The organism is Roseovarius sp. A-2, from assembly GCF_002072155.1.
Classification (GTDB): Bacteria; Pseudomonadota; Alphaproteobacteria; order Rhodobacterales; family Rhodobacteraceae; genus Roseovarius.
On sequence record NZ_BDIY01000013.1, the window covers coordinates 1 to 57,671 of the forward strand.

The 57,671-nt window shown below is 58.4% G+C and carries 46 protein-coding genes and 8 pseudogenes (1 of these 54 running past the window's edge); 35 read left to right on the plus strand and 19 right to left on the minus strand.

What is annotated here, in order from left to right:
* Positions 1 to 326: 326 nt before the first annotated feature.
* The 3 genes from BHD06_RS14275 to BHD06_RS14285 all read left to right on the plus strand — a co-directional run bounded on the left by BHD06_RS14275 (position 327) and on the right by BHD06_RS14285 (position 3,057).
* Positions 327 to 989, plus strand: a complete 663-nt coding sequence (locus BHD06_RS14275) for a GntR family transcriptional regulator (protein WP_080457654.1) — start codon at positions 327 to 329, stop codon at positions 987 to 989.
* 197 nt (positions 990 to 1,186) lie between these two features.
* The gene (locus BHD06_RS14280; RefSeq protein WP_080457655.1) at positions 1,187 to 1,573 is read left to right on the plus strand and encodes an ankyrin repeat domain-containing protein; all 387 of its coding nucleotides are present in this window, start codon (positions 1,187 to 1,189) and stop codon (positions 1,571 to 1,573) included.
* A gap of 326 nt (positions 1,574 to 1,899) precedes the next feature.
* Positions 1,900 to 3,057, plus strand: coding sequence for an aromatic ring-hydroxylating dioxygenase subunit alpha (locus tag BHD06_RS14285; RefSeq protein ID WP_080457656.1), 1,158 nt, complete (start codon positions 1,900 to 1,902; stop codon positions 3,055 to 3,057).
* A 40-nt stretch (positions 3,058 to 3,097) separates the two neighbouring features.
* Here the strand turns inward: BHD06_RS14285 and BHD06_RS14290 are convergent, their stop codons facing one another.
* Together BHD06_RS14290 and BHD06_RS14295 are read right to left on the minus strand one after the other, a co-directional pair.
* Entirely contained in the window at positions 3,098 to 4,303 is a 1,206-nt protein-coding gene (locus tag BHD06_RS14290; RefSeq protein ID WP_080457657.1) for an NAD(P)/FAD-dependent oxidoreductase, read from the minus strand.
* A 37-nt stretch (positions 4,304 to 4,340) separates the two neighbouring features.
* The gene (locus BHD06_RS14295; protein WP_080457725.1) at positions 4,341 to 5,453 is read right to left on the minus strand and encodes an S-(hydroxymethyl)glutathione dehydrogenase/class III alcohol dehydrogenase; all 1,113 of its coding nucleotides are present in this window, start codon (positions 5,451 to 5,453) and stop codon (positions 4,341 to 4,343) included.
* A gap of 116 nt (positions 5,454 to 5,569) precedes the next feature.
* On the opposite strand from BHD06_RS14295, the gene BHD06_RS14300 reads away from it, so the two are divergent.
* Positions 5,570 to 6,157, plus strand: a complete 588-nt coding sequence (locus BHD06_RS14300) for a HutD family protein (protein ID WP_080457658.1) — start codon at positions 5,570 to 5,572, stop codon at positions 6,155 to 6,157.
* Here BHD06_RS14300 and BHD06_RS14305 read toward each other — a convergent pair.
* Complete coding sequence (locus tag BHD06_RS14305; protein ID WP_176214362.1) at positions 6,118 to 7,476, minus strand: formimidoylglutamate deiminase; 1,359 nt, start codon at positions 7,474 to 7,476, stop codon at positions 6,118 to 6,120. The genes BHD06_RS14300 and BHD06_RS14305 overlap by 40 nt on opposite strands.
* 85 nt (positions 7,477 to 7,561) lie before the next feature.
* Between BHD06_RS14305 and hutI the strand changes: the two genes are divergently transcribed.
* From hutI to hutU, 4 genes are read left to right on the plus strand one after another with little or no spacing between them, the layout of a single operon-like run.
* A complete protein-coding gene (gene hutI, locus BHD06_RS14310) occupies positions 7,562 to 8,773 on the plus strand; it encodes an imidazolonepropionase (protein WP_080457726.1) in 1,212 nt (403 codons plus the stop codon).
* Positions 8,770 to 10,308, plus strand: coding sequence for a histidine ammonia-lyase (gene hutH, locus BHD06_RS14315; RefSeq protein WP_080457660.1), 1,539 nt, complete (start codon positions 8,770 to 8,772; stop codon positions 10,306 to 10,308). The genes hutI and hutH overlap by 4 nt, the downstream gene beginning before the upstream one ends.
* On the plus strand, positions 10,305 to 11,105 hold the full coding sequence (gene hutG / locus BHD06_RS14320; RefSeq protein WP_080457661.1) for an N-formylglutamate deformylase: 801 nt from the start codon (positions 10,305 to 10,307) through the stop codon (positions 11,103 to 11,105). The genes hutH and hutG overlap by 4 nt, the downstream gene beginning before the upstream one ends.
* Complete coding sequence (gene hutU / locus BHD06_RS14325) at positions 11,102 to 12,769, plus strand: urocanate hydratase (RefSeq protein ID WP_080457662.1); 1,668 nt, start codon at positions 11,102 to 11,104, stop codon at positions 12,767 to 12,769. The genes hutG and hutU overlap by 4 nt, the downstream gene beginning before the upstream one ends.
* A gap of 44 nt (positions 12,770 to 12,813) precedes the next feature.
* On the opposite strand, the gene BHD06_RS14330 is transcribed toward hutU, so the two are convergent.
* The gene (locus tag BHD06_RS14330) at positions 12,814 to 13,503 is read right to left on the minus strand and encodes a UTRA domain-containing protein (protein ID WP_080457663.1); all 690 of its coding nucleotides are present in this window, start codon (positions 13,501 to 13,503) and stop codon (positions 12,814 to 12,816) included.
* Between the two features lie 208 nt (positions 13,504 to 13,711).
* Here BHD06_RS14330 and BHD06_RS14335 point away from each other — a divergent pair, with 208 nt between their 5' ends.
* The 4 genes from BHD06_RS14335 to BHD06_RS14350 are packed head-to-tail and all read left to right on the plus strand — an operon-like array spanning position 13,712 to position 18,216.
* A complete protein-coding gene (locus BHD06_RS14335) occupies positions 13,712 to 14,668 on the plus strand; it encodes an ABC transporter permease (protein WP_080457664.1) in 957 nt (318 codons plus the stop codon).
* Between the two features lie 57 nt (positions 14,669 to 14,725).
* Positions 14,726 to 15,529 carry an ABC transporter permease gene (locus BHD06_RS14340; RefSeq protein ID WP_080457727.1) on the plus strand — a complete coding sequence of 268 codons (804 nt, stop codon included), beginning with the start codon at positions 14,726 to 14,728 and terminating at the stop codon, positions 15,527 to 15,529.
* Positions 15,530 to 15,532: 3 nt separating this feature from the next.
* Complete coding sequence (locus BHD06_RS14345; protein ID WP_080457665.1) at positions 15,533 to 17,161, plus strand: ABC transporter ATP-binding protein; 1,629 nt, start codon at positions 15,533 to 15,535, stop codon at positions 17,159 to 17,161.
* On the plus strand, positions 17,158 to 18,216 hold the full coding sequence (locus BHD06_RS14350; RefSeq protein WP_080457666.1) for a succinylglutamate desuccinylase/aspartoacylase family protein: 1,059 nt from the start codon (positions 17,158 to 17,160) through the stop codon (positions 18,214 to 18,216). The genes BHD06_RS14345 and BHD06_RS14350 overlap by 4 nt, the downstream gene beginning before the upstream one ends.
* Positions 18,217 to 18,220: 4 nt before the next feature.
* On the opposite strand, the gene BHD06_RS14355 is transcribed toward BHD06_RS14350, so the two are convergent.
* The 3 genes from BHD06_RS14355 to BHD06_RS14365 form a co-directional block, all read right to left on the minus strand.
* Positions 18,221 to 19,363, minus strand: coding sequence for a 2Fe-2S iron-sulfur cluster-binding protein (locus tag BHD06_RS14355; protein ID WP_080457667.1), 1,143 nt, complete (start codon positions 19,361 to 19,363; stop codon positions 18,221 to 18,223).
* Position 19,364: 1 nt separating this feature from the next.
* Positions 19,365 to 20,405 (minus strand): aromatic ring-hydroxylating dioxygenase subunit alpha, encoded by a 1,041-nt coding sequence (locus BHD06_RS14360; RefSeq protein ID WP_080457668.1) that lies wholly within the window; start codon positions 20,403 to 20,405, stop codon positions 19,365 to 19,367.
* Positions 20,406 to 20,503: 98 nt separating this feature from the next.
* Positions 20,504 to 21,415: a LysR substrate-binding domain-containing protein gene (locus BHD06_RS14365; protein ID WP_080457669.1), complete on the minus strand. Its 912-nt coding sequence runs from the start codon at positions 21,413 to 21,415 to the stop codon at positions 20,504 to 20,506.
* Between the two features lie 174 nt (positions 21,416 to 21,589).
* Here BHD06_RS14365 and BHD06_RS14370 point away from each other — a divergent pair, with 174 nt between their 5' ends.
* From BHD06_RS14370 to BHD06_RS14415, 10 genes and pseudogenes are all read left to right on the plus strand, one after another.
* A complete protein-coding gene (locus BHD06_RS14370; RefSeq protein WP_080457670.1) occupies positions 21,590 to 23,146 on the plus strand; it encodes an ABC transporter substrate-binding protein in 1,557 nt (518 codons plus the stop codon).
* A gap of 77 nt (positions 23,147 to 23,223) precedes the next feature.
* Complete coding sequence (locus BHD06_RS14375; RefSeq protein ID WP_139784751.1) at positions 23,224 to 24,594, plus strand: FAD-binding oxidoreductase; 1,371 nt, start codon at positions 23,224 to 23,226, stop codon at positions 24,592 to 24,594.
* A gap of 15 nt (positions 24,595 to 24,609) precedes the next feature.
* Positions 24,610 to 25,707, plus strand: a complete 1,098-nt coding sequence (locus BHD06_RS14380) for an aminotransferase class I/II-fold pyridoxal phosphate-dependent enzyme (protein WP_080457672.1) — start codon at positions 24,610 to 24,612, stop codon at positions 25,705 to 25,707.
* Between the two features lie 112 nt (positions 25,708 to 25,819).
* Positions 25,820 to 26,155, plus strand: a complete 336-nt coding sequence (locus BHD06_RS14385; RefSeq protein WP_080457673.1) for a transposase — start codon at positions 25,820 to 25,822, stop codon at positions 26,153 to 26,155.
* 242 nt (positions 26,156 to 26,397) lie between these two features.
* Positions 26,398 to 26,817, plus strand: coding sequence for a hypothetical protein (locus BHD06_RS14390; RefSeq protein WP_217805674.1), 420 nt, complete (start codon positions 26,398 to 26,400; stop codon positions 26,815 to 26,817).
* A complete protein-coding gene (locus BHD06_RS14395; protein ID WP_080457674.1) occupies positions 26,814 to 27,344 on the plus strand; it encodes a plastocyanin/azurin family copper-binding protein in 531 nt (176 codons plus the stop codon). The genes BHD06_RS14390 and BHD06_RS14395 overlap by 4 nt, the downstream gene beginning before the upstream one ends.
* Complete coding sequence (locus BHD06_RS14400; protein ID WP_080457675.1) at positions 27,341 to 28,042, plus strand: RNA polymerase sigma factor; 702 nt, start codon at positions 27,341 to 27,343, stop codon at positions 28,040 to 28,042. The genes BHD06_RS14395 and BHD06_RS14400 overlap by 4 nt, the downstream gene beginning before the upstream one ends.
* Positions 28,043 to 28,100: 58 nt before the next feature.
* Positions 28,101 to 29,051, plus strand: a pseudogene (gene folE2 / locus BHD06_RS14405) (GTP cyclohydrolase FolE2); the annotation flags it as partial.
* 589 nt (positions 29,052 to 29,640) lie between these two features.
* Positions 29,641 to 29,901, plus strand: a complete 261-nt coding sequence (locus BHD06_RS14410; RefSeq protein ID WP_080457677.1) for a helix-turn-helix domain-containing protein — start codon at positions 29,641 to 29,643, stop codon at positions 29,899 to 29,901.
* Between the two features lie 74 nt (positions 29,902 to 29,975).
* Positions 29,976 to 31,697 carry a SulP family inorganic anion transporter gene (locus BHD06_RS14415; protein WP_080457678.1) on the plus strand — a complete coding sequence of 574 codons (1,722 nt, stop codon included), beginning with the start codon at positions 29,976 to 29,978 and terminating at the stop codon, positions 31,695 to 31,697.
* A gap of 271 nt (positions 31,698 to 31,968) precedes the next feature.
* Here BHD06_RS14415 and BHD06_RS14420 read toward each other — a convergent pair whose 3' ends face one another.
* Positions 31,969 to 34,251 carry a heavy metal translocating P-type ATPase gene (locus BHD06_RS14420; protein WP_080457679.1) on the minus strand — a complete coding sequence of 761 codons (2,283 nt, stop codon included), beginning with the start codon at positions 34,249 to 34,251 and terminating at the stop codon, positions 31,969 to 31,971.
* A 123-nt stretch (positions 34,252 to 34,374) separates the two neighbouring features.
* Between BHD06_RS14420 and BHD06_RS14425 the strand changes: the two genes are divergently transcribed.
* On the plus strand, positions 34,375 to 34,803 hold the full coding sequence (locus BHD06_RS14425; protein WP_080457680.1) for a helix-turn-helix domain-containing protein: 429 nt from the start codon (positions 34,375 to 34,377) through the stop codon (positions 34,801 to 34,803).
* A gap of 4 nt (positions 34,804 to 34,807) precedes the next feature.
* On the opposite strand, the pseudogene BHD06_RS24355 reads toward BHD06_RS14425, so the two are convergent.
* The 3 genes and pseudogenes from BHD06_RS24355 to BHD06_RS24040 form a co-directional block, all read right to left on the minus strand.
* Positions 34,808 to 35,147: pseudogene (locus BHD06_RS24355) on the minus strand (IS21 family transposase); the annotation flags it as partial.
* Positions 35,148 to 35,217: 70 nt separating this feature from the next.
* Positions 35,218 to 35,709, minus strand: a complete 492-nt coding sequence (locus BHD06_RS24360) for a DDE-type integrase/transposase/recombinase (RefSeq protein WP_080457681.1) — start codon at positions 35,707 to 35,709, stop codon at positions 35,218 to 35,220.
* Positions 35,710 to 35,917: 208 nt separating this feature from the next.
* Positions 35,918 to 36,064: pseudogene (locus BHD06_RS24040) on the minus strand (transposase); the annotation flags it as partial.
* A 368-nt stretch (positions 36,065 to 36,432) separates the two neighbouring features.
* Here BHD06_RS24040 and BHD06_RS14440 point away from each other — a divergent pair.
* Positions 36,433 to 37,647, plus strand: coding sequence for a Hint domain-containing protein (locus BHD06_RS14440; protein ID WP_080457682.1), 1,215 nt, complete (start codon positions 36,433 to 36,435; stop codon positions 37,645 to 37,647).
* Between the two features lie 81 nt (positions 37,648 to 37,728).
* Here the strand turns inward: BHD06_RS14440 and BHD06_RS14445 are convergent, their stop codons facing one another.
* Both BHD06_RS14445 and BHD06_RS14450 read right to left on the minus strand, forming a co-directional pair.
* The gene (locus tag BHD06_RS14445; RefSeq protein ID WP_080457683.1) at positions 37,729 to 37,920 is read right to left on the minus strand and encodes a transposase; all 192 of its coding nucleotides are present in this window, start codon (positions 37,918 to 37,920) and stop codon (positions 37,729 to 37,731) included.
* A 278-nt stretch (positions 37,921 to 38,198) separates the two neighbouring features.
* A complete protein-coding gene (locus tag BHD06_RS14450; protein WP_080457684.1) occupies positions 38,199 to 39,104 on the minus strand; it encodes a LysR family transcriptional regulator in 906 nt (301 codons plus the stop codon).
* A gap of 190 nt (positions 39,105 to 39,294) precedes the next feature.
* Here BHD06_RS14450 and BHD06_RS14455 point away from each other — a divergent pair, with 190 nt between their 5' ends.
* The 5 genes and pseudogenes from BHD06_RS14455 (at position 39,295) to BHD06_RS14475 (ending at position 47,842) form a co-directional block, all read left to right on the plus strand.
* Positions 39,295 to 40,959, plus strand: a complete 1,665-nt coding sequence (locus tag BHD06_RS14455; RefSeq protein WP_080457685.1) for a GMC family oxidoreductase — start codon at positions 39,295 to 39,297, stop codon at positions 40,957 to 40,959.
* 28 nt (positions 40,960 to 40,987) lie between these two features.
* Positions 40,988 to 43,498, plus strand: coding sequence for a CoA transferase (locus BHD06_RS14460; RefSeq protein ID WP_080457686.1), 2,511 nt, complete (start codon positions 40,988 to 40,990; stop codon positions 43,496 to 43,498).
* Positions 43,499 to 43,658: 160 nt separating this feature from the next.
* Positions 43,659 to 45,317, plus strand: a complete 1,659-nt coding sequence (locus BHD06_RS14465) for a BCCT family transporter (protein ID WP_080457687.1) — start codon at positions 43,659 to 43,661, stop codon at positions 45,315 to 45,317.
* Between the two features lie 111 nt (positions 45,318 to 45,428).
* Positions 45,429 to 46,247, plus strand: a pseudogene (locus BHD06_RS14470) (IS3 family transposase); the annotation flags it as partial.
* 545 nt (positions 46,248 to 46,792) lie between these two features.
* Entirely contained in the window at positions 46,793 to 47,842 is a 1,050-nt protein-coding gene (locus BHD06_RS14475) for a glycoside hydrolase family 75 protein (RefSeq protein WP_139784747.1), read from the plus strand.
* Between the two features lie 1,079 nt (positions 47,843 to 48,921).
* Here the strand turns inward: BHD06_RS14475 and BHD06_RS14480 are convergent.
* Together BHD06_RS14480 and soxC are read right to left on the minus strand one after the other, a co-directional pair.
* Positions 48,922 to 49,614 (minus strand): c-type cytochrome, encoded by a 693-nt coding sequence (locus tag BHD06_RS14480; RefSeq protein ID WP_217805675.1) that lies wholly within the window; start codon positions 49,612 to 49,614, stop codon positions 48,922 to 48,924.
* Positions 49,601 to 50,932, minus strand: coding sequence for a sulfite dehydrogenase (gene soxC, locus BHD06_RS14485; RefSeq protein ID WP_254892429.1), 1,332 nt, complete (start codon positions 50,930 to 50,932; stop codon positions 49,601 to 49,603). The genes BHD06_RS14480 and soxC overlap by 14 nt, the downstream gene beginning before the upstream one ends.
* Positions 50,933 to 51,090: 158 nt before the next feature.
* Between soxC and BHD06_RS14490 the strand changes: the two genes are divergently transcribed.
* Positions 51,091 to 51,816 (plus strand): IclR family transcriptional regulator, encoded by a 726-nt coding sequence (locus BHD06_RS14490; RefSeq protein ID WP_080457690.1) that lies wholly within the window; start codon positions 51,091 to 51,093, stop codon positions 51,814 to 51,816.
* A gap of 328 nt (positions 51,817 to 52,144) precedes the next feature.
* On the opposite strand, the gene BHD06_RS24770 is transcribed toward BHD06_RS14490, so the two are convergent.
* Positions 52,145 to 52,519 (minus strand): tyrosine-type recombinase/integrase, encoded by a 375-nt coding sequence (locus BHD06_RS24770; protein WP_376764854.1) that lies wholly within the window; start codon positions 52,517 to 52,519, stop codon positions 52,145 to 52,147.
* On the opposite strand from BHD06_RS24770, the gene BHD06_RS24365 reads away from it, so the two are divergent.
* Positions 52,472 to 52,651, plus strand: coding sequence for a hypothetical protein (locus tag BHD06_RS24365; protein WP_254892430.1), 180 nt, complete (start codon positions 52,472 to 52,474; stop codon positions 52,649 to 52,651). The genes BHD06_RS24770 and BHD06_RS24365 overlap by 48 nt on opposite strands.
* Positions 52,652 to 52,671: 20 nt before the next feature.
* The gene (locus BHD06_RS23075) at positions 52,672 to 52,962 is read left to right on the plus strand and encodes a hypothetical protein (RefSeq protein ID WP_139784749.1); all 291 of its coding nucleotides are present in this window, start codon (positions 52,672 to 52,674) and stop codon (positions 52,960 to 52,962) included.
* Here the strand turns inward: BHD06_RS23075 and BHD06_RS23080 are convergent.
* Positions 52,897 to 53,049: pseudogene (locus BHD06_RS23080) on the minus strand (IS3 family transposase); the annotation flags it as partial. The gene BHD06_RS23075 and the pseudogene BHD06_RS23080 overlap by 66 nt on opposite strands.
* On the opposite strand from BHD06_RS23080, the pseudogene BHD06_RS14500 reads away from it, so the two are divergent.
* Positions 53,037 to 53,312 (plus strand): annotated as a pseudogene (locus tag BHD06_RS14500) (3-oxoacyl-ACP reductase); the annotation flags it as partial. The pseudogenes BHD06_RS23080 and BHD06_RS14500 sit on opposite strands and share 13 nt — an antisense overlap.
* Positions 53,313 to 53,620: 308 nt before the next feature.
* A pseudogene (locus BHD06_RS24375) lies at positions 53,621 to 53,752 on the plus strand (IS110 family transposase); the annotation flags it as partial.
* 125 nt (positions 53,753 to 53,877) lie between these two features.
* On the opposite strand, the gene BHD06_RS14510 reads toward BHD06_RS24375, so the two are convergent.
* Positions 53,878 to 54,804: a LysR family transcriptional regulator gene (locus BHD06_RS14510; RefSeq protein WP_080457693.1), complete on the minus strand. Its 927-nt coding sequence runs from the start codon at positions 54,802 to 54,804 to the stop codon at positions 53,878 to 53,880.
* Positions 54,805 to 54,906: 102 nt separating this feature from the next.
* Here BHD06_RS14510 and BHD06_RS14515 point away from each other — a divergent pair, with 102 nt between their 5' ends.
* Complete coding sequence (locus tag BHD06_RS14515; protein ID WP_080457694.1) at positions 54,907 to 57,342, plus strand: FAD-dependent oxidoreductase; 2,436 nt, start codon at positions 54,907 to 54,909, stop codon at positions 57,340 to 57,342.
* A 303-nt stretch (positions 57,343 to 57,645) separates the two neighbouring features.
* On the opposite strand, the pseudogene BHD06_RS14520 reads toward BHD06_RS14515, so the two are convergent.
* A pseudogene (locus tag BHD06_RS14520) lies at positions 57,646 to 57,671 on the minus strand (transposase); its annotated part runs 270 nt beyond the window's last position; the annotation flags it as partial.

A 57,671-nucleotide genomic window follows, 5' to 3' on the forward strand; every position in this document is an offset into this window, starting at 1 on the left:
ACTGGCCACATGAGGCGACAACGGGCATCAGGCATGCATTCCATTCGATCCGAAGGGGTGGGCGCTCAAGGGTCTCAGTCCCATAGACGGGAAACCATTCCCCATCGGTGACTTCTTCAGCGGCCTGTTAGGGGTCCACCGGCCAGAATGGCGACATGAAATTCACCCAGAGCCCCTATTGAGATACAGACCAAGTAACTTGGCACTGCCGCTTCGGATTTGATTTGGTCTGCGACGTTTCATTATCGATAATGCTGTTTTAGCCGCCGCATCTGGCGGAACCGGATTGCGCCCTCTATTGTCCGTTAGGATTGCGAGGACAAATAATGAATGCCAACGCGGAAACATCGCTATCGGGCGCCGAAAGCCTGAACGCGACAGTTTATGCTGACCTTTGCGTCAAGCTGATCACGGGCGTGTTAAAGCCCGCCGAAGCGGTTTCTGTCCGCAAGCTTGCGGAAAGCTACGGTGTTTCAACGATGCCGGTACGCGAAGCACTCAGGCAACTGGCATCAGAAGGGGCGTTGAACTCTGCCGCACGCAAGGCTTACCGCGTCCCTGACCTGACCACAAAAGAGGCCTCAGACCTTTTCTTTGTCAGGGGCGTTTTAGAGGGGGCCGCTGCGGAAATAGCCGCGCAACGCATCACGGCCAAAACCCTGTCAAGATTGCAGAAATCCGTGGAAAAGACCCATCGTCACCTGGAAGCCCGCGACGCATCCGGGTTTTTACTGGCCAACTACGAGTTTCACAGCACGATCTATCACTGCAGCGACAATAGCGTGCTCGTGCTAAGCATTGACCGCTTATATGTGCAAACAGGTCCGTGGCTTGCGCATGGAATTGAAAATCTGGTGAATGCGGACAACTGGCTTGGGGAACATGAGCTGATCATCGACGCCCTGCGCGATGGAGACGCCAAAACCGCACGCCGGTTGATAGAAGAAGACGCGTTTTGGGGCTGCGAACTTTACCGCCACAACGACTGAGCCCGGCGCTAATGCGCCTGTAAAAAGCCAACCAGCCCCGAGACCCATCCCTTTGCGGGTCGTGGTGCAGACGAGTGATCCTGAGGTTCGTGGTGTAATGACCGCTCCGAGCCCACTTTGATTTGATGTTTCTCGTTAGCAATGCGGAATTCTAATGTATTATTGGAGCACTGAAGACGATTTTCGCGGGAAGAAAAATGTCTAAAAAGTTCAAATCCAGAGAGACGTTGGATCAACTCCTTTCTTCATGTTCCGACACCATGTTTCCTGCCGAAATGGGTGAAGCTCCCGTTAGCATCGATAGCAGAGACAGTGTTGGTGATACCCCATTGCATGTAATGCTTTGGCGAAAAAATACGTATGGAGCACTGTTACTTATCGAGGCAGGTGCCGACTTAAACGCCGTTGGAGACATGTCTGAAACGCCGCTTCATGTCGCCGTAAGCCAAGGAAACATTAAAGTTGTGGAAGCGCTCTTGAAATCTGGTGCGAATCCGGCAGCTAAATCTGAGTTTGGGAAGTCACCCAAAGAAATTGCCGTCGAATTGGGTGGCGAGATGCAACGGTGTTTTGGCAGTCAGTGACTTTATCGTCGTAGTATTGCGAATGGCAACTAAGTCCGCTGAGCTGACAACCGGCGCGAGCGACTCCCGAGATTTCTTCGGGAGCCGCTGATCGATATGGCTTCGCAGTCACAATGGCTTTGGCCCAAGCTTGCAACACGAAATGCAAAGGGCTGGCCCTGAAACTGGTCGCCCACATGGGGCAAACGACTCACTTTTCGCGCACTGCAAACGGCACCGCCCGTCTTTCATTCGATTCATGACTTTCCGACCTACTTTTCCTTTGCTGGTAGTTCCGGGTTGTGCTACCAATCTGTGATCACAGATTGTCAAATACGGAGCAAACAATGCAAGCGACAAAGCCACGTGACGCCCAAGATCTGCGCCAGCACCTGACCGACCTCACCTCAAAATCAAAGGATGACGCCTATAGCATGCCGTCGGATTTCTATACGTCCGAAGCATTCTTGGAACTTGAGAAGGAACAGATTTTCCGCCGCGAATGGGTCTGCATCGGTCATGTCGGAGAGGTCGCCAATCCGGGCGATTTTTACACGACTGAACTGTTGGGAGAGCAGCTTCTGGTCGCGCGCGACGATGAAGGTACGATCAACGTTCTGTCCAATGTTTGCCGTCACCGCGGAAACCTTGTCGTAAACGAAGACAGCGGCAATCGCCGTAGTTTTGTATGCCCCTATCACGCATGGACATACGCGCGCGATGGTGCTCTGAAAACGGCACCTTTGATGAAAAAGGCAAAGGCATTTGATGCGGCCAAATGCAGCCTGCCAAAACTCGCGACAGAGATCTGGAACAACTTCATCTTTGTAAATCTGGACGGCACGGCAAAGCCACTGGCCCCACAATTGGCGTCACTGGACGGTATTTTGCACAATTACCACCACGAACTGCGCAACCTGCTTTTCAAGGAAGACGCTGTTTGGGGTACGAACTGGAAAAACCTGACCGAGAATTTCATGGAAGGGTATCACCTGTTTGCAACCCACCCGAAAACACTCCAGCCGATGACCCCAACGCAGCTGTGCCGCAAAGTCCCCGGCGAAGATCGTTGGACGGCCTATCGATCCTATTACGACCCCGAATTTCCGCCGCGCGGCCCGTTTCATGACGACATGACCGAGGACGAGCAACGCAACAGCGTGTTGTTCAACATCTTCCCCAGCTTTGTGGTGGCTGTGGCCGCGAACTATACGCTCTTCCTTTGTTTGCGTCCCAACGGCGTGGATAAGGTTTCGATCCGCTGGGGTGTATGTGGCCTGAAAACAGACCCGCTCGATCCCGAGGTCGTGGCCTATGTCGATCTGTGCAAAGCTTTCAACGCAGAAGACAAGGAAAAGCTGGAAACTCTGCAGGCGGCCCAAAATACACGTTATTTCGGGGGTGGCCCATTGGCGCCCGACGATCTGGAAGGCACGATCTGGGACTTTCTGAAATATATGGAAGGGATGCTTGGCGCGAAAGACACGCCCATTGCAGCCGAATAAAAAGACATCGCGCGCCCGACCAACGGGCGCGCGATTTTCTTTACAAGAGTGATTTCAGCGCGGTATCCGGCGAGGCAATCATATCAGGAGCAGGGGATTTCCCCGCCTCGATCAGGCGTTTGCCAACCATAAACTCACGCGGCGCATTCATCGCATCCACCGCCAGCAGGTTTACACCCCGATAATACCAATGCGACACAGCGCCGGGTTTGTCGCCTGAACGGGTGACAACGGCATCATAGCCCGTGTTCAACCCGGCAATCTGCAACTTCACATCATACTGGTCAGACCAAAACCACGGTTTGGCGACATAGGGCGCATTGGCCCCCATGATATTCGCGGCAACCGCTTCTGCCTGATCAATAGCGTTTGGCACGCTTTCAAGACGAATGCGCGCCTCACCTAGCGGGAAAGACGCACAATCGCCCGCGGCCCAGATATCCGCCACGGAGGTTTTGCCAAACGCGTCGGTGCTGATTCCGTTGTCGATGGTTAGCCCAGCAGATTGGGCCAGTGCGGTGTTGGGGCGAATGCCGATGCCTGCAATGACAAAATCAACATCCAGCGTTTGCCCGTCACTCAAGACAGCTTGCGTTACCTCGGTGTCGCCCATCAGTTTCGCAAGCCCCACCCCCTCGAGGATATTCACACCGTGGCTTTGATGAAGCGCACGAAAGTAATCCGCGGTTTGTGGCGATGCGACACGTTGCAAGATACGCTCGGCCATTTCGACAACGGTGACATTCAATCCAAGCTTTGCAGCAACGGCGGCCGCTTCCAACCCGATATACCCGCCGCCCACAATCAAGGCACGTTTTCCTGTGGCGAAATGCGGTGCCATCGCATCAATATCGCCAAGTGTTCTGACACAATAAACACCCTTTAGATCGCCGCCAATCTGCGCAGGCAATCGGATCGGGCTTGAGCCTGTTGTAAGGACCAGTGTGTCATAATCCACCTGCTCATCCCCGACCGTCAGACGGCGCGCACCGGGGTCAATGGCCGTTACTGCCCCCCCCATACGCACGGCGATATCCGCTTCATCATAGGCCGATTGCGGACGCAAAAACAGGCGCTCCCGCGTCATATCCCCCAACAGATAGGCCTTGGACAAGGGCGGGCGCTGATACGGCAGGTCAGGCTCGTCGCCGATCAGGGTAATCGCCCCGGTATGCTTGAGGGCGCGCAATTTGAACGCCAAAGCGCTTGCCGCCTGCCCCGCTCCGACAACGACGATATGTTTCATGAAATCTTCCTTCGGCAAGAAGCAGGCGGTTTGATGATCAGAATTCCACCACGGCGCGGATGGATTTGCCCTGATGCATCAGCTCGAACCCCTCGTTGATCTGATCAAGCGTCAACTTGTGCGTGATCATCGGGTCAATCTCGATCTTACCGTTCATGTACCAATCCACGATCTTGGGCACGTCTGTACGGCCCTTGGCCCCACCAAACGCCGTGCCGCGCCAGACACGCCCCGTGACCAATTGGAATGGACGGGTGGAAATCTCGGCCCCCGCTGCGGCCACGCCGATGATGATGCTTTCGCCCCAGCCCTTATGGGCGGCCTCAAGCGCGTCGCGCATGACCTTGGTGTTGCCCGTGGCGTCAAAGGTATAATCAGCCCCACCGCCGGTCAACTCAACCAGATGCGCCACCAGATCACCGTCGATCTTGGAGGGATTCACGAAATCGGTCATCCCGAAATACTTGCCCGTTTCTTCTTTGTCGTCGTTCAGATCAACGCCCACGATCTGATCCGCACCCGCAAGGCGCAGCCCCTGGATCACGTTAAGGCCAATCCCCCCCAGACCAAACACCACGCAACGCGCGCCGATCTCGACCTTGGCCGTGTTGATCACCGCACCAATGCCGGTGGTCACGCCGCAGCCGATGTAACAAATCTTGTCAAACGGCGCGTCCTTGCGCACTTTGGCCAGCGCAATTTCCGGCACAACCGTATGGTTGGCAAAGGTCGAACAGCCCATGTAATGGTGGATCGGCGTGCCATCCAGCATGGAAAACCGCGTCGTGCCATCGGGCAATTGTCCACGCCCTTGGGTGATCCGGATCGCTTGGCACAGGTTGGTTTTCCCGCTCAGGCAATAGTCGCATTCACGGCATTCAGGCGTATAGAGCGGGATCACATGATCGCCCGGCTCCAGCGTCGTGACGCCCTCGCCCACCTCCAACACAATGCCCGCGCCTTCATGGCCGAGGATCGCGGGGAATATCCCTTCGGGGTCGTCGCCAGAGCGGGTGAATTCATCTGTATGGCACAGCCCGGTGGCCTTGATCTCAACCAGGACCTCGCCACGCTTTGGGCCTTCAAGATTGACCTCCATGATTTCAAGCGGTTTACCTGCTTCTACGGCAACGGCGGCGCGGGTTCTCATCATGGGGGATCTCCTCGAATTTTATGTATAGACTTATTTTGATTTAGCATATTAATTAAAGTGCAGGCAGGGTTGGGTCAAGCAGTCTGTTTCAAAAAAGAAGAGGAGGTCATCCGATGCGGATTCTGCACTTGAGCGCCCTGATCGACGTTCCCTGGAAAAACGGTGGCGGCGTCACGCGCAATATCGCCAAGGGGATGCGCCGCGATCACGTGGTCTGGACAATCAGCCGCGCGGATGTGGCGCAGGACGGTGCGTTTTCGGATTTCTCCGGCATGATGCGGGTGCTGACCGTGGTGTCGGGCGGCGCGATGGTGCTCGACACCCCGAGCACCTCGCTGGAGGCAAACCTCTGGGAGCCGGTGCGCTTTGAGGGCGCCCTCAAGGTTCATTCGCGCCTGCAAGACGGCCCGTTGACCGACCTGAACCTGATGTTTGATCCGGCCCTGTGCGAGGGGGATGTGATCACGCACCGAGGGCCGCTTGACCAAATCGCCCGGCGGCCCATGCAGGGTATCCTCGCGTTTCATGTGCTTTCAGGTAATCCGATGATCAACGCGGCGCGACTGAGCACAGGCGACACCGCGTTGATTACAGAAACAGATGCGACACTGACCCTTGCCGACGGCGACGCCCTGCTTGAGATCCGTCTGACCTATCTGGATCAGAGCGATGCCATCAGGCTCTGCATGGCTGAACGATAGGCTGCGGTAATTTCATCGCGCCGGATGTGGCGGCCCGATTGCACAGCATGTCGCCCGGCGGACCAGACATCGGTGACAACCCCATCCTTGGCCGCGAACACCAAACCATCAAGAAGCTGGTCACGGCGCAGGGCACAAAGCGCTGCGGCCTTGCTGTCAATCGCGGCCAGATCGGCCAGCTCACCGACGGCAATCTCACCTGCGCCACGGCCAAGCGCCTGCGCGCCGCCTTTGGCCGCGCCGGTATATAATGTGTCGCCAACCGAGCCTTCGCCAACAACCATCACATTGCGCGCAACGTCACGCAGGCGTTGGGAATATTCCAGGGTGCGCAATTCTTCGGTCAGCGAGATCAGGACGTTTGAATCAGAGCCGATGCCGAATGCGCCCCCGGCCCCGAGATAGGCGGGGCCATTGAACGGCCCGTCGCCAAGGTTGGCCTCGGTCACCGGACAAAGCCCGGCAACCGCGCCGGATCTGGCCATTTCAGTGGTTTCATCCGGCGTCATGTGGGTGGCATGGATCAGGCACCAGTCCGGCGTCACATTCGTATTCGCCAGCAACCACTCGACAGGTCGCGCGCCCAGCCAAGCCTGAATGTCCACAACTTCCTTGGGCTGCTCGGCGATGTGGATGTGAATCGGTCCCGCCGGGTGGGCGCTCAGGACCGAAACCAGATCATCGGGCGATGTGGCGCGCAGGGAATGCGGCGCAATCCCGACGCGGCAATCGGCAGGCAAGTTCGCAACAGCGACCCTGGCCCGCGCCACCAGATCGTTGAACCGATCCACCGTATTGCCAAACCGCGCCTGCCCCGCCTCAAGCGGCACCTGTCCCGCCCCACCATAACTATAGAGAACCGGCAGGTGGGTCAGCCCGATGCCGGTGGTTGCCGCCGCCGCCGCGATGCGCGCCGACAGTTCACCCAAGTCGTCATAGGGCGTTCCGCCGGGTTGGTGATGCAGATAGTGAAACTCGCCGACGCTGGCATAGCCCGCTTCCTGCATCTCCAGAAAGACAAGACCGGCGATGGCTTCGATATGCTCCGGCGTCAGGGTTGCGGTAAATCGATACATCAACTCGCGCCATGTCCAGAAGCTGTCTTTGCCCGCCATGCGATATTCGGTCATCCCCGCCATCGCCCGCTGAAAGCTATGGCTGTGCAGGTTGGCAAGCGCGGGCAACAGCGTATCGACGCACACGTCCGCGGCCTGCGGCTGTTGATCGGTCTCGACCCTGGTGATCCGGCCATTTTCGACCTCAATCCGAACGTTATCGGCCCAACCACCGGGCAGTCTGGCAAGCGATGCAAAGATCATTTGGCTCTCTTTCATTTTTTATGTGTAGACATATTGCACATTAACGCGTACCAGAAAAGGCGAATTCTGACCAATGGTGAATGAAATGACTGAGAATCACAGGGTCTTCGTCGATCTGACTGCTGCGACCATGAGTGCGACGCAAACGGCCTATGGTTTGGTCGAAGATGCGGCCATCGCGGTGAGCGACGGACGGATTGACTGGGTCGGCGCGCGCAACGACCTGCCCACGCAATATGCGGACCTTGAGCAACAATCGCTTGGTGGCCGCCTTGTCACCCCCGGTTTGATCGACTGTCACACTCATATCGTGCATGGTGGTGACCGCGCCGTGGAATTCGAGATGCGCCTGAACGGGGCCAGCTATGAAGAGGTCGCGCGCGCCGGTGGCGGGATCGTGTCCACCGTCAAGGCCACCCGCGCCGCGAGCGAGGATCTATTACTGACCGACGCGCTGCGCCGCGTCGATGTCTTGATGTCCGAGGGTGTGACCAGCATCGAGATCAAATCGGGTTATGGCCTGGATATCGAAACCGAGCTGCGCATGCTGCGCGTCGCCCGCGCGGTCATGGCAAACCGCCGCATCCGCGTAAAGACCACCTTTCTTGGGGCCCACGCGACCCCGGCCGAATATGCCGGGCGCAATGATGCCTATATCGACGAGGTCTGCATCCCGGCCCTGCGCGCGGCGCATGCCGAAGGGCTGGTCGATGCGGTCGACGGGTTCTGCGAAGGCATCGCGTTTCAGCCCGACCAGATCGCCCGCGTCTTCGACGTGGCCCGCGACCTCGGCTTGCCGGTCAAGCTTCATGCCGAGCAATTGTCCAACCTTGGCGGTGCTAAACTGGCGGCGCAATATGGCGCACTGTCTGCTGATCATATCGAGTATCTGGACGAGGATGGTGTCAAGGCGATGGCCAAGGCGGGCACCGTGGCCGTCATCCTGCCCGGCGCGTTCTATACCCTGCGCGAAACGCAAGAGCCGCCGATTGATCTCTTGCGCAAGCACGGCGTGCCGATGGCCCTGGCCACCGATATCAACCCCGGCTCATCGCCACTCAATTCCCTGCTGCTGACGCTGAACATGGGCTGCACCCTGTTTCGCATGACCCCCGAAGAGGCCCTGCGCGGCGCCACCGCAAACGCCGCGCGCGCGCTTGGTTTGACGGATGTCGGCACCATCGCGCCCGGCATGCGCGCCGAAATGGCGGTATGGGATATCAAACACCCTGCCGAACTGGCCTATCGCATCGGCTTCAACCCCCTACATTCCCGCATTTTCGGAGGCATATCGTGACCACACTTACCCTCACCCCCGGCGCTGTCACGCTGGATGATCTGGCCGAAATTTTCTGGAATGAGGCATCGGTGCGCCTTGATCCCGCGTGCCACCCGGCCATTGAACTTGCCCATTCCCGCATCGCAAAGGCGGTTGCCGGGACCGATGCGGTTTATGGCGTTAACACCGGTTTTGGCAAGCTGGCCTCGGTCAAAATCGAATCCAAAGACACCGCCACGCTTCAGCGCAATCTGATCCTGTCCCATTGCTGTGGTGTTGGCCCGGCGATTTCGCGCCGTCATGCGCGTTTGCTGATGGCGCTCAAATTGCTCAGCCTCGGGCGCGGCGCATCCGGTGTGCGGCTGGAGGTTGTCACGCTGATCGAGGCAATGCTGGACAAGGGCGTGACACCGGTCATTCCCGCGCAAGGCTCGGTCGGCGCGTCGGGCGATCTTGCCCCGCTGGCGCATATGGCGGCGGTGATGATGGGCCATGGCGAGGCCGAGTTTGACGGGCAGGTCATGTCCGGAGACAAGGCATTGAAAGCGGCGGGTTTGACCCCGGTCGAGCTTGGCCCGAAAGAAGGGCTCGCGTTGATCAATGGCACACAGTTTTCCACCGCCTTCGCGCTTGCCGGTCTCTTTGGCGCATGGCGTGCTGCCCATTCGGCGCTTGTCACATCGGCCTTGTCGACGGACGCGATCATGGGGTCCACAGCGCCCTTGCAGCCCGAAATCCACGCCCTGCGCGGCCACCCTGGCCAGATAGAGGCGGGCGAAACCATGCGCGCGCTTTTGGCCGGCTCCGAGATCCGCGACAGCCATGTCGTCGATGACGCGCGGGTGCAGGACCCCTATTGCATCCGCTGCCAACCGCAGGTGACCGGCGCGGCGATGGATGTGCTGCGCATGGCGGCGCGCACGCTTGAGATTGAAGCGAATGCCGCCACAGATAATCCGCTTGTTCTGATCGAGGCGGACCTGATCGTGTCGGGCGGCAATTTCCACGCCGAGCCGGTTGGCTTTGCCGCCGATATGATCGCGCTTGCCATCGCCGAGATCGGCGCCATCGCGCAGCGCCGCGTGGCCCTGATTGTCGATCCGGTGCTGAGCTTTAACCTGCCGCCGTTCCTGACGCCCAATCCCGGCCTGAACTCTGGCTACATGATTGCCGAGGTCACCACTGCCGCCCTGATGAGCGAGAACAAGCATCTGGCAAACCCTTGTGTCACCGACAGCACGCCGACCTCTGCCAACCAAGAAGACCACGTCAGCATGGCCGCCCATGGCGCGCGCCGCTTGGGTCAGATGATCGAAAACCTCAATCGTATTCTGGGGGTTGAGCTGCTCTGCGCCGCGCAAGGCATTGATTTCCGCGCCCCGCTGACAACCAGCGAGACCTTGCAGCGCGTTGTTGCACGGGTGCGTCGCGATGTGGCGACACTGGGCCAGGACCGCTACCTCGCGCCTGATCTGGAACGCGCCGCGGTGATGATCGCAGAGGGCGATATCGTCGCCGCCACGGGCGTCGCCATGCCGGGTGTTGCGGCATGAAACCCGTCGAGATTCAACAGGGCGACAGCCCGATTGTTCTGGGCTTGCCGCATACCGGCACCTTTGTGCCCGAGGATATCCTGGCCGACCTGAACCCGCGCGGACGTGGGCTGGATGACACCGACTGGCATATTCACAGGCTCTACGACGGTGTTCTGGCAGGCGCGACCACGGTACGTGCGACCTTCCACCGTTATGTGATTGACGCCAATCGCGACCCGTCAGGCGTCTCGCTCTATCCGGGGCAGAACACCACCGGCTTGGTCCCCCTGACCGATTTTGATGGTCATGACATCTGGGCGACCCCGCCCACCGAAGCAGAGATAGAAGAGCGCCGCGAAACCTTTCACGCGCCCTATCACGCGGCGGTGCAGGCCGAGCTTGAACGGGTGCGCGATCTGCACGGCATCGCGATCTTGTATGATTGCCACTCCATCCGCTCAGGTATTCCGTTCCTGTTTGACGGCACCCTGCCCGACTTCAACATCGGCACCAATCTGGGCAGCACCTGCGCGCCCGAGATTGAAGCGGCCACGCAAGACATTTGCGCCGCTGCCGAGGGCTATACCTCAATCACCAATGGCCGTTTCAAAGGCGGCTGGACCACCCGTCACTATGGCCGCCCCACCGAGGGGTTGCACGCCATCCAGATGGAATTGGCGCAAAGCACCTATCTGAGCGCCGAGACCGCGCCGTGGGGCTATGACGAAGACAAAGCCGCGCGCCTGCGCCCTCACCTCACATCTATTCTGACGAAACTGGCCGCCCTGGCCCCGACCCTGAAAGGCACATCATGAGCGATCCGCGCAAGAACACCCGTGACGTTTTTCCCGCCACCGGCACCGAGTTGACGGCCAAAAGCTGGCTTACCGAAGCGCCGCTGCGGATGTTGATGAACAACCTGCACCCCGACGTCGCCGAAAACCCGCATGAATTGGTGGTTTATGGCGGTATTGGCCGTGCTGCACGCACCTGGAAGGATTACGACATGATCGTCGCCTCGCTGCGCGCGCTGGAGGACGACCAAACCCTTCTGGTGCAATCGGGCAAGCCTGTCGGCGTGTTCCAGACCCACAAGGATGCACCGCGCGTCTTGATCGCGAATTCCAATCTGGTGCCGCATTGGGCCACATGGGATCATTTCAACGAGCTCGATAAAAAGGGTCTGGCCATGTACGGCCAGATGACCGCCGGGTCGTGGATCTACATCGGTAGCCAAGGCATCGTGCAGGGCACATACGAGACCTTTGTCGAGGCGGGCCGCCAGCATTATGATGGCGATCTCAAAGGCAAATGGATCCTCACCGGCGGACTTGGCGGTATGGGCGGCGCACAACCCCTCGCGGCGGTGATGGCCGGGGCCTGCTGTCTGGCGGTCGAGTGCAACCCCGACAGCATTGATTTCCGTCTGCGCACGAAATACGTCGACGAAAAGGCCGAAACGCTGGATGAAGCGCTTGAGATGATCGAACGCTGGACCAAGGCCGGCGAGGCGAAATCCGTGGCCCTGCTCGGCAATGCGGCGGATGTGTTCCCCGAACTGGTCAAACGCGGTGTGCGCCCCGATATCGTCACCGACCAGACCTCGGCGCATGACCCGGTCAACGGCTACCTGCCGCAGGGCTGGACCATGGCGCAATGGAAAGACAAACGCGAAAGCGCGCCGAAAGAGGTCGAAAAGGCCGCACGCGCCAGCATGAAGGTGCAGGTCAAGGCGATGGTCGATTTCCACGCTGCCGGTATTCCGACCGTCGATTACGGCAACAACATCCGCCAGATGGCGCTGGAAGAAGGGCTGGAAAACGCCTTTGATTTCCCCGGCTTCGTGCCCGCCTATATTCGCCCGCTGTTCTGTCGCGGCATCGGCCCGTTCCGGTGGGCCGCCTTGTCGGGCGACCCCGAGGACATCTACAAAACCGACGCCAAAGTGAAAGAGATCCTGGCCGAGGACTCGCATCTGCACAACTGGCTGGATATGGCCCGCGAGCGGATTTCGTTTCAGGGCCTGCCTGCGCGGATCTGCTGGGTTGGTCTGGGCGTGCGCCACAAGCTGGGCCTTGCGTTCAACGAAATGGTGCGCAACGGCGAGCTTAGCGCGCCGATCGTGATTGGCCGCGATCATCTGGATTCAGGCTCGGTTGCCTCGCCCAACCGCGAGACCGAAGCGATGAAGGACGGCTCTGATGCGGTCAGCGACTGGCCTTTGCTCAACGCACTTCTCAACACCGCGTCGGGCGCGACATGGGTGTCGCTGCACCACGGTGGCGGTGTTGGCATGGGCTTTTCACAGCACTCCGGCATGGTGATCTGTTGTGACGGCACCGAGGATGCGGATCGCCGCATCGCACGGGTGTTGTGGAACGATCCCGCAACCGGCGTGATGCGCCACGCCGATGCGGGCTATGACGAGGCGCTCGAGTGCGCCCACGAGAATGGTTTGAACCTGCCGGGAATTCTCTGAAGACTTGCACCGTCGCCCTGTCCCGGCGGCGGTGCCCCTGCCCGTCAATAGCGCGTCGTCATCCGATGCCCGGGGCGATAGGACAGCTTGACATATGTAACGGCCTGCCCCTCCCACCAGGTCGACCGCTCCACGGTGAAAACCGGATCGCCGATCTTGCTGGCAAGATATTGCGACAGGTCCAGATCCACCAGCCCCGCCGAAAAGCTGATCTCGGCGTCGGAAAACGGGATTGTGGCGACCAGCCATTCATTGGGCCCCGTCACCGCAAAATCGGCCTTTTCGGCCTGCGGCAGAACCGCGAGATTGATCCATCTGTCTTCATATTGATAGGGGTCGCCATCGGCGTAATGCATGCACACCAGATGCACAACCCGGCCCCCCGGCGGTAATTTCAACCGCGCCCGGAGCCAGTCAGGCGCCTCCACCACTGAGTGACTGACCAGAGAATAGCGGTACTGCGCGCCCTTTTCCTCGATCTCCCCGCGCACCAGCGGAATATCGAACCGCGCCTGACGGACCGGGCTTTGACGCACCCGCGTGCCCGCCTTGCGACGGCGCTCGATGATGCCATCATCGGCAAGCTCGCGCATGGCACGGTTCACGGTGGCACGGGCACAGCCATATATCCCCGCAAGCTCGATTTCGTTGGGAATAAAACTTCCAGGCCCCCATTCCCCCCTGGTGATCTTTGACAGGATGTCGGTTTTGACGTCTCTATAGGTGACTTTCATAACTGACCAATTCTTTTGCTTTGCGTATAGTTCATTTGCACCTGCGCGATTGTCGTACATCTGCCAGACCCGCCCCCCCCTTTGAAACCGCTTGAAAAGAAAATCTAAACGGTCTCACAGTTGAGCTGCACTTGACGCCGAGTACCAGTTCGCCTCACTCTCCTATTAATCTAGACATAATGCAATCCTCCAAGACAAAAGTGTGCACATGAACTCAATCCTGTCCATCGTCTTCAAACGTTTACTGATTGGTCTGCTGACTCTCTGGATTGTTACGGTCATTATCTTTGCCGCAATCGAAATGCTGCCAGGTGACATCGCAACCGAAATGTTGGGCCAGGCAGCAACCGAAGAAAGCCTTGCGGCGTTTCGCGAAAAATTCGACCTAAACCGCCCGCTTCATGAACGGTATTTCTCTTGGCTGGCGGGGGCCGCAACAGGTGATTTCGGGATATCGCTGGCCAATCAACGCCCGATCTCAGAGTTGATCGGTCAACGCACTGCAAATACTTTTTTCCTGGCTGGCTATGCCGCCGCAATCTCGGTGCCGATTGCCGTCGTATCCGGCATGATGGCCGCGCTTTACAACGGATCGGTGTTTGATCGCCTGCTCTCCAACTCAACGTTGGCGGCGATTTCCTTTCCTGAATTCTTTATCGCCTACATCCTGATCCTCATATTTTCCGTAGGGTTCGGTTGGTTCCCGAGCCTTGCCAATGTCGATGTCGATACGAGCTTGGGCGAGCGATTATACATAACCTTTCTACCGGCAATGACGCTGACGTTGATCGTTCTGGCCTATATGATGCGTATGACGCGGGCCGCGATCCTGAACCTCCTGGCGCTGCCCTATATCGAAATGGCCCACCTCAAGGGTATCAAACGCTGGCGCGTGATCGCCGTGCATGCGCTTCCCAATGCCCTTGCTCCGATCATCAATGTGATCGCGCTGAACCTTGCCTATCTGATTGTCGGCGTGGTTCTGGTCGAGGTGGTGTTTGTCTATCCGGGTCTTGGGCAAACACTGGTGGACGCTGTATCCAAACGCGATGTGACGGTCGTGCAAGCGGCATGTCTGATCTTCGCCGCGACGTACATCCTGCTCAATCTACTGGCAGACATTTTGTCGATCATCGCAAACCCACGCCTTCTACATCCGAGATAACATATGCATAATCTGTTTCTTCAGCTTCGCGATGCGCCTGTTTCGGCCTGGGTCGGCATGTTAATCGTCGCCTTCTACGCGATCATTGCGATTGGCGCGCCGCTGTTTGCCCCTTACGCAGAAAGCGCCTCTGTGGGCGCGCAATATCAACCCTGGACCGCCCCGCATTACCTGGGAACCGACATCTTGGGTCGGGATGTGTTGTCCCGCCTGATATACGGCGCACGCAATACTGTCGGCATTGCGCTGGCGACAACGGCGCTCGCCTTTACGCTTGGGGCGGTTTTCGGGCTTTTGGCGGCGACCATTGGCGGTTGGTTTGACGTGATCGCCTCGCGGGCGGTTGATGTGCTGATGGCGATCCCGCCGCTGATTTTCGCGCTGCTTATCCTCACGATAACAGGCACCTCTGTTGTCGCCCTGATCGTCGTCATCGCCGTGTTGGACAGTACGCGGGTCTTCCGCCTGTCGCGCGCCGTGGCACAGGGGATTTTGACGATGGATTATATCGAAGTCGCACGCATGCGCGGTGAGGGCCTGTTTTGGCTGATCCGCAAAGAGGTCCTGCCCAATGCAGCGGCCCCTTTGATTGCGGAATTTGGCTTGCGGTTTTGTTTTGTGTTTCTGTTTATCTCGGCGCTGTCCTTCCTTGGCCTTGGCATACAGCCCCCAACCGCTGATTGGGGTGGCATGGTGCGTGAAAGTGCAAAGCTGATCTCTTTTGCGAATTTCAGCACATGGCAAACCGCCACCTTTGGCCTTGCGCCCTTGCTCCCCGCCGGGGCCATCGCGTTGCTGACGATTGGCGTGAACCTTGTTGTGGATTGGGTTTTGCATATGTCATCCGGCCTGAAGGAATAAAGCATGTCAGATATTTTGCTCGATATGAAAAATGTCGCCATCGAAGGGTACTCCGACAGGCAATGGAAGCCGATTATCAAAGGCGTCGATCTGAGCCTGAAACGCGGTGAAATTCTGGGCCTGATCGGCGAAAGCGGTGCGGGAAAATCAACACTTGGACTGGCCGCGATGGGCTATACCAAGGGCGGTTGCCGGATCAGCGGCGGGCAAATCATGTTTGACGGCCAAGACCTGACCACCGCCTCGCGCAATTCATTGCGCAAGTTGCGCGGCAAACGCATTGCTTATGTCGCGCAATCGGCCGCCTCGGCGTTCAATCCCGCTTTCAAACTTATCAATCAGTATTGCGAGGCCCCCGTCCAGCATGGCGTCATGTCGAAAGCTCAGGCGCAATCGGACGCGGTGGAGCTTTACCGAAAAATCCGCCTGCCAGATCCCGACACCATCGGGTTTCGCTACCCGCATCAGGTGTCTGGCGGCCAGTTGCAAAGGGCCATGACGGCCATGGCCATGGCCTGCCGACCGGACCTGATCATTTTTGACGAACCGACAACGGCGTTGGATGTCACCACCCAGATCGAGGTTCTGGCCGCCATCCGCGACATCGTTCGCGAATATAATACCGCTGCGATCTATATCACGCATGATCTTGCCGTCGTTGCGCAGATGGCCGACCAGATCAAGGTGCTGCTGCGCGGAGAAGAGGTTGAACAGGCCCCTGCCCGTGAAATGCTCGCCAATCCGCAGCAGACCTATACCAAGTCGTTATGGGCCGTGCGTGACTTTCGCCGGGCACCGCGCCCGCCCCGCGAGGACGGTGAGAGTACTCTGCTGGACGTCAAAGGCATGGATGCGTCCTATGGCACCACCAAAGTGCTGGATAATATCAATCTGACCATCAAGCGCGGCAGCACGGTCGCCGTTGTCGGGGAAAGCGGATCGGGAAAATCCACCCTTGCACGGGTGATCATGGGCCTGCTGCCACCGATTGAAGGCGAAGTCATATACGACGGTGTGCCGCTCCAGAAAGTTGGCGCAAAACGTGCACGCGGGTTGCAGCGTCACCTTCAGATGATCCATCAAATGGCCGATACGGCGCTCAACCCCAAACAGCGGATCAAAGATGTCATCGGCCGCCCCCTGACGTTTTTCCTTGGCCTGAAGGGGGCCGCGAAAGAGGCCCGCATCAGAGAGCTGTTGACGTTGATCGAACTTGACCCCGACGTTTTCATGAACCGCTTTCCATCCGAGCTGTCAGGTGGGCAAAAACAACGTGTCTGTATCGCTCGCGCCTTGGCGGCGGAGCCCGATTTCATCATCTGCGATGAGGTTACTTCGGCATTGGACCAACTGGTCGCAGAAGGAATTTTACGCTTGTTGGACCGCCTGCAACGAGAACTGGATTTGACCTATTTGTTTGTCACGCATGATATTGCGACGGTCCGTTCCATCGCGGATGACGTCGTCGTCATGCAAAACGGAAAGATTGTTGAACAAGGCCCCAAGGACGAGATTTTCGCCCCCCCGCACGCCCCCTATACCGAACTTCTGCTGTCCTCGGTGCCGGAAATGGATCCTGACTGGCTGACGGACCTTCTGGAAGAACGCATGACAGCAGAGCAAAGCCAATGAGCCTGAGGTTTGGAACAGTTCATTCGGCGCTCGATCTTCGCGCAGAAGGGAAACGCGCCGACGTTTTTGCCTTTACCCATTCAGACAACCGATACGGATTTTCATCCATTCAATCGCCCCTTGCCGTCATCTGTGGCGGTGAAGGCCCGACAGCCTTGGTTTGCGGCGGCAATCACGGTGACGAATACGAAGGCCAGATCATCGTGCGGCGGTTGTTCGAGATGCTGGAAGCCAGCGATCTGAACGGGCGTCTGATCCTTGCGCCCTCTCTGAACATGCCAGCGGTTCAATCCGTAAGCCGGACGTCGCCGCTGGATGGCGGTAACCTGAACCGTTCGTTCACTGGCCTGGCCTTTGCGGGGCCAACCCAGGACATCGCCGGATTTGTAACCACGCATCTCATATCAGAGGCCGATCTTGCGATCGACATCCATTCGGGTGGCAAAATCTCGAACTATCTGGATACGGCTTATTTTTGCCTTTCCGGCGATCCCGCACAAAATGCCCAGACCCGTGAGCTCTCCTGCGTTATGGGCTTGCCCTATACGATGGTTGTGCCGGCCAGCGACACAAATGGCGATTTCGACAGTAAGGCACATGCCGTCGGCTGCGCGATGATTTCGTGTGAGCTGGGCGGAGAGGCGAAAGTCTCGTTGCAGTCACTGGAAAGAGGATGGCACGGCGTGCTGAGGCTGCTGGTGCATCAAGGCGTCCTTCGCGCGCAGGCTGCGGAACGGCTGGGCATGCCCCCTTCCCCCCAGACAACCTTTATCGACCTGGGTGAGAACGTGCAGTATGTCACGGCGCAATCCTATGGCATGATGGAGCCCCTGGTATGCCTTGGGGATCGGGTTGCAAAAGGTCAGGCGCTTATGCAGCTACGCGATCTCTATAAGATGGATGCAACGCCGCAGGTTTTGACCAGTGCATGTGAGGGCATTGTTTCAATCGTGCGGACCACGCCGATTGTCACACCGGGAGACCACCTATGCGTGATCTGCCCGGAGCTTTCGAGTGAGGGCTTAGAGGCTCAGATAGCAGCCGCCACGACCTGAGGCGTCAGATATCCAACACCACGGCGCCTTTGGGCCGAGAACAGCAAATCAAGACTTGCCCTTCTTCGGGTTGAATCAAGGGCTCTTCAAAATATTCGACGGTGCCCGAGACCAATGTACACTTACAGCTATTGCAAATGCCTGACCGGCAGCTGAATTCAGGATTCAGCCCCGCATTTTCGGCCAGTTCAAGCAATGAACCCGCGAAACCGTCCCATTCGGCCGAGGTGTTTGATTTGCGAAATGTCACTTCGCCTTGTGACGGCGTGCCGGTGTGTTTCGCCCCCTCATCCGCCGCGGCCCATGCGTCGGGGTCGGTCAAGAACGTCAACGCCTGAATAGTCGGGGCAGCACGTGATGCAGCCTTGCGAATGTCGGGTTTCACCAACAGCTGATCCAACGATTTTGCCTTGCCGAAGAACTCATAGGCGATGCGCCCCTTGGGCACGCCCACGTCCTGGAGTAATTGATACATCGCCACCATGAAAGGCGTCGGTCCACACAGATAGACCTCGTAATCGTCGACGGGCAGATTGTTCTGCAAGAAGGCCTTGTCGATCACACCCTGGGCGTCAAAGCTTTGGGCGGCACGGTCTGCTTCATCGGGTGTCCGATAGACGAAACGCGCTCTGATACGGTCATTGACACAGGCCAGAACCTCGTCGCGCAAGGCGTGAACCCGGCCATTTTCACAGGCATGCAGGAAATATACGTCACGACCGCTGTCGCGCAGACGGTGCAGCATGGACACCATCGGCGTCAGCCCCACCCCGCCCGACAATAGGAGCACCGGGCGGTTGCTGGATTCATCCAGCACGAACGCGCCGCGCGGGGCTGCAATATCAATGATCTGGCCAACCTCGACCTGATCGTGGAGCCAGCAGGACCCCACTCCGTCCGGCGCGCCGTTCAGCCCGGCCTCGCGTTTCACGGTGATCCGGTGGTGGCGCGTCTCTGACGGATCGCAGGACACCGAATAGGTCTTGAGCACCGGATCGCCGTCCCCCGGCATCCGCAGGGTCAGATACTGCCCCGGCTTCACCTCCCAGACAGGCGCGCCATCGGTTGGCTCAAGGTAGAACGAGGTGATGATGTCGCTTTCGGCAACCTTGTCCGCCACGCGGAATTCACGAAATCCGACGACCATCTTACTGGCTCAACTTAGCGTCAACCATCGCCTCTTCGGCGATCATTGCTTCCAACTGGCGGCGGAACCGCAGCTGACCTGCATCAATGCCAAGATCAATGTGCGGCGATGTTTTCTCATCCATCCCGATCTGGACCTGATCGAGCACTGCGCGATCTTCTTCAAAGGCGTTGCGAACATCTTCGCTCATCATCTTTGACAGCTCTTCGTCGTCTGGCCGGATATTGCGCAACTGGAACCAGTAATAGCGGGTCTCGGTCTCGGTCGTGGGGGTCATGAAGTTATAGCTGTCCATGACAAACGTTTTTTCATGCAGTGTGCCATCGACGCCCCCGGTGCCCGCAGGGGTAAACACCGCGCGGATCAACGCGTGACTGGGATAGCGCACCTCGTAATGCTGAAGCCGGTCGCAATTGCCCTCGAATTCCACGACCTTTTTGTAAAACGGCGCAGGCTCGTGATCCATCATCCAACGGTGAACGATCACGCCCGTATCAGTCTTGGTCACCCGGAGCGGAGCATCCTTCGTCTCGGCCGACGCAAAGGACGTCTCATGCACCCAGGCCACATGCGTGGGGTCCAGCAGGTTGTCGCACATCAGTAGGTAATTGCAGTTCAGCTCCATCGCCGCGCCGCGGTTGATGCCCCACTCGGGGCTGTCGAAATTGGGGATGTCGATGATATCTTCGGGGTCCGCGATTGCCGCGTTGCCCATCCAGATCCAGATCAGCCCGTATTTCTCATGCACCGGATAGGGGCGCACGCGCGCCGCCGACGGGATGCGCCCGCCGCCCGGCGCCCAGACGCATTGGCCCGCACAATCAAACGTCAGCCCGTGATAGCCGCATTCCACGGTATCGCCCTTGATCCGCCCCTTGGAAAGAGGCAGCTTGCGATGCGGACAGGCATCCTCCATCGCGATCACTTCGCCGTCGCTGTTGCGAAACATGCAGATCTTTTCGCCCAGCACTTTGACTTGTTTGAGATCGTTGACGATTTCATCGCTCCACGCGGCGACGTACCATGCATTCTTGAGAAACATATGACTTCCTAGCTGACGTGTTGGCTTTGATCGGGCTGACGATACATCCGCTCAAGCTTCAAAAAAACCGAGGCTGCACGGCCTATTGTTTAGATTTTCTAACCGTTTACATTTTTTGCTTCCGCCAGAAGCCAATTTAGAAACTCTCGGGGTTTTTCCTTTTCCAGCATCGCCGCCCCCCAGCAGACATAATAAGGTTCGGGCATTTCGATCGATTCCTGAGATATCCGGATCAAACGTCCCAACCCGATATCAACAGACGCAAAGGACGATTGCGCCAAGGCAATTCCCTGCCCGCTTACCACGGATTCCAGCGCAGAGCCGGATAGCGAATGTATGCTGGTGGGCTTTCGCGTTGGCTGGGGAAGACCTTGCGCGGCAAGCCATGTCCCCAACTTGGGCACAGAGGTAAAGGACGGGCCCCAATCAATATCAACCCACGGCAGGTCAGCCAGTTTTGACGGTTCAAGTGCCTCGGGATTGTTTTTTAAAAACTCAGGTGAACAAACCGGAAAGCACACATCATGAAATAATGCGCGCGCATGTGGAAATACATTCGAAACCTTGCCATAGGTCAGACGGAACATGTGATCAAGAAATGCCGGCTCCGGCTCTTCATGGGTTGCCTCCAACCTGATCGAGACCCCCTCACTACGCGCTTCGAAACTGTGCAATCGAGGTTGCAGCCATTTCAATAAGAGTGTCGGCAACCCCGAAACGTTAATGTCCAATGAGGATTTTTGCTGCGCCAATAGCGTCTGAGCGCGCCGTAGCTTTTCAAATCCTTCGGAGACAACGAGATGGTAGGATCTTGCCTTGGGCACCAATGAGGCACGCCGCCCATCTTTCATGATGAGTTGCATTTGCAAATGATCTTCGAGTAATTTGAGCTGTTGACTGATCGCGCCCGGAGTAACGCCTAATTCTTGTGCAGCTCCGTTGACCGATGCAAGCCTCCCGAAACTTTCAAATGCTTGCAATGCACGTAAAGGTGGCAGATTAGATCGCATTTTGCCCCAAATAGCCTGTTTTGCAACGTTACGCCAGCGATACTAAACAGTAACTCTCCAAAACTGATTTGTCACCCGTAATGTTGCCCCATACCGTATTAAGCGTAGACATAATAGCAGCCAGCAAGAAAACGTTCGCCCTCAAGGGCCACATAATCCAGCAGGAGATCATCCATGACTTTTACAACAAACCGACGCAACCTGTTGCTCGGCGCCAGCGCACTTGGTGCAACGACCCTTCTGGGGGTTTCAGGCCAACCGCTCCGCGCAGCGACACCCTCGCAAGGCGGCACATTGCGCATTGGCAACGGCAGATTTGATTCCGGTGAAACGCTTGATCCGCAAGCAACCGAAACATCCTTCATGCAGAACCTCCAATGGCAAATTCGTAACAACCTGGTCGAGGTAGGCGCAGGCGGCGTTCTGGTGCCCGAGCTTGCGACCAGCTGGGATTCAAATGACGACCTGACAGTCTGGACGTTCCAGATTCGCGAAGGGGTAGAGTTCCATAATGGCAAGACGATGGACGCGGATGATGTTGTCTTCTCGATCAACCTCCACCGTGGAGAGGCGTCGTATTCACAGGTCAAATCCCTCGTCTCTGTCATCAGTGACGTCAAGGCGACGGCACCAAACGAAGTAACCTTCACCCTGGACAAGCCCAATGCAGGTTTTCCCGCCCTTTTGTCGGTGACTTGTTTGTATATCGTTCCCGCAGGCGACACGAACTTTGACGCAGGCATCGGCACTGGTCCTTACATTCTGGAATCTTATGAACCCGGAGTGAAATCTGTCGTTCGCAAGAATCCCAACTACTGGAAAGAAGGCCGCGGTCATTTTGACTCAGTTGAAATGCTGGCCATTCGCGACGTGAACGCGCGGACGACCGCGCTGCAAACCGGGCAAATTGATGTGATGAACGCGGTCGACCCGACCACAGCCAACCTATTGTCCATGTTGCCCGGTATTGACCTGCTTCAGACACAGGGAAAGGTGCATTACGCCTTTAGCATGCTCACAACCGATCCGTTGTTTTCCGATGTTCGTGTGCGCAAAGCGATGAAGCTCTCGATCAACCGTCAGGACATGGTCGACAAGATGCTGAACGGGTATGGCTCGATTGCCAACGACCAACCTATTTCCTCCGCTTACCCGTACTATGACCCGGATCAGGTACAGAATGAATATGATCCTGAGCAGGCGAAATCGCTGTTGAAAGCCGCCGGGGCCGAAGGATTGACGACCACGTTGCACGCGTCGAACACACCCTTCACAGGTGCGGTTGAGGCCGCCCAATTGTTCAGTGAACACGCCTCTGCATCAGGCATCACAATCAACGTCTCGCGTGAACCTGACGATGGCTACTGGTCCAACATCTGGATGAAAAAACCCTTCTTTGCATCACGCTGGTCTGGCCGTGCGACTGAAGATCTCATGCTGACGCTGGCCTATTCACGTGAATCCCGGGGCGATTACAACGAAACCAACTGGGATAATGACGCATTCAACCTTGCATTGACTGCCGCGCGTTCGGAAAAAGACGAAGCCAAGCGCCGTGCCCTTTATGCAGAGTGCCAGATGCTTGTCAGCGATAATGGAGGCATGATTGCCCCCGTTTGGGCGGACATCCTTGATGCGAAATCCAACAAGGTCTCCACCGGCGACGCAATCTCAGGCGACTGGGATCTGGACGGCGACCGCTGCGCAGAGCGTTGGTGGTTCAACGCCTAAAATATGAACCACACATGTTGCGGGCCGCGCTTCATCGCGGCCCGCAAGCGCTTTCAAACCACCGGGAACCCATAGAAATGCGTAATAACCTCCCCGCCCTTCTTGATGTTTTGCGGGTCCAGTTCGCAGATCGCGTCCTGTCATCGAACGCAGCACGTGAACAACATGGCAGCGGAGAAAGCCATCTGCCCGCAGCATGGCCTGACGCCGTCGTTATGGCGCACACAACCCAAGAGGTGTCTGACGTATTGCGCGCCTGCACCAAGCACCATGTGCCTGTCATACCGTTTGGCGCGGGGTCGTCTCTGGAGGGGCAAATTCACGCGCCACACGGCGGAATCAGCATTGATATGTCGGCGATGGACAAGGTTATCTCGGTACATGATGCAGACATGGATTGTACCGTGCAATGCGGCGTCACCCGTCAAGCATTGAACGAACATCTGCGCGCGACCGGGTTGTTCTTTCCGGTCGATCTGGGCGCGCATGCAAGCTTGGGTGGGATGGCGGCAACGCGTGCCTCTGGTACGACAACAGTGCGCTATGGCTCCATGCGCGATCTTGTTCTGGGCCTCACCGTCGTTATGCCCGATGGCGAAATCATTCGTACCGGAAGCCGCGCCCGAAAATCATCTGCGGGCTACGATCTGACGCGATTGTTTGTCGGATCAGAAGGCACATTGGGTATCATAACGGAATTAAGCCTGCGCCTGTTTGGAATTCCGGAAGCGACACAAACCGCCATGTGTAGTTTCAACTCAATCGAAGATGCCACGGAAACAGTTGTGATGGCGTTGCAATGCGGCCTTGCGCTCAACCGGATAGAGCTGGCCGACACGCTGCAAATGCAAGCGACCAACCGATACTCCCACACGGCCCTCCCTGAATGCCCCACGATTTGGGTGGAAATGACCGGATCGCCCGCAACGGTTGAGAATGATATGGCCACCTTTGAGGGCCTAGCAGAGACAGCACGGCAGATTGACCGCGCGACAACTGCCGATGACGCCACCCGCATCTGGCGGGTCCGACATGACGCTCTCTATGCCGCGCGGGCGTTGCGCCCTGGCATCAAAGGGATATCCACTGACGTTTGCGTGCCGATCTCACAACTGCCCGCCTGTGTCAGCGCAATCCAAGAGGTCATCGCAACGACCTCTATTCAAGCCCCCTTGGTGGGTCATGTCGGGGACGGGAATTTTCATCTCGTTCTGCTCTACGACCCTGAAAGTGAAACCGAAGTCCGCGAAGCGCGCCACATCAATTCCAGTCTCGTTGAAATGGCGATTGAAATGGGCGGCACCTGCACCGGTGAACACGGCGTCGGCTTGGGGAAAAAGCCCTATCTGCAAGCAGAGCACGGCCCTGCCCTTGGCGTCATGGCCCGCATCAAAAAGGCCATCGACCCCGACAACATCATGAACCCCGGCAAAATTTTCGATCTTTAACAAATAGGAACTCCAATGCCTGCTTCCCTTCCCAGTGATCTGATCCGCAAAGAGGTTGCTCAGCTTCCCACCTATAATGCAGGCCTTGCTTTGGATCAGTTCAAGGCAAGATACGGCGTTGATTGTCTGGCGAAACTTGACAGCAATGAAAGCCCGATGGGCCCCTCACCTTTGGCAATCAAGGCCATGCAGGACGCGGCAACGGGTGTCGGTCGTTACCCTGATGCGGCCAATACCGCGTTGCGCGATTTGATCGCCCGCTCGATGGGCACGCAGGCGGATCGCGTCATCGTCGGCAACGGGTCCGAAGACCTCATTGGTGCGCTTTTCCGGGCTGTCATCCGCCCTGAAGATAAAGTTGTCACAATCTGCCCCAGCTTCGGCCTTCACGAATTTGGCGCGCAGATGTTTGGCGCAACAGTCACCAAGGTCAATTTCAACGCGGATTGGTCTTTTCCCGTAGATGGCCTGCGTGAGGCATTACGATCCAAGCCACGCGTTTTGATTTTTTCCTCTCCCAGCAACCCCGCAGGTCCCGCCATTTCGGAAACGGAATTCCGACAGGTGATCGCAGATACAGACCCCGCCACCCTTATTTGTTTTGATGAAGCCTACGCCGAATTCATTGAAAGCAGCAAACGTTTCAACGCACTGCAAATATTGGACGACGCCGGAAAGCCTTCTATCATCTTGCGCACATTCTCGAAAGCCTACGGTCTGGCAGGTGCGCGTGTAGGATACGGTATCGCAAGTGACCCACAGCTCGTTGCTGCATTTATGAAAACGCGCAATCCGTTCGGCGTGAACGCCATGGCAGCCTGCGGCGCATCTGAGGCTATTGGCGATCGGGCACATCTTGACAAAACCGTCGGTCTCGCAACGAGGGAACGAGAAAGGGTTGCTACTGCTTTAACCTCAAAGGGATACAAATGCGCCCCGTCTCAAACCAACTTTGTGTTCTTTGATACCGGTGCGTCGGCCAAAATTTTGGCCGAAAAACTGCGCACCAAAGGCGTGTTGATCAAAGCGTGGCTGGAAGAGCCTTTCGAAAACTGGGCGCGCGTCACCGTAGGTACACCTGCTGAAAACGATGCATTCTTGAATGCCCTGTAGGTGTTTACCATGACATTTCCGGATTCCTAATTCTGAAACTCACCCCCTACCGGCTCACGCCGGTAGGGGGGCCGGTTTCGGCGCTGTGACGGTGCGATAGGGTGTCTGGTAGATGTCCATCATCGAAAGTGGACATCTTGAGGTTCGCGATGTCGCCAAGCGGATGGACGAGGCGAAGCACGATGTGCTGACCTGCACGGCGTTCGACGAGAGCCTGCGCTCGAAGTTGCACAGCACCAATTCCTTGGAGCGCATCAACAAGGAGATCAAGCGGCGCACCAACATCGTCGGCATCTTTCCCAATCGTGAGGCCGTCATCCACCCCGTCCGCGCGCTGATGCTGGAACAAAATGACGAGTGGGCCGTCTCCCGCCGCTACATGCCGGTGAAAAAGCTGACCGCCATGTGCAACGATGCGGACACGGCGACGATGATCGCCGCCCAGTGAACGAGCGACACCAGCTACCAAGAAGCGGGTGGACGCCAGTTCCTACACCATTTCCCGGGACATTACCCGTTGCTGCAGCCTCATCTCTTTGCCCTTTCGAAAGAACTGGCGGTGCAGGGGCCCAAACGGACCTCTGGTTTTCCAAACTGCGCGCGAATTTCGGGAACCTTTGCGGTCCTGCTGCATCCAATGGCCAGGTGACGAGAAATCGCACCGGTTGAAAATTGGAAAAGGACCCCACCATGATCAAGCATATCCTGCTGGCCTCGAGCCTTGTTTTCGCCTCCGCGACGCTTGCAATTGCCCACGACGAAGAGGCCTTGCGGCAGGCGCCTCCGGGTGAGCCCTATGTGCAGGTCAGCGACGTGCTGCCGCTTCCCGAGTTTATCCCGGGATTGGGCACGCTGTTCGTCAATCCCGAAAACCTGCCGGCAGGCCCGTTCCTATCCTACGACCATGACGGCACGCTTTCGGCCACGATCTACATGACCCCGCTGGAAGACCTGCAGGCGGGGACGGCCTATGACGGGCTCGGGATCGGCTCTCACGAGGTGAGTTCAGTCGACATCTACTATAATGCCGGTCATCCGGGCGTCGAGAAGCCGCATGCGCATGTCGTGCTCTTCCATGACGCGGATGCCAAAGGGCGACTTGCACAATGACCCGCATAAACCGTCGTATCATACTTCTCGGGGGCGGCGTCACCGCCGCCCTCGGGAACCCTTTCCTGGCCCTGGCACATGCCAGGGTAGAGATCGAAATGCGCGGCACGTCCCGCGGTGAGCGGATCTGGTTCGATCCGATCGGCCTTGCGGTCGCCCCGGGCACCACGCTGCGGTTCACCAACCGCGATCCGGGAAACAGCCATACCGCGACCACCTATCATCCGCAGATCTTCGGCAGGGCAAGGCGCATACCGGCCTCTGCCGAGCCTTGGAACAGCGACTACCTCCTGCCCGCCGAAAGCTTCGAGATCACGCTGACGGTGCCAGGCATCTACGACTACTATTGCATCCCGCACGAGATGGCGGCCATGATCGGTAGGATCGTCGTCGGCACGCCGGATAGCGCTGGATGGGAAGGTCCCTCCGGGGATCGCGACGACATCTCTAACGAGGTGCTTGCGGCGCTTCCGACCGTTGACGCTATTCTCGCGAATGGCCGTATCGGCATGGAGGACAGGCCATGACATCACAGTTGAACCGCCTGCATGCCCCGGTGCCCGATGCAACCACGCCCGAGGCCGACCTGGTCCGGGGCGCACGCGATGGCCGTGAAGCCGCGGTGCGTGAACTGATTCGTCGGCTGAATCCCCGGCTGTTTCGGGTCGCCCGTGGTATCGTCGCCAGCGATGCCGAAGCAGAGGACGTGGTGCAAGATGCCTATTTCGCCGCCTTTGCCAAACTGGACAGCTTTCGCGAGGAAGCGCGCTTTACAACCTGGATCACGCGGATCGCCATCAACGTCGCGAAAATGCAGCGCCGCCGCGATCATCCCAACGAGGTATATGATACCGTGACCGAAGATGACGCATCCCAAATCCTCGCCTTTCCCGGGCAGGGCGGCGAACCGGTCGAGGCGACCCTTGGCCGGGCACAGATCCGTGCCCTCACAGAAAAAGCGGTCGCCGATCTGCCGCCCGACCTTCGACTGGTCTTCATCCTGCGCGAAACCGAGGGGCTGAGCACCGCCGAAACCGCCAAGGCGCTGGAAATCAACCCGATCACAGTAAAAACGCGGCTCTTTCGTGCGCGACGTCGGCTGAGGACAGCGCTGGAAGAACAGGCACGCGGCGGGTTCGAGACGATCTTTCCCTTCGACGGCCAGCGCTGCGTTCACATGGCCGACCGGGTCGTCGGCACACTCAAGGACCAGGGGAGGCTCTGACATGGGATCGGCATTTCCAAGATTGATCGCCAGCGCCGCGAAGGCGGGCGACACCGCAGAGGGCCAAGGCTATCGCGTGCTCAATCGCGACTATCCGCGGGACTTCACGCCCGATGCGGCCTATCGCGCCTCAATGCCCGATTTGCAGAACGGCCCCGCCTCGCTGATCCGGGGCGCACGCCGCAAGCTGCAGCATGTCGGCATCTCCAACTTCCGCCTGCCACTGAGGTTCACGTGCCGCGACGGCGGCGAGACAACATTGCAGGTATCGGTGAGTGGCACCGTCGGGCTGGATGCCGGGAAGAAGGGCATCAACATGTCCCGCATCATGCGCAGTTTCTATCGGCATGCGGAGTCAGTTTTCAACTTTGATACGATGTCGGCGGTGCTTGACGACTATCTTGGCGATCTGGAAAGCGACGATGCCCGGTTGCAACTGCGGTTTTCCTACCCGCTCACGGTGCCATCGCTGCGGTCGGGCCTGAAGGGGTATCAATACTACGGTCTCGCCATGGAACTCTCGGAGGTGAACGACTTGCGGCAACGGTTCGTGCATCTCGACTACGCCTATTCCTCGACCTGCCCGTGTTCACTGGAACTCAGCGAACATGCGAGGCAGGTGCGCGGGCAATTGGCAACGCCGCATTCGCAGCGCTCGGTGGCGCGTATTTCGGTCGAGGTCGTTGGCGAAAAGCAATTGTGGTTCGAGGACCTGATCGACATGGCCCGGGCGGCCGTGCCGACCGAAACCCAAGTCATGGTCAAGCGTGAGGATGAACAGGCATTCGCCGAATTGAATGCCGCCAATCCGATCTTCGTCGAGGATGCCGCCCGGTTGTTTTGCGAGCCGTTGCAGAAGGATGTGAGGGTCGGCGATTTTCGGATCATCGCCAGTCACCAGGAGAGCCTGCACAGCCACGATGCCGTCAGCGTCCTTACGGCGGGGGAGAGCTTTGTTTCCGGCAGCATGGACCCGGACTTGTTGGCGTCGATCGCGCGGGCCGGTTGACCGATTTCGACCTGATGGTGCCGTGTGCATGGTGCTCTTGTGACGAGCGTAGCTCATCATCGAAAGACAGGTATCCCGCAAACCGGAGGCTGACGCCATCCGCTACGAACGTCAGCTCTCCAAACTCGAGTAAGCGAAAATTAATTCGCGAGTGATGCCCGCTAAGCGGGCGCGCTCTACCTGCTCATCCCTTTCGAAAGCGGGGGCTCGATCCTATACGTGTCAGGCGCGCTGCCTGTCCCGGGCGGCCCGGCCGCTACGTTTGTCGATTTCACCAACCAACGCGGGTTGTTTCACGCCGGGGTGGTGGACGATGTGCTCATGATAACCGCCAAGGCTTTCGTGTAGCTGCACATCGGGCGCTTTCGCTGCCGACAGGGCCTTGATTGCATGCGTCCAGTTGCACCTCTGACTTCACCCGTTCGATCCATTCTACTACGCTTGGAGGCGACAGTCATTTCGACGGTAGGCGCTAAAATCGTTGGATCGGGCCTCCTATTCTTGATGCCATGGGCACCTGTTAAAAATGATGTTTTACATATCAGTAATTATTGTCTAAATATCTCATATCATATACAGGATATACATAATGATCACAGGTCCGCAGATGCGCGCGGCACGCGCGCTGATCGGCATTGACCAGAAGACACTGGCCAAGCTGGCCGGCCTCTCGGTGCCGACCATCCAGCGCATGGAGGCCGGCAGCGGCAATGTGCGCGGTGTCGTGGACAGCCTCACCAAAGTCGTCGAGGCGCTTGAATTCGCCGGTATCGAACTGATCGGCGAAGGCTCTGTCAGCACAGCAAGCGGACGGGGCGTGCGACTGAAGATGCCTTCCTCGAAACACTGACCCCTCAACCCGCGACGGCGACCGCCGACACCAGGCCGACGATCCCGCCGCAACCTTACAAGGTGCGGCCACAGATGAAAAAACAGACCACCAAACTGAGCGACGCTCCCAGTTTCGCCGAGCTCTTCACCCCTAAACTCCTCACCATCCTTCGCGAAGGCTATGGCCCGGTGCAGTTGCGCGCAGACGCCATCGCCGGACTGACCGTGGCGATTGTCGCGCTGCCGCTCTCGATGGCCATCGCCATAGCCTCCGGCGCGACGCCGGCACAGGGGCTCTACACGGCCATTGTCGGCGGCTTCCTGGTCTCGCTTCTGGGTGGATCGCGCTTCCAGATCGGTGGCCCGGCCGGCGCTTTCATCGTGCTGGTTGCCGCAACCGTGGCACAGCACGGGATGGAGGGGCTGATCCTCGCCACGTTCCTGTCGGGGCTGATGATGACCGCCGCCGGCTTTCTGAGGCTTGGTGCCTTCATCAAGTTCATCCCCTATCCGGTCACGGTCGGGTTCACCGCCGGAATCGCGGTGATCATTTTCGCCAGTCAAGTCAGGGAGCTGTTTGGCCTCGCGCTGGAGCATGAGCCGGGCGAACTCCTGGAAAAGGTCCCCGCGCTCTGGGCCGCACGATCGAGCCTGACGCCAGCCGCGCTCGGCGTTTCCGCGGCGACGGTCGCCGTGATCCTCGTGGTGCGACGCTGGCGCCCGCACTGGCCGGGGATGCTGATCGCCGTCGGCTTTGCCGCCACAGCGACCGCCATATTCACGCTGCCGGTGCAGACCATCGGCACAAAGTTCGGCGGCATCCCCTCGTCGCTTCCGGCACCGGACCTGCCCCCTTTCTCGACGGAAAGCGTCCTCGCGGTTCTCCCGGCGGCACTCTCCTTCACCTTGCTGGGGGCCATCGAGTCGCTGCTCTCCGCCGTCGTCGCCGACGGCATGACCGGGCGCCGCCATCGGTCGAACTGCGAACTCGTGGCGCAGGGCGCGGCCAACATCGGGTCATCCCTCTTCGGCGGCTTCTGCGTGACGGGCACCATCGCGCGCACCGCGACAAATGTCCGGGCCGGGGCGCATGGTCCGGTGGCCGGGATGCTGCACGCCGTATTCCTGCTCCTGTTCATGCTGGTTGCCGCGCCGCTCGCCTCATACATCCCGCTGGCCGCGCTGGCCGGTGTGCTGGCCGTCGTGGCCTGGAACATGATCGAAAAATCAGCCATCGCGATCCTCGTCCGATCGGGTTGGGGCGAGGCGACGGTGCTGGGCGTCACCTTTTTCCTGACCATTTTCCGCGATCTGACCGAGGCCATCGTCGTCGGATTCGCACTTGGGTCGGTCCTCTTCATTCATCGCATGAGCCGGACAACAGGTGTTGTGACAGACGGTGTCTTTGTCGGTCGGGACGAGGCCGACACCGCCCACCCGCGCGGCGAATACCATGAAGACGACGCCCAGAACCCCGACGTAGTCATCTACCGGATCACCGGCGCCCTGTTCTTCGGAGCGACCGCCTCCATCGGGTCTGTGCTCGATCGCATCCAGGACACCCACAAGGCGCTGATCGTCGACTTCTCATCCGTGCCATTCCTCGATTCGACGGGCGCCAACATGATCGAGGGACTTGCCCACAAGGCGCGCAAGAAAGGTGTCGCGCTTTGGCTTACGGGCGCAACCAGCGACAGCCAGCGTGTCCTTGCCACCCACGGCCTGAAGCCACCGGTGGCCCACTATGCCACCACGATCGACACGGCTCTCACTCAGGTCCGCGATGTCCCGACGACTGATCGGGGAGCGGCCTGATGCCTGCATCCGGCTGGGAAACACGTCGCCCGGCACGGCGAAGAAACAGCCGGGCTGAGGCGCGGCGACGCTATGTTCTCGAGGCTCTTGAACGACCGCGGACTCAGGCGGAGCTCCGCGATGCCCTCAGGATGAGCAACAGCGGGATCTTGCATCTTCTGCGACGGATGGAGCGGGACGGGCTGGTGCGGCCCGCCGAACGGGTCGCCTGGACACGGATCTGGGAGCGCACACTCAAGTCGGAAACGGGACGACGGTCATGACGGACGTCTCAGGTCGTCGCGGATGCGTGTTCGGCACGGGCGCTTACGATGTCTGGATTGGCTTGCCCGGTCGTCTCGGACGAGCCGGACGGCCGAAAGAAAAGCAGCCGTAGGGCGTTCATCGTGACCAGCACGGTGGCACCGGTGTCGGCGAGGATCGCGATCCAGAGGCCGGTGATTCCGAGCAGTGTGGTGACGAGGAAAACGGCCTTCAGCCCGAGCGCGATGGCGATGTTCTGGCGGATGTTGACCATGGTCCCGCGGGCAAGACGGATGGTGGCAGGCGCATCGGTGACGCGGTCGCGCAGGATCGCCGCATCGGCCGTCTCCAGCGCCACGTCAGTGCCCGAGCCCATGGCGACGCCGACATGTGCCGCGGCCAGCGCCGGCGCATCGTTGATCCCGTCGCCGATCATCATGACCCGCGCGTCAGAGGTCAGGTCGCGGATCGCGGCGACCTTGTCTTCGGGCATCAGGTTGGCGTGATGGTCGATCCCAAGCCCCTTGGCGATGGCGCGCGCGGTGCGGGAATTGTCCCCGGTCAGCATGATCGGGCAAACCCCCAGCGTGCGCAGCTGCGCGACCGCGTTTGCCGCGTCATCGCGCGGTTCATCCCGCAGCGCGATAAGGCCTTGGGGCAGGTCCGCGCGCAACACGATCACCACGGTCTTGCCTTCGGATTCCAGTGCGGCCACGCGGCTGCGCACGGCGTCGCCAAGTGCGCCACGTTCCTCCGCCAGCCGGGGTGAGCCGACGCAGACCAGCGCGCCGTCGATCATGGCCTGCGCGCCCTTGCCGGGCAGCGCCCGCCCGTCGAAGGCGACAGCTGCGGTGACGCCGCGCCGGTCGGCCTCGGCGCAGATCGCCCGGCCCAGCGGATGGCTGGCACCGCTCTCGACACCGGCGGCGAGCGCCAGCAGGCCCGCCTCGTCCCCCTCCAGCACAGACAGGTCGGTCACCTGGGGTCTGCCCTGCGTCAATGTGCCAGTCTTATCGAAGGCGACATGCGTGGTCCGCGCCGCCGCCTCGATCACCGCACCGCCCTTCATCAGCAGGCCGCTGCGCGCCCCGGTCGAAAGCGCCGAGGTGATCGACGCGGGCACCGAGATCACCAGCGCGCAGGGGCAGCCGATCAGCAGCAGCGCCAGCGCGCGGTAGATCCACTCCTCCCAGGCCAGCCCGAAGGCCAGCGGCGGAACGACCGCGACCAGCACCGCCGCGCCGACCACGGCGGGCATGTAGACGCGGCTGAACCGGTCGATGAAGCGTTCGGTCGGCGCACGCGCGCTTTCGGCCTCTTCGACGAGGCGCACGATGCGGGCGATGGTGTTGTCCTCCGCGGCCTTCGTGACGCACACGCGCAGCAGCGCCTCGGTGTTGATCGACCCGGCGAAGACCTCGCCGCCAGGTTCCTTTAGGCTCGGCACGCTCTCTCCCGTCACCGGGCTTTCATCGACGCCGGAGACGCCATCGACGACCTCGCCATCGCAGGGCACGCGGTCGCCGGGGCGGACTTGCACGATCTGGCCAACGCGTAGCGTGTCGGCCGGCACGTCGCGGGTTCCGGGCTCGACTTCGAGCCGCGCGGTCTTCGGCACCAGCTTGGAGAGCGCACGGATGCTGTCGCGCGCCTTGCCGGCCGAGACACCTTCCAGCAGCTCGCCCACAGCAAAGAGGAAGACGACCAACGCCGCCTCTTCCGGCTCACCAATCGCCAGCGCACCGCCGGCGGCGATGGTCATAAGCATCTCGATGGTGAAGGGCATGCCTACACGGGCCATCGCGAACGCCCGCCGGGCCACCGGGATCAGCCCGATCAGGGTGGCGAGCACGAAGGCCCAATGCGCGATGCCAGTGGGCAGGAAAAGGTTCGATGCCCAGGCCGCGGCGAGCAGCGCCGCAGTGCCGATCACCAGCCGGCCCTTCGTTGCTTGATACCATGACGGCGTGTCACTCGGTTGTGCCGCATCCGCCGCCTCATCCTCCGGCTCCGGCGAGTCTGCCGCTACCGGGAAGGCTCCGTCGGGCAGGACGAAGCCGCCCCTCGGCTTCTCGGGCCGTGCCCCTTTGACCGCGATGCCGAAGCCAACCCCACGCACTGCCTTCTCGACATCTTCGGGAGATGTGCGTGCCTCGTCCAAGGTCACGCGCAGCCGCTCGGCCATCAGCGCGACATCGACATCGCCGACGCCGGGCAGGCGTTCGACCGCGCCGCGCACCTTGGCGGCGCAGGACCCGCAATCCATGCCCGTCACCTGCCACTCGCGTTGCCCTGCGCTTCCGTCCGCCATGATGGCACTCCGTTGTGATTCCCAGTCGGGTTTTGATATACGATCTACAGCAACTGTAGGTTCAAGCCCCGCAATGAGGTTTTCCGCGCGCGCCTCTATCGAAACGACAAAAGGACAGGATACATGCTCTCCATCGGCATATTGGCACGGCGGACCGGCACCAAGGTGCAGACGATCCGCTACTATGAACAGATCGGCCTGATGCCCGAACCCGGCCGGACCGAGGGCGGCCAGCGTCGCTACGGCGATGTCGAGCTCGACCGCCTGGCTTTCATCCGACACTCGCGGCAGTTGGGCTTTTCGCTCAACGCGATCCGGGAATTGCTCGACCTCTCGGACAGCCCTGAACGCTCCTGCGCGCAGGTCGATGCGGTGGCGCAGAGGCAGCTGAAGGAGGTCGAGGACCGCATTGCCCGGCTCGAAGCGCTGCGCATCGAGCTGCGCCGGATGATCAGCGAGTGCAGTGCCGACCGGGTCGCGGACTGCCGCATCCTCGAAGTGTTGCGTGACCACGAGGAGTGCCTTGCCGATCACGATCCGCCGAGCGCCTGATACCGATCGCACTGTTCGGCTGGCCATTAGGACTTTCGATGGTGCCATTCTTATGCGCAACGCCCTTGTTGTTACGCGTTGGCGTCATGCCATAATGGCGACGCAGGGCATCGAACCGGTCGGTGAGGTCAGTCCGGGCGGATTTGTCCAGGTTTTTGGAGGCCGCCGACTGGCTGTCGCTGCGATGGTCGTGCGGCACGCCGAACGTGGTACAGTCGATGATTCAGCGGCTCACCCGCCACGGACACGCCCAGTTTTCCCATAGCGGTGAAATCCGACAGGCCGATCCTGCCCGGCGTGTGGACTTGCCGGAAAATGACGTCCTGTTCGGGTCCGCGCGCGGCGTCCTTTTGCGCGATGGCAAGGTCGGATTACTGCCGATGCCGAGGACAACTACTCCTTCACTATCGGCCTCTATGAGTGGCCCTTGCCATCCATCGATATCTTCACCTTGGCCTCCTTCAGCTCATCGATCCAGTCGCTGCCGGTGAACTGCGATCCCTGATCGGTGTTGAAGATCTCCGGCGGGCCATAGGTGGTCAACGCGTCTTTCAGCGCTGCGACACAGCAATCCGCGTCGAGCGTGTTCGACAGCTGCCAAGCCAGCACCTTGCGGCTATACCGGACCATGGTGGCCACCAGATACGGGAACCCCCGCTCCATCCGGATATAGGTGGTGTCGGCGCACCAGACCTGGTTCTGGTAGATCGCCACCAACCGCATCACGCGCATCAGGCGCCGCACACGATGACGGCCACACTTGTGACCCTGCCGCTTCATGTGCCGCGCCATCTGGTGAGAGCCATACCACAGGGTATCCAAGAACGGCTTGTCGATGATCTCCATGACGGCCAGGTTCTCGGCGCTGTCGCCTTTGGAGCGACAATACAGCGTCGCGCGCGACATTTACAGCAGCGTGCATTGCCGTCGCTGGCTCAGGACATGATCCTTGCTCACCTTTTTCTGCCACGCGTCCCGAGCAGCTGAACCGAGGCATTGGCCAAAAATCCCGTTCCATCACCAGCTGCCCGAACTTCGAATGCAGCTTCTCGATCTCCGCCGCGTTCCCCTTCCCGGGATCAGCACCCCGCCGGGTGAACGCCGTGGCCATGTTCTCGATCGCCGCACGATTCCATGTGCTGATCTGGTTTGGATGCACGCCATATTTCTTCGCCAACTCGGCCGGCGTCATCTCTTCTCGGATCCCTTCGAGCGCGACCTTCGCCTTGAACTCAGACGTATGTGTCTTTCTCTTTGTCATTTTTGATCGTCTCTCGCGTCATGCGATCCACCTTAACAAATGGTCTGAATTTCTCCGGCCACCTCTGGAAAGCTGCGGCAGGGTTGCGCGATCCAATTCGACGGCCCGCACGGTTTGGGCCAGATCCGTCCCCACTACGTGCGGTTTCTGGGCCCATCCCACCGGGCGGCAACTCATCAGATTACTAAACCGTGCCGTTTTATTATCCACGAAACACGCAGCCAACCGTCATCAATCGGCCTGACGTCGAAAACACTTGATTAGCAGTCGGAACTCAGGGAGTATGCAACCTATGGCGGCATCGCATTAACCTATGGTTGCACCACATAACTAGGCCCGAAAAACCTTTAACTTTAGGAAAAAAGTAAATGGCGATAATCTCTGTAGATCTACTGAACAATTCAACGGTCACTATTGATAGTCTGAATGCGAACGATGGCGATGTTATTAACATTACCGCTTTGGGGAGCTCAGAACTAATTGTCGACGGGGTCGATGTAGAGGTTGGAAGTATCGCTGGAGTTCAAGCTCTCTCTGCACCCACATTTACTTCTACAGGCGGCGCTAATCTGACGATTGATCAAGGACTTCTAAACGTTCCCGCGCTTAACAACTTCACTTTCAATATTGAAGATAACAGTCATACCACCCTTGACGGATCCACCGTGACTGCACTGAACGGTCTGAACAGCTACGACGTCAACTTTTCTGGCGCAGATGCAGGGTCTTTTACGTACGATGACCCTGATGTCGGGATCGCATCCGTTGTAAACTTTAATGTTACGGGGATGGAGGCTGGTGACCAAATGAACTTGGGAGACGGCAACTGGCAGCTAGACGACGGTAGTATTCTTAACCCCCTCGACGCCTTTCGCGACGGCAAGTTGCATCTGGAGAATGGTGCAGCTGGGGTATTACAAACGAAAGTAACGGCCAGCATTGAGATGACTCAAGAGGAGTATGATGAGTTCCTTGAAGACCCGTCTGCCTTCCTCTCCGGACAGGACTTTACTATGGTTTGCTTTGCCGCTGGAACGCGCATCGCGACACCAGATGGGGAATGCGCCGTTGAAGCGCTTGAAATTGGTGACATGGTTCTAACCGCCGCAGGCACCACTGTCCCGGTCAAATGGATGGGGCGCCAAACCGTGCACAAGGTTTTCACCCCTAAAGAACGTTTTGTGCCTGTGCGGGTAAAGGCTGGCGCGCTTGGAAATAACTTACCTCATACCGATCTCTTGGTTACGGCGGATCATGCGTTGATCATAGATGAACTTGCGATCAACGCCGGCGCGCTAGTCAACGGCACAACCATTGTTTTTGAAAGGGTGGAAGACCTGCCTCAGAAAGTCACTTATTATCATATCGAGACCGAGGATCATAACGTTGTGCTCGCCAACGGGGCTGCTGCTGAAACCTATGTGGATTATATTGAGCGCCGGGGATTTGATAATTACGCAGAATATGTGGACCTTTATGGAGAGGAACGCACTATCATTGAAATGGCTCGTCCTCGGATCTCTTCAGCTCGGCTTTTGCCACCGTCAATCTGTGCGCGTCTAGGCGTGCAAAAAATCGCCTGATGATTTATAACGCAGCTACGCCGTAATCCGAAATTTGTCGTAGTTGATGACCCGGATGTTGTCTGACACCTGATCGCGAAACTATTCCCACTCGTTGGGAATAGTTTCGCGGAAGACCATTAGGATCGCATTCGCGAACTGCTCTTGGCTTGGATCGTGCCGATTTTGTGTCACGTGTTGGTGCATGATGGCCCACAACCTTTCTATCGGGTTCAGATGTGGGCAGTCGGGCGGCAGCTGGATCACATGGATGCGACACTCTGGTCTGGCCAGGAATTCATCGAGTTATGCGTTGATGTTGAATGCCGACATCCAGATCGTCTGCGAAAGCAGGCTCCGTGCAGCCATACCGGAAATCTGCTCAGAGCCCACTGCGCCGATGACAGAGCTTGGCACCGCTGGCAAGTTTGGCGTAAACGGGGCTCTGCAAAATAAGCCGCCAAGACATTGGTTCCGAACTTGTTTCTCGATGCTTCTATTAACGAGCCTTCACGTTCGGGAGGCCAATGGTACGCTCTACTCCAAAGCAACAATAAAACCTTCAGTCAAATCTACCAGACCGCTTTGAGTTGATCGAAAAGCGCAGCCATGACCGGCGCCTCTTTCTGCGCTTCCAAGGCAAGGACGCATAGGCAGGCAGGAATTCTCTGGGTTTCGCAGACGGTCAACCCGTAGGCCTGACGTTGGTGCAACGCGATGGACTCACGACAAAGGCTAAGCCCAACGCCGGAACGCACCATTTCCAGCATCGACGCCTCGTGGTCGACCAGCGCCACGGAATTCTGCACGACGCCGTGACGGGAAAATATCCTGGTCAAAAGACGATTGTGGACCGACACCGCCGTTGTCCCGATCCAGGGAAGCGCCGCAAGTTCGGCCAAGGACGCATCGCCGACCCGCGTCTCCCAGCCGACGGGGGCGATGATGCGATAGTCAAATTGAGCCAGTTTCAGGGTCTGAAGGGGCTGTTCCGACGGGATTTCGCCAATTTCTTCGGGTGCGCAGAGATAAAAGCCGATGTCGATTGTTTGGCGTTTCAATTTGTCGAGGATTTCGCCGCTGACCCCATGAACGAGTTCGGTGACAATCTCAGGATGGTTCTCTTTCAGACTGCTCAGCAATTTGCCAAGGCGGATGAATTCGGGATCCACGATGGTGCCGATCCGCAGCTTGCCCGATATCTGGCCGCTTTGCGTGCTGGCGCTGCGTCGCAGATCGGCCATGGCGTTCAGAACTTGTTCGGCCTTGGGCAGCAGGGCTTTTCCATCCTCAGTCAAATCAAGCCCGTGCGGGGTGCGCCGGAACAAGGTGATTCCGGTTTCCTCGCTCAATCGCTTGATCTGGTGGCTGATGGCTGGCTGGGTGAGGTGCAGAAGTTCCGCAGCGCGCGAAACGCTCCCTTCTCGTGCCACGGTCACAAAGGCCAAGATATTGTTGGGGTTAAACAATCTCTTCATATTATCAGATTTAATATCAGGTTGAAAATTATGTCATTAGGAATGTGTCTTTTGGCTTTCTAAACCTCCATAAGTTGATGCGCAGGGAGGAACGTATCGCACCGCTGACATCTCGTCCCGGTTAAGGGGCGGAACAACGGGGGCTGGTGCTTTCTTCGATGCCGTTGAACAAGCAGGAGGGTGTGCCAAGATGTCAGTGGTCGGGGAAGATTTCGATTTCATAGTGATCGGCGGAGGGTCGGCGGGCTGCCTGCTTGCCAACCGGCTGAGCGTCGATCCAGGCAACCGGGTGCTGCTGCTGGAGGCCGGGAAGGTCGATAACTACCCATGGATTCACATTCCCGTTGGCTATTTGTATTGCATCGGAAACCCGCGCACCGATTGGATGTATAACACCGAGGCCGACAAGGGCCTGAATGGCCGGATCCTGCGCTATCCCCGCGGCAAAACCCTTGGCGGCTGTTCGTCGATCAATGGCATGATCTACATGCGGGGGCAGGCGCGTGACTACGACAATTGGGCCAAGCTGAGCGGGGAAGAGGCCTGGAACTGGGGCAACTCCTTACGTGATTTCATGGCCCATGAGGACCATCACAAGCTGGATGGCGGAGCCGACCCGAAGACCGGGGACAATAGCCGGTTTTCCGACTTGCACGGCCATGGCGGCGAATGGCGGGTGGAAAAGCAGCGCCTGCGGTGGGACGTGCTTGATAGCTTTGCCGATGCCGCCGCGCAGGCAGGGGTAGAAAAAACCGACGATTTCAACAGCGGAGACAATGCCGGGGTTGGCTATTTCGATGTCAATCAGCGGTCGGGCTGGCGCTGGAATACATCAAAGGCCTTTTTGCGGCCGGCGAAGTCAAGGCCCAACCTGACGGTCTGGACCGAGGCACAGGTTGAGAAGCTGACCTTTGGTAGGGATGAAAGTGGCGCACTGCGGTGCTGTGGGGCGCGGGTCAACCGCAAGGGTCAGACCGTGTCTGTGTCAGCCAGCCGTGAGACAATTCTGTCGGCCGGAGCGATCAACTCGCCGCAAATCCTGCAACTCTCGGGGATTGGTCCGGCTGCGCTGTTGCAGCAGCACGGGATAGAGGTGCTGCGCGACGCGCGGGTGGGCGAAAACCTTCAAGATCATCTACAGATCCGTGCAGTTTACAAGGTCAAGGGCACGCGTACGCTCAACACCCTTGCGGGCAACATGTTTGGCAAGGCGATGATTGGTGCGGAATACTTGTTGAAACGGTCCGGCCCGATGAGCATGTCGCCAAGTCAACTGGGCGCGTTTACGCGCTCTGATCCCTCCCGGTCGCATGCCAATCTGGAATACCATGTGCAACCGCTGAGCCTCGAAGCTTTTGGCGAAGATCTGCACGATTTCCCGGCGATCACAGTCAGCGTTTGCAACCTCAACCCCACGAGTCGGGGCCATGTGCGCATTCGTTCAAACGACTTCCGCGATGCGCCGATGATCTCGCCCAACTATCTGGCCACCGAGGATGACCGCAAGGTTGCAGCCGACAGCCTGCGCCAAGTGCGCGAGATTATGTCGAAGCCCGCGATGCAGCCCTATTACCCAGAAGAACACAAGCCGGGCCTTCAGTATCAAAGCGACGAGGACCTTTCCAAACTGGCCGGCGACATTGCCAATACGATCTTCCATCCGGTTGGCACGGTCAAAATGGGGAAAGACGGCGATGACACGGCTGTGCTCGACCCGCATCTGCGGCTCAAGGGCGTGTCGGGGCTGCGCGTTGTGGATGCGTCGATCATGCCCGAAATCACCAGCGGCAACACCAATTCCCCGACCTTGATGATCGCGGAAAAGGCAGCTCGGTGGATCCTTGCAGGCCAATAGGCCGGCGCGTTTGTCAATCGGAGGAAACATGCGCAACTCGTTCTCAAACCTTCCCTTGACTGGGGTCAAAGTGGTCGATTTCGGTCAATACATCGCCGGGCCCGCCGTTGCGATGCTGCTGGGTGATCTGGGCGCCACGGTTGTGCATATCGACCCGCCGGAGGGGCCGATGTGGGACAGCCCGGCCAATGCCACGTTGATGCGAAACAAGTTGATCGTGAACCTTGACCTGAAATCCGACCAAGGGCTGGCCGACGCCCGCGCGCTTTGTGCCGAGGCCGATATCATTGTCGAAAATTTCCGCCCCGGAAAGCTGGCTGCATTGGGCATTGATTTCGCGGCGATGCGCGAAGAGCGGCCCGAGTTGATCACTGTGTCCCTGCCGGGGTTTGCCTCCAACGATGCCGAGCACCGCGAATTGCGGGCCTTTGAAAGCGTGGTGGCAGCGAGTTCGGGCGTGTTTACCGACATGGGGCTGAACCGCGTTCTGATGGGGTTGAACCCCTCGTTCTCGCCGCTGCCGCTGTCATCCGCCTATGCCTCGCAGATCGCGGCCTCGGCGACGGTTCTGGCGCTGCAATCACGTCAGTTGACCGGCTTGGGCGACCAGATCGAGGTGCCGCTGGCGGCGGCCGTGATGGAGGGGTTGTGCTACAACTCAATCAAGGTGTCGGACATGCCCGAACGCTACCTGACCCAACGCGAGATCGAGATCGAGCGACGCCGCGTCGAGGGCCTGCCGATGAACGTGTCCTATGAGGACTTGCAGGAGCTGCTCGATCCGTTCTTTCGCAGCTACATGTGCAAGGACGGGCGGATGTTCTACGTGGTTTGCCCCAGCCACAAGCATCACGCGCGCCGCTGCCTTGAGGTGCTCGGCCTGTACGAAGAGATGATCGAAGAGGGGCTGCAGGAAGAGGACGACACCTACAAACCCCAGTCCGAATGGGTGTCCGACACATCGCTCGGAGTTTATCCGATGCCAAAGGAATGGGCCGACAAGATCGCCGCGCGGATGAAAGAGGTCTTCATGACCCGAACCTCGCATGAATGGAAGCGCATGTTCGGGCGCGCGGGCATTCCGGGCGCACCGCAGCGTTGGCTGCAAGAGTGGATCAACGACGAATACGCCGAGGCGTCTGGTTTGATGATCGACGTCTGGGACCCGATCTATGGCGAGATGACCCAACCCGGCCCGGTGGTCTGGATGGAGGAAAGCGGGGAAGACGCGCTGTCGCCCGCGCCGCGCCGCTGGGTCGAGGTGCCCGAGGCCTTGAAAGTACTGCGCAAGCTGCGCACCGACATCCCCGACCCCGAAGACGGGATCGCGCAAGAGGGCTGGCTGTCAGGCGTTCGCGTACTGGATATGTGCAACGTGATCGCCGGACCGCATGCTGCCAGCTATCTGGCGCGGTTTGGCGCGGAGGTGATCAAGCTCGACCCGGCAACACCGCTTTATGACAGCTGGAATACCGTGATCTATGGCCTGAGCCAAGGGCGCGGCAAGAAGTCGATCCTTGCCGATGCCAAGTCCGAACACGGACGAAAGGTGTTGGAGGATCTGGTGAAATCCGTCGACGTGATCTTCTGGAACGCGCCGGACAGTCAGATCAAACGGATGGGGCTGGACGCCGAGAGCCTGCGCAAACTGAACCCCGAAGCGGTTTTCTGCAAACTCGATTGCTTTAGTGGCGTGCGGCGCGGCGTGCGCACCGATTACATCGGCTATGATGATCTGGTGCAGGCCACCACCGGGATCATGCTGCGTTTTGGCGGAGCGATGGACCGCCCCGAGGAGCACGCCCATGTCGGCACCATTGACGTGATGTGCGGCTTTGGCGGCGCGTTGGCGGTGGCGTCGGCGCTCTATCAAAAACACCGGTTCGGACGCATCGGGCGCGGGCGCACCTCGCTCAGCGCCAATAGCGGGCTGCTGCAAATCCCCTTTGCCTATGACTATCGCGGGCGCGGGCTGTTCGATGAACCGTCCGGCCCCGAGGTCAACGGCTACGATCCCCTCAGCCGCTTCTACAGCACCGCATCGGGCGTTTACATCCTGCTCAGCGCCTATGAGACCGATCTGCCGCGATTCCGCAAAGTCGAAGATCTCGAAAACCTGCCTGATATTCCTGAAGAGGAGCGCGCCGCCTACCTTGCCAGCGCCTTCCAATCGCATCCCGCGGCCAAATGGATAGAGCGCTTGCGTGCGGCCGATATCGGCTGCGCTATCTGCCACAACATCGAGGCGCTGCGGTCAGAAAACCTGCGCGACCCAGACGGCACGCCCGGCACCGATCGAGGCAGCTATTCCTTCTCGCAGTACGCCGATCATCCCAGCGGGCATGAGATCGTTCAACTTGATCCCTATGCTGTCCGCCCTGTGCGCGGGCGTGTCTATACCCTGCCGCCAACCGAAAAATTCGGTGCCTCCACACGCGCGATCCTTGGCGATCTCGGTTATTCCGATGCCGCGATCGAGCGGATGTTGAAATCCGACCAGGTCAGCGAAAGCTGGAGTACAGAATACCTGCCCAGTTAAGGGCCGGGGGCGAAGGGGGCAGTCTGCTTCCTGCGTCGTATTGCAGTGTGCTGGGCCCTTGGCTCGCCGCATCGTCCATCAGGTTCGGACCTGTCACGTCGAATGGATGTTCGACGAACGGAGGAGGCTGTCCGCGCCTAAGTGCCAGAACGGAGGAAATATGGCAGATAAACCCCCATTGATGGATCTTCAGATCCCGACCGCAGACAGCGGTTTCTATTCCGGTTTCGCCAAAAGCGTGGCGATCCCGTCTAAAATCCTTGTTGCCGCGTTGATTGTCTGGGCCATCAGCGTGCCCGATAACGCGGCCGCCGTGCTCAACGCGATGAACGGGGCGATGCTCAAAAGCTTCGCGAGTTGGTATGTCTACGTCGTCGCGCTGTTCTTAATCCTTTGCATTGTGCTGGCTCTGATCCCCAAGACCGGGCGCCTGAAACTGGGCCTGCCCGAGGACCGCCCTGAATTTTCGCGATTTTCGTGGTTTTCGATGATGTTCGGTGCCGGAATCGGAATCGGCATGCTGACCTTTGCCACCGCCGAACCAATGTATCACTTCGCCAAAAATCCGAATGTCATCATGGGCGAAACGACCGGGTCTGCGGCGGATAACGTGACTGCGGCCTATGTGTGGTCGTTCCTGCACTGGGGCTTTTCGGCCTGGGCCTGCTATGCGCTGGTTGGGCTGTCGCTGGCCTATTTTTCCTATCGGCGCAACCTGCCGCTGACCGTGCGCTCCGGGCTGACGCCGCTGTTTGGCAAGCGCATGTCGGGGTCTGTCGGGCATGTTGTGGATATTGTCGCGGTTGTGGCGACCATCCTTGGCGTGGCGCAAACCCTTGGTTTTGGGGTTGAACAGTTTGTCGCCGGGCTTAACCGAGTGGGCTTTGGAGACTGGATCGTCATGGCCGACGGGAAACCCACAGTTGCAGGCATCATGGTTGCCCTGATCGTGATCCTTGGGGCTTCGACCCTGTCGGCACTGTCGGGTGTGGGCAAGGGCATCAAGTGGCTGTCGAACCTGAACATGGGGCTCAGCTTCTTTCTGCTCGCCTTTTTCATCCTGTTCGGCTCCACCTTCTTTGGCCTTGGTGCGCTGTTCTCGGGGTTGATCACCTATCTTATGGAACTGCCCGGCCTTTTGCTCACCGTCTGGCATGCGGATGGTACCGAAACCGGCGATGCGCTGGCCGCGTGGCAGGGGGGGTGGTCAGTGTTCTACTGGGCCTGGTGGATCGCCTTCGCACCGTTCGTGGGCGTCTTCCTTGCTCGCATTTCTCGCGGGCGCAGCATCCGGGAATATGTGATGGGCGCCATCGTGATCCCGTCGCTGATGTGCTTCGTCTGGTTCACGGTCGTCGGGGGCACGGCGATCGACATGACGCTGAACGGCTCCGCAGGCGATGCCATTTCAGACGCCGGCCAGGAGAGCCAGCTTTTTGTGATGCTCGACCTCATCTTGAGCGGCGGGCTGGCCTGGATCATGGCGGCCATCGTGGTGGTGCTGTTGCTGACCTATCTGGTCACAACGGCGGATTCCGCGATCCTGATCGTCAACACCATCAACGCCGCTGGAGAGGAAAGCCCGAAAGGCCGAATTCACATCATCTTTTGGGGTGTCGCACTCAGCCTCGTCGTGGGTGGGTTGCTTCTGGTTGGCGGGCTCAACGCTATCAAGACAGCCATGGTGATCGGTGCACTGCCATTCAGCTTTGTGATGTTTCTGATGTGTGCAGCGTTGATCAAAGCGGTCATCAAGGACGGGGTCCGTGAACGAAACGGCGTGCAAAGTGTGAGCTACCCCCCGAAATTCGGACACTGACATAAGCTACGATTTTCAGTCTGCTGATCTTCGACGAGAAGGAGATCAGAGATGTCGAAACGCAAGCAGCACGCGCCCGAGTTCAAGGCGAAGGTCGCGCTGGAGGCCCTGAAGGGCGAGACCGAGCAGAACCTCGGCCTGATGCGGCGGCTCGACGAACAGTTCCTGGAAACGCCGTTCTTCGGTGTTCGGCAGATGACCTGGCACCTGCGCAACGACGGTCATCTGGTGAACGAGAAGCGCATCCGCCGGTTGATGCGCGTGATGAGGCTGATGCCGATCTACCAGAAGCCCAACACCAGCAGGCCGGCGAAAGGACACAAGACCTATCCCTACCTGCTGAGAGGTCTGAGGGTGGATCGTCCCAACCAGGTCTGGTGCTCGGACATCACCTACCTGCCGATGCGGCGCGGATTCCTGTATCTCGTCGCCATCATGGACTGGCATACCCGCAAGGTCCTGGCCTGGCGGATCTCGAACACGCTGGAGGCCGACGTCTGCGTCGAGGCGCTGAACGAGGCCATCCACAAGTTCGGCCCGCCCGAGATCATGAACACCGACCAAGGAGCTCAGTTCACGTCCTTTGCCTGGACCGACCGGTTGCGCCGGTCCGGCGTGCGTATCTCCATGGATGGGAAAGGCCGGTTTCTCGACAACATCTTCATAGAGCGGCTGTGGCGGAGCCTGAAATACGAGTGCGTCTACCTGCATGCTTGGGAAACCGGCTCGGAGGCAAAGGCAGGCATCCGAAAATCGATGACCTTCTACAATCCACGTCGCCGCCACTCAGCACTGGTTGGAAAAGCCCCGTCGCTTTCGAACGGAAGGTGGCTTAAACGAGCACTTGGGGCGGCACAAAAGCGGGACACGTCCACGCCAACTTGTTCGCGCGGGACTTGCAACATTTCAAAAGTGATACGCATTTCTTGAACATCTACCGCACGATCACGAACTTCGACATCCAATAGCCCCGTATAAACCGCTCCCAATGAACCAAGCACGCCACCTAAGAAGCCCAGCGAAGGTGCAAGCCAAGGCGGGTTAGCCCTGTATGGAGACTTTGAGTGTTCTGCGTCAAATTGGCTTTTCGCCAAATCACTTGCCGCTTTAGAAGTCTCGATATCTGCGGTGACCTTTTCCCGTTCAAGGTCATGCTGGGCACGTAAAAGTTCGAGGCGAGCACGTTCAATATCATTTGATTCCATACGTCACCTTAAGCATTCCTTGGAGTGGAGCTATCAGTAGTTTTGTAATGAGGCGGCGTTTTGGCCGAAACGCATACGTTTCTGACACTGGCGAAAACGACCGTGTTTGGCGCTTAGGCATGATTATGGATATGCCCGCGTGGACTTTTAACTGCGCATGATTTCAAGGAAAGCGGCTCGACAGGTGTGGTGTGCCAACTCCTTGTTGGGCTGAATGCAAGAGAGTTCGTGATCTCACAACCTACGGCACTCTTCAAAAAGGCGAGGCAAGTGGCAGACTTGAAAACATCTGCGCAAAGCGCAAAACTCCTCATAATACTAATTTGCTTTGGAAATATCGGATTTGGAGTTTTGGAAATGAAAATGATTAGACCACGTTTAGTTCCCATTGCGCTCATGTTGGCGGTTTCGGCGTGCATTCCCTTGTCTTCAGAAACAGCGGCGTCTGACGAATCGCCGCAAGCCGTCAGTTTTCAACAATGTGGTTTGCCGCAGAGTCTGGAACACATGACCCGTCGTGATGGCACACGAACTGTCGTCCATGACGGGGCTGGAACGATCGGTTTCATCTCAAATTATGCAGTGAATACAGATGGCGCGCCAAACTCTTATCATCCTGATGATCTGGGGGGATCCGGCGGGTTGGCGATAAACACGATTTGTAATGGTGCAAATGCCTTTTCTGCATCAGGTCAGCGGTACAATTACAGCCAGTGCCAGCCATTGATCGACACTTTCAGACAGGCAAGGTCAGAAGGTTGGAATAAACCCGGTGGCGCCCGCATGGATTTCTATGGTGTCGCTACCAAGGACAAAACCGACGCGGTGCCTTGCATAAATGAGTCTGGAACATATGCAGGGTACATGGTGTCTACGACTTCGCTTGCGGCGGACCCGTCTTTGGGCGTTTGCAATCAAGAACGTTATCTGAATGCGCTTGAGGTAAATTTTATCATTCGGCCCGGCTCCAAGTTGAATGGCGTTGGGATGAACTTGCGGGACATTGCAGCTGTGGTAAATACCGAGACAAATGATATCCATTTCGCAATCGTCGGAGACACGGGACCTGCAACCGGCTTGGGTGAAGGCTCTGTTGCGCTGCTCAAATCCTTGGGGCAGAGGGACGATTTTCCGCGTACGCGTCGTGAAACGTATCGGTACGGACAAAACGACGTAGCAACATATATTTTTCCGGCGGCGGATTTGGCAGGGAATGTCACGCAAGACCGCATTGACGCTGCGGGGAAAGCTGCAATGGAGGCGTTTGGCGGGAAAGACCGCATTCTTTCATGCAACCAAGAATTGCTCGGCACGCAATAGGTTTGGTACCGGCTACGAGGCGTGGGTGATGAAGCGCCTTATGGCTGCATCAGATCCCTGTTGAAACATTATGATTTGCGGGTAATCAAACGACCGCTTCGTCCCGCAAATGGCTCATTGGTTACGTCGAGGTTACCGATGCAGATCGTGGCTCAAAACTAGAGTTTGTGAGCCAGGGCAGAACCGACCGTTTGTTGGACGGCTTCACCGAAGCCGACATTGGAGCAGGCGCGGCAAAAGCTCACTTTGTCCCGGCAGTTTACCAGTTCGCGGAGGATGCAGCGAAGGTCGGCTTGCGCAGTTTCGATCCAAGGCCATTGAGTCCGCTTCGGTCGCGACAAAGCCATTTTGAGAGAAAGGGAAAAGATCAAAAAACAGACCATCCGACAACGCCGCTTGCAACACCAGAAACAAGCCGCATAATCAATCACACAAACGAGCCAGAGCCTCTAATGCTCAAGCCGCTCTGATGTTCCATTTTATATGACGACGGACAGACCAGGGCTCCACCCTGAATGCCAAACTCCCGCATCAGCCGTTCGACGGTGCAGCGGGCCACGCAAAAGCCCTCCCATCGCATTGCTGCAGAACACCTATACTGGGTGCGCTTTGGCGCGCGGCTCGACGCGCTGCGGGCCTTGCTCCGAACTGAAGGGATCAACCTATGGCGTCCTTTGTCGCGGACACGCCGCAACGCCGGTTCGGTGAGGCGTAGATCGCAGCCCAACGCAAGGTCATGGCCCGCCCGGTAATCCGTGACCGGGACAAGTTTTTCTGGGTTGGGATCAGACTGTTCGGCAGGCTTTGCTTGCAGGCTCCTGATGCCGCATGCTGAACACATTCGGCGAATGACCGGATCGACGGGCCGCTCTGCGACGGAGCGTGTCCAGTTCGAACTGGCAGGTCAGGGCCGATCCTCGCAACCAAGTGCGCGAGACGCTCGTAATTCGCAGAGTTCTTAGCATGTTCGTAGCATGCTGGCCTCGTTTGGTTAAAAGTCGATATCGTAACTTTGCAGCGTGACAAATCCAGAAAAAGGGACCGCTTCTCGCGGCCCCAATCTCAGGTCAAGTCACAGATTACTTTGTGGCTCCGACATCCGGCCTTGGATCTGACACGAAGCCATCAGCGTTTGGCATCTTGACTTTGGCCAGAGTATCCGCATCAAGCGTGGTATCGGGATCATCGCTGATGATATCCGCCCGCCCGAGAACATAGGCGCTGACGGCATAGACCTCATCGGCCGAGAGCGAGCCCGGCGCATTCATCGGCATCGCGCGATGCACGTAGTCGAAGAGCGTGCTGGCATAGGGCCAGTAGCTCTCGACCGTCTTGACCGGCTTTGCATCGGTCAGCGTTCCGCGCCCACCGATCAGTTTCGGCGCACCGATGTCCTTGTTGCCCTCGAGGTCTGCCCCGTGACAGGCCGCGCAGGTTTGGGAATAGACCTCCTCACCCTCAGCGTAGGTGCCCTGTCCGGGCGGCAATCCACGCCCGTCCGGCATCGCGTCTATGTCGATGCGGGCAATCTGCTCGTCCGTTGCGGGCTGTCCAACCCCGAATTCAAGATTGTCCGGGTTGATGTCCCCCACGCTTTGGGCGCTGGAGGCGGGTGGCTGCATCGGCGCGCGCTCATCGTATTCGCCGATCCTTTCAGGAAGTTCGGCGACCGTGCGAGGAGGCTCGCTCTCGCTCGAGTTTTCTTGCGCGATACCCGGGCCCGTGGCCGCCATCGCGAGGGTGCATAGCAGTGAAAGTTTACGCGTGAACATTGGTCACCTCCCCGTCTTGTGCGATATGCCAGCTTTGGATGGCGTTCAGGTGATAGACCGAGTTCAGGCCCCGCACGTCGACCAGTTCCGGCAGGGTCGGCTGCACATATCCGGTTTCATCGACCGTGCGGCTTTGCAGCACCGCTTCCTCGCCCGTCCAGGTCCAGGGAATTCGGAATCTGGTGTGGCATTTCGGCAGAACTGGCCCGTCCAGAGCCGCCTCCCGCCATGTCGCGCCACCATCGGTCGAGACCTCGACCTTGGTCACCTTGCCACGCCCGGACCAGGCAAGCCCGGTGATTTCATAGAACCCCGGTCGCGGCAGCTTCATTGCACCGGACGGGAAGGTGATCACCGATTTCGCCTCCATCTCCAGCGAGAACTGTCGCGCCATTCCATCGGGCATCAGGTCGGTATATTTTGAGGTTTCCTCGCGGGTCATGAACGGCTTGTCGCTGACCTCGAGCCGACGCAGCCATTTGATATGGGTATTGCCCTCATAACCCGGAAGCAGGAGCCGCAACGGGTAGCCCTGTTCGGCGCGCAGCGCCTCGCCGTTCTGGGCATAGGCGACGATGGCGTCATCCATCGCCTTGTCGATCGGAACCGAACGGGTCAAAACGGCCGCATCGGCACCTTCAGCCAGAATCCAGGCCGCGCCATCCGACAGACCGACCATCTCCAGCAATGTTGACAGGCGCACGCCGGTCCATTCCGACGTCGAGGTCAGGCCGTGCGTGCCCTGAACCGTCTTCAGCGTCGGCTCGTCCCATTCGGTCAGACCGTTGCCGGAGCACTCGATGAAACAGATACGGCTGACGGCGGGCAAGCGCTTGATGTCGTCCATAGTGAACCGCATCGGCTCGTCGACCATCCCGTGCAGGATCAACTCATGCGTTTTTGGGTCAATCGCAGGGATACCCGCGTGATGCCGCTCGAAATGCAGGCCCGAGGGCGTGATAACACCGTGGCCGGAGGCCAGCGGCGTCATTGACCAACTGGAGTCGAGACTGGCTGTGGGATAACGCCAGCGCACCTCATTCTCGAACTGTGAGCGGGAGCCGTATCCACCGTCATCGAGGATCGTGCGTCCTTGTTCCTTGGTAGGGTCTGGTTGCACCCGGTGCTCGAACGCTCCCGGGGGTGCATCGGCGGTGGCCTGACCGGCCGTGAAGGCGGCCCCGCCCAGGGCAATGCCACCCGCCAACATATTCCGACGCGTCAGGCCGTTGAACATGCCCTCCTTGCACTCACAGTCCTCCTTATCAGGTGCCCCGGCGAGCATCTGGCGTTCGATCTCGACCAGGCTTTCTGCCATGTGACGTTCCGTGGGCCCGTATCGTGACGCGGAAAACCTTTTATTCCTTGGCATTGCATCCTCCTCCGTTAATTTCATATTTCACCAAGCAAACTCATCCATTCAGTGTATAATTCCCACTGAGTGATAATGTTGCCCCATAAAGTGGGAATTTGTAAATGGATAATCGCAATCTTGCTGTTCTCGAGGAGATCGCACGTCTTGGTGAGGAGGCCACGGCGCGGCGCATCGCAGACGAGGTGACCTTGCCACAAGCCACGGTTTACCGGCGGATCACCGACCTTGAGAACCTGGGCCTGGTCGAGCGCGCGGGAAGACGTTATCGCATTGGGTCAAGGCTTTATCGATTACTCGCGGCGGGCACCTCGACAAGCGAATTGGTGAGCGCGGTATCGCCTGTTCTGTCGGGCATGGCCGAGGCCACAGGCGAGGCAACATTTGCGGCGCGGCTCGTAGAGAAAGGAATAGATCTTTTTCAGACCTGCGTTCCGGTCAATGCTAAGGCGGCGGTCGTCGTTCCGAGCAAAGGCCTCCGCCCCGCGAGTATATGTTCCGCTGCAAAGGCAATACTTGCGCATGTTCCCGGCACCTTGCAGAAGGAGATCATCGCCGCGGCCGAGCCTTTGTTCCCTGATCTGCCGGCGAAGAAAGCCGCTATGCTGGAAGGAGAGCTTGATCAAATCCGCGATTGCGGTATCGCCTATTGTATCGGTGAAGAAGACCCTGATCTTGCGAGTGTTGCCGTTTCCACGCAATTGAACGGTGCCTTTGGCCAGATGTGTGTTGGAGTCGTGGGGCCGCGCGGTCGCATCATGCGGAAGCTCGAAACTGATCTTGAAAAGACCCTCAAGCTTCATGGTGCCAAAGTCGATCTCGATGGATAAGTTCGTCCGCGTTTCAGCGATTCACGACATCCCAGTTTTACATGGCGGTGAGTGTTCATTTCGAATGGCACGGCGCAGTATTCAAGAATTCGGGCAAATGGCAGGTCTGGGCCGTCCATAAAGACAACAGACGTTTCGATCTCGATGGCCGATCGCCAGAAGGAATACCATCAGAGGCATCAACCTCGAAAGAATGATCGGTGCGAAAGACCACTGAGCAGGTCATTTCGCACCGTAGATTGCGAGGGCTATAGCTTGCCTTCCTCGATTGTGCGAATTACTTCCGCAAGGGTCTCGACCGCATCCCGAAGCGGGTTCGGCAAACCTTTCATTTCCTTCGCGAGCTTTGCGTAGCTGTGCAGGGCCGGACTGACCGCCTGTTTCGAAGACGGGTTCTTATGCGAAAGCAATGCATCGATGACTTGGGGGGAATTCCAAATAACGTCAAAATTGTCGCTCCTGTACGCCGAAGATCATGACGATGCCAATCGCCTACGCTCGAAATCTCCTGAAGCTGCAATTTCGAACGATTCCAGTTTCCGAGTTGACCAAACTCTTGGTTAGGAAACAGTAGATCGTCATTTTTTCGGCGATCGAAGCCGGGAAGCGCCTTTAGCAAATCAATAGCAGCATCCGACAGCGGATGTGTCACCTGATGACCGCCCTTGACTCGCTTGGTCCAGGTTTTCTCTTCGAAGTTCACATCCCGCAATCGGGCGGCTTCAACTTCCTCCCTTCTCGCCAAGGCGTGCTGGATAGCGGCGAGGTGCCTGGGGAAAACTCTGGTATCCACCGCCCGATAACTGTGCCGATGAGTATTTGCATCCATATCTGAACGAGCTGGAGCGCTCCAAGGTGATCGACCGGCTGGACCAGCTGGGTGCTCCCGCAATTGTAGAACTTCTGAGCACGATCGCAGCCAATGAGGATTCGCTGAAACGTCTGCAAGATGAGGTTACGCGCACCGAAGCTGTTGCGCCCCATGTCGATAAAAACCGCGAGCGCCTGACCCAGGTAAACGGCGAGATTCAGCAATATGATCAGGGGATCGGCGCTCTAAAGCGTGAAATGGCGTCTTTACCAGCGGTAGAAAGTCGTGCGGGGAATGCCCAGCATGTCGAGGGTCATCTTGGTGGGCAGGTGTGATCCTTCAACAGTGCGGATGATCTCCAGCTTCTCGGATGCAGGGTAGCTCATTCCTCGACCTCCCCAGCCCCTGTCATGCTTTTTTTGAGCAGACCCGATGTCTGTCCCTCGACGGGCGTGCTTTCAACATTGCCTGTGGTCAGATCGACATCGGCAATGCATTGACCGACATGTCGCGCGGCCAGACTGCGGGCGTGCCACAAGCGGACGGATCAACCCAGGTCGAAGCAGTGATGGACGCAAGCCATGTGGCATCATCGGTCTTTAACATGGCGATTTTACCGCTCGAAGCTAACGTGCAATTCATAACCGTGATGGCAAGGGATATGCCGTATATCGGGCGCGGCTGACAGCTCGGTTATTTCTTGGCGACAGTTTGCTTGGAAATGGTGCGGGTCAGAAGCTGACCCGCTTCCCGAATTTTTGCATTTCCGCTTTTTCGTAATCAGATGAGCAGCAACACAGCCGATCTTGGGTGCAATGGCCGCTATCGCGCCCGCCTGCGTTTCATAAGAGCCTTGATGCTCAAACACCATTCGGACCGCCCGCGCGCGGACCTCGGGCGAGTAGCGATTTGCCATTTTCGCCTTTCGTCATAACCATCATTCTTACCTAAGTTGATGGTCTCCGACAAACCCGGGGCGGTTCATATCTACAATCACCTGCCATGATCGCAGCCTATCTCGCAGATGGACCGGCTTGTGCGCAGGTCATCTTCGAGACGGGCAGAATGGCCCCCATGCTTTATTACGGGCTGGTCAAGCAGGGCGTCCCGGTCCAGTGCGTTGAGAGGACTATCCCACCGCTACCGTGGTCCAATTTTGCACCGGCGTTCTCACATTTTGTGCAGCCGTGCAAAAATCCGCAACGAGAAGTACTATGACCAGGTCAGTGGCTGTTTTGCCCAAGGTATTTTCATGCATCGGGAACAATCAGACCCGCGCCTACTGGACCTTCGAAATAGGCGACACAGGTATCGACGAACAATTGAACCAGTCTTCGTTTTGGCCCCGGTGCGAACCCGAGCGAGACAGTGACGCCGCTTGCACTGTCGGCGATAGGAAGGCAGCGTATCTCTTGCCCGGCATAGCTTTGAACGTCGCGGGGCTTCATGTTCAACAAGGATATTCCCATCCTTGATGCCACAAGGGACCGGACCATTTCGGTTGAATTGGTGGTTGCGACGATACGCAGGTCTGTGCCTCCTTGTTCAAGGAGTTCCAGATAATACCCACGCGCGGCGGGACGGTCTAAAAAGATCAGCGGCTCGGCCACGATTTGAGAGACCGTCACGGCATCGCAATGTGTAAAGGCATGGTCCGCCGGACATAAACAATAGGTGGGCGCAAAAATAAGCGATCGCGTTTCAATTTGTGGGTTTGGCAATTCTTCGACAAAGAGGATCACGTCGAACTGACCGTCCAGCAAACCCTTCTGAACAGAGTCGTTGTCGCCTTCGGAAAAGGCAAAGGCCACATCTGGGTGCGCGCCTGAAATATCTGCCGCAAGATCTGGCAGGAAAGCCGGAGCAATTGGCGCATTGTAGCCAATTGCCAGATTGCCGGAAAAACTCGACTTCAGATCAGATACACCCGACAGTAACGTGTCATAGCGCTCCAGCAGATCATCGATGCCTCGCGCCACGTCCCGGCCTGCCAGTGTCGGGAATATCCCCTTCGCCCGTGCTCGCGTGACCAGCGTCATGCCAAACGCCGCCTCCGCCTGATCCAGTGCTGCGGCAATTGCTGATGGCGTCACATGCATGGCGTCTGCGGCGGCCGTTATGCTGCCACGCTGCAAAGCTGCTTGGACGTAGCGCATCGCGCGAAGAGACAGGGCCATGCCATAACCTTAGATTTTGTGAGGTAATACCTCGCATAAAAACATTTTTCAAAGGATTGTTTTTTTGCGAACCTTTGCCAAGCCGAAAAAGTGGAGCGTGAGATGAAATCCAGAACGAAAGTTGTCGTCATCGGCGGCGGCATCGCGGGCTGCTCGACCCTGTATCACCTGACGCAAGAGGGATGGTCCGATGTTGTCCTGGTCGAGCGGGATGAGTTGACCTCTGGCACTACATGGCACTCGGCAGCTCAGGTCACGAATTTCGGCATGACCCAGACAATGGTGGGCCTCAAATCCCACTCCATCGCCCTCTATCAGAAGTTGCGGGACGATCCCGAATACCCGGTGGGCTATCACCATGGGGATGGCGGCATCCGGCTGGCCAACACCGAGGCGCAGATGCAGGGCTATCGGCACTTCGCATCAATGGCGCGAGGTATGGGCGTGGAATATGAGGTCATCGACGCAGAAGAATGCGCGCGCCGTCACCCATTGATTTCGACCGAGAACCTGCTTGGCGGGCTCTGGGATGGCGAAGACGGTGATATTGATCCCGCTCAGCTTTGTCAGGCACTCGCCTTTCATGCGCGCAAGGCCGGGGCAGAGGTCTATCGCAACACCCCCGTGACCGGCCTGACCCAGCACAAGGACGATACGTGGACCGTTCACACCCAACACGGTGACATAGACTGCGATGTTGTCGTCAATGCGGGCGGCTATCGCGTCAACGAGGTGGCGGCGATGATGGGTGTCCAGCATCCGGTCGCATCCATGGAACACCAGTATTTCATAACCGAGGATATCCCCGCCATCGCCGAAGCTGGGCATCGGATGCCGCTGCTGCGCTGCCCGATCTCAGACTACTATTCCCGTCAGGAAAAAGGTGGCCTGCTGGTCGGATTTTACGAACAGGATTGCAAGACCTGGGGCATGGATGGGATCAGCCCGAGCTTCTCCAACGACCTTTGCCCCGATGATTTGGATCGGGTGATGGACGTTCTCGAAGGCGCGTTCGAGAGGATGCCCGTGTTGGCCGAGGTCGGCATCAAGCGCATCGTGAACGGTCCGATCACCTACACGATTGATGGCGCACCGTTGGTTGGCTCTATCCCCGGCAAGCGTAACGCCTACTGCATCATCGGCCTGCGCGCGGGGCTAGGCGAAGGCGGCGGGCATGGTTGGCTTCTTGCGCAGCAGATTGTCCATGGCGAGGCGTGCTATGACACATGGGTGATCGACCCGCGCCGGTTCTCCGGGCATGCAACCGTGGAACTGACCGCGCGCAAGGCGATCGAAGACTATCAGAACGAATTCAGGTTTCATTTCCCGCACGAGCATCGCCCTGCCGGACGAAACGCTAAGGCGACCCCTTTGACGCCTGTCCTGGCAGCCGAAGGCGCGGAATTCACGGTCGTCAACGGGTGGGAGCGTGTGGACTACATCAAGCCATCGCCGGATTTCCGCCCGTCGCTGAGCTTCGACTTTGACGAGGCATTCCATGTGGTCGCGGCCGAAGTGCAGAACGTCGCCACCAACGTGGGCCTGACCGAAGTCAACGGGTTCAATCGGATTGAGATCACCGGCGCCGACCGTCATGCGTTTCTCGACCGGATGATCTGTGGCACCGTTGCAGCGCGCGCGGGCCGTGTCGGCCTCGGTTATCTCTTGAACCACCAAGGCTGCATCAAGTCCGAGGCAACGATTGCCAATCTGCCCGCCTCGGATCGAGGGCCTGAACGGGTCTGGTATGGGTCGGCGGCGGCCTCGGAATACCACGACATGGATTGGCTGACGGCGCATCTCGAACCGGGTGAAGATGTCCAGTTGCGCAGCCTGACAAACGATCAAACGATCCTGGTTTTGGCCGGGCCAAAGGCACGCGCGGTCCTTTCAGACTGCGCCAGAGGCGATTGGACTGCTGAGGCCTTCTCATGGTTGTCCGTGAGAGACTGCTGTATCGGCTTCGCGCCAGCCACCGTCATGGGCATCAGCTTTTCCGGTGAACTGGCGTATGAAATCCATGTGCCGAATGCTTCGCTCTATGCGGCCTATCTTGCTTTGCGCGAAGCGGGCGAGGCGCATGGGCTCAAACTTTTTGGCGCGCGGGCGGTCGACTCCATGCGCATGGAAAAAGGGTTCCTGCATTGGAAAGCCGACCTATTAACGGAATTTGACCCGTTCGAGACGGGACTCTCGAGGTTCGTTAAGCTGGACAAGGGCGAGTTCATCGGAAGGGCTGCTCTACTGAAACGCCAGGAGACCGGGCCGGGTCGCAAGCTGGTGACGCTCAGGATCGAGGCGCAACACGCGCCGGCACATCCGGGTGCATCCTTGATGCGTGGGGATGACGTGGTTGGCACGATCACATCCGGAGACTACGGGCATCGCGTTGGCATGAACCTCGGCTACGCCTTCATTGCACCCGAATTGGCCAGAATCGGGGCCGCGATGGAACTGGATCTGTGTGGTGAACGCGTTGGTGCAAAGGTCATCGAACCATCACCGTACGACCCAGATTTCGGACGGATGCGAAGCTGAAAAACGCGATTGAAGAAGTATTCCGCCGAGGAGCCCCAGCTGCCTGGGATTGGGCAGAACAGCGATGTACACGGAGTCATGAATGGCGACTGCACCTGAGCAATTTTCGTAAGGAGGAGTTCACCCAGGCGGTCACCGGAAATCTTTGGCGAAAGAACGCTTCGTCCAGCACAGCCTTTATCAGATCGGCAAGAATGCTGCGCGATGAACGAATGGCCGTTCTGGTGACGCTGCCGCGCGGCATTTGACACATCGGCCAGCGGCGGCTTTGGGCCGGTCGCGTCGGTGGCGCGAGCACCGTTGTTACCAGGTGCTGTGTGTTTGCTGCG

What these genes read in the sequence shown, in the direction of transcription:
- BHD06_RS14275 (WP_080457654.1), top strand. Translation starts at nt 327, where the DNA reads ATGAATGCCAACGCGGAAACATCGCTATCGGGCGCCGAAAGCCTGAAC.
- BHD06_RS14280 (WP_080457655.1), top strand. Translation starts at nt 1,187, where the DNA reads ATGTCTAAAAAGTTCAAATCCAGAGAGACGTTGGATCAACTCCTTTCT.
- BHD06_RS14285 (WP_080457656.1), top strand. Translation starts at nt 1,900, where the DNA reads ATGCAAGCGACAAAGCCACGTGACGCCCAAGATCTGCGCCAGCACCTG.
- BHD06_RS14290 (WP_080457657.1), bottom strand. Translation starts at nt 4,303, where the DNA reads ATGAAACATATCGTCGTTGTCGGAGCGGGGCAGGCGGCAAGCGCTTTG.
- BHD06_RS14295 (WP_080457725.1), bottom strand. Translation starts at nt 5,453, where the DNA reads ATGAGAACCCGCGCCGCCGTTGCCGTAGAAGCAGGTAAACCGCTTGAA.
- BHD06_RS14300 (WP_080457658.1), top strand. Translation starts at nt 5,570, where the DNA reads ATGCGGATTCTGCACTTGAGCGCCCTGATCGACGTTCCCTGGAAAAAC.
- BHD06_RS14305 (WP_176214362.1), bottom strand. Translation starts at nt 7,476, where the DNA reads ATGATCTTTGCATCGCTTGCCAGACTGCCCGGTGGTTGGGCCGATAAC.
- hutI (WP_080457726.1), top strand. Translation starts at nt 7,562, where the DNA reads ATGACTGAGAATCACAGGGTCTTCGTCGATCTGACTGCTGCGACCATG.
- hutG (WP_080457661.1), top strand. Translation starts at nt 10,305, where the DNA reads ATGAAACCCGTCGAGATTCAACAGGGCGACAGCCCGATTGTTCTGGGC.
- hutU (WP_080457662.1), top strand. Translation starts at nt 11,102, where the DNA reads ATGAGCGATCCGCGCAAGAACACCCGTGACGTTTTTCCCGCCACCGGC.
- BHD06_RS14330 (WP_080457663.1), bottom strand. Translation starts at nt 13,503, where the DNA reads ATGAAAGTCACCTATAGAGACGTCAAAACCGACATCCTGTCAAAGATC.
- BHD06_RS14335 (WP_080457664.1), top strand. Translation starts at nt 13,712, where the DNA reads ATGAACTCAATCCTGTCCATCGTCTTCAAACGTTTACTGATTGGTCTG.
- BHD06_RS14340 (WP_080457727.1), top strand. Translation starts at nt 14,726, where the DNA reads ATGTTAATCGTCGCCTTCTACGCGATCATTGCGATTGGCGCGCCGCTG.
- BHD06_RS14345 (WP_080457665.1), top strand. Translation starts at nt 15,533, where the DNA reads ATGTCAGATATTTTGCTCGATATGAAAAATGTCGCCATCGAAGGGTAC.
- BHD06_RS14350 (WP_080457666.1), top strand. Translation starts at nt 17,158, where the DNA reads ATGAGCCTGAGGTTTGGAACAGTTCATTCGGCGCTCGATCTTCGCGCA.
- BHD06_RS14355 (WP_080457667.1), bottom strand. Translation starts at nt 19,363, where the DNA reads ATGGTCGTCGGATTTCGTGAATTCCGCGTGGCGGACAAGGTTGCCGAA.
- BHD06_RS14360 (WP_080457668.1), bottom strand. Translation starts at nt 20,405, where the DNA reads ATGTTTCTCAAGAATGCATGGTACGTCGCCGCGTGGAGCGATGAAATC.
- BHD06_RS14365 (WP_080457669.1), bottom strand. Translation starts at nt 21,415, where the DNA reads ATGCGATCTAATCTGCCACCTTTACGTGCATTGCAAGCATTTGAAAGT.
- BHD06_RS14370 (WP_080457670.1), top strand. Translation starts at nt 21,590, where the DNA reads ATGACTTTTACAACAAACCGACGCAACCTGTTGCTCGGCGCCAGCGCA.
- BHD06_RS14375 (WP_139784751.1), top strand. Translation starts at nt 23,224, where the DNA reads ATGCGTAATAACCTCCCCGCCCTTCTTGATGTTTTGCGGGTCCAGTTC.
- BHD06_RS14380 (WP_080457672.1), top strand. Translation starts at nt 24,610, where the DNA reads ATGCCTGCTTCCCTTCCCAGTGATCTGATCCGCAAAGAGGTTGCTCAG.
- BHD06_RS14385 (WP_080457673.1), top strand. Translation starts at nt 25,820, where the DNA reads ATGTCCATCATCGAAAGTGGACATCTTGAGGTTCGCGATGTCGCCAAG.
- BHD06_RS14390 (WP_217805674.1), top strand. Translation starts at nt 26,398, where the DNA reads ATGATCAAGCATATCCTGCTGGCCTCGAGCCTTGTTTTCGCCTCCGCG.
- BHD06_RS14395 (WP_080457674.1), top strand. Translation starts at nt 26,814, where the DNA reads ATGACCCGCATAAACCGTCGTATCATACTTCTCGGGGGCGGCGTCACC.
- BHD06_RS14400 (WP_080457675.1), top strand. Translation starts at nt 27,341, where the DNA reads ATGACATCACAGTTGAACCGCCTGCATGCCCCGGTGCCCGATGCAACC.
- BHD06_RS14410 (WP_080457677.1), top strand. Translation starts at nt 29,641, where the DNA reads ATGATCACAGGTCCGCAGATGCGCGCGGCACGCGCGCTGATCGGCATT.
- BHD06_RS14415 (WP_080457678.1), top strand. Translation starts at nt 29,976, where the DNA reads ATGAAAAAACAGACCACCAAACTGAGCGACGCTCCCAGTTTCGCCGAG.
- BHD06_RS14420 (WP_080457679.1), bottom strand. Translation starts at nt 34,251, where the DNA reads ATGGCGGACGGAAGCGCAGGGCAACGCGAGTGGCAGGTGACGGGCATG.
- BHD06_RS14425 (WP_080457680.1), top strand. Translation starts at nt 34,375, where the DNA reads ATGCTCTCCATCGGCATATTGGCACGGCGGACCGGCACCAAGGTGCAG.
- BHD06_RS24360 (WP_080457681.1), bottom strand. Translation starts at nt 35,709, where the DNA reads ATGTCGCGCGCGACGCTGTATTGTCGCTCCAAAGGCGACAGCGCCGAG.
- BHD06_RS14440 (WP_080457682.1), top strand. Translation starts at nt 36,433, where the DNA reads ATGGCGATAATCTCTGTAGATCTACTGAACAATTCAACGGTCACTATT.
- BHD06_RS14450 (WP_080457684.1), bottom strand. Translation starts at nt 39,104, where the DNA reads ATGAAGAGATTGTTTAACCCCAACAATATCTTGGCCTTTGTGACCGTG.
- BHD06_RS14455 (WP_080457685.1), top strand. Translation starts at nt 39,295, where the DNA reads ATGTCAGTGGTCGGGGAAGATTTCGATTTCATAGTGATCGGCGGAGGG.
- BHD06_RS14460 (WP_080457686.1), top strand. Translation starts at nt 40,988, where the DNA reads ATGCGCAACTCGTTCTCAAACCTTCCCTTGACTGGGGTCAAAGTGGTC.
- BHD06_RS14465 (WP_080457687.1), top strand. Translation starts at nt 43,659, where the DNA reads ATGGCAGATAAACCCCCATTGATGGATCTTCAGATCCCGACCGCAGAC.
- BHD06_RS14480 (WP_217805675.1), bottom strand. Translation starts at nt 49,614, where the DNA reads ATGTTCACGCGTAAACTTTCACTGCTATGCACCCTCGCGATGGCGGCC.
- soxC (WP_254892429.1), bottom strand. Translation starts at nt 50,932, where the DNA reads ATGGCAGAAAGCCTGGTCGAGATCGAACGCCAGATGCTCGCCGGGGCA.
- BHD06_RS14490 (WP_080457690.1), top strand. Translation starts at nt 51,091, where the DNA reads ATGGATAATCGCAATCTTGCTGTTCTCGAGGAGATCGCACGTCTTGGT.
- BHD06_RS24365 (WP_254892430.1), top strand. Translation starts at nt 52,472, where the DNA reads ATGACCGCCCTTGACTCGCTTGGTCCAGGTTTTCTCTTCGAAGTTCAC.
- BHD06_RS14510 (WP_080457693.1), bottom strand. Translation starts at nt 54,804, where the DNA reads ATGGCCCTGTCTCTTCGCGCGATGCGCTACGTCCAAGCAGCTTTGCAG.
- BHD06_RS14515 (WP_080457694.1), top strand. Translation starts at nt 54,907, where the DNA reads ATGAAATCCAGAACGAAAGTTGTCGTCATCGGCGGCGGCATCGCGGGC.